66 protein-coding genes (1 of these 66 only partly in view) are annotated in these 53,418 nt (G+C 59.3%); 10 read left to right on the forward strand and 56 right to left on the reverse strand.

Going from position 1 to position 53,418, the window contains the following annotated elements:
• Positions 1-171 precede the first annotated feature (171 nt).
• The 5 genes from AC3WMT_RS19420 (at position 172) to tsaA (ending at position 3,911) form a co-directional block, all read left to right on the forward strand.
• A complete protein-coding gene (locus AC3WMT_RS19420) occupies positions 172-645 on the forward strand; it encodes a GNAT family N-acetyltransferase (protein ID WP_103302960.1) in 474 nt (157 codons plus the stop codon).
• Positions 646-834: 189 nt separating this feature from the next.
• Positions 835-1,545 carry an rRNA pseudouridine synthase gene (locus AC3WMT_RS19425; RefSeq protein WP_103302961.1) on the forward strand — a complete coding sequence of 237 codons (711 nt, stop codon included), beginning with the start codon at positions 835-837 and terminating at the stop codon, positions 1,543-1,545.
• Between the two features lie 70 nt (positions 1,546-1,615).
• Positions 1,616-2,083 (forward strand): YehS family protein, encoded by a 468-nt coding sequence (locus AC3WMT_RS19430; protein WP_103302962.1) that lies wholly within the window; start codon positions 1,616-1,618, stop codon positions 2,081-2,083.
• Between the two features lie 174 nt (positions 2,084-2,257).
• Positions 2,258-3,028, forward strand: coding sequence for an SDR family oxidoreductase (locus tag AC3WMT_RS19435; RefSeq protein ID WP_103302963.1), 771 nt, complete (start codon positions 2,258-2,260; stop codon positions 3,026-3,028).
• Between the two features lie 184 nt (positions 3,029-3,212).
• Positions 3,213-3,911 (forward strand): tRNA (N6-threonylcarbamoyladenosine(37)-N6)-methyltransferase TrmO, encoded by a 699-nt coding sequence (gene tsaA / locus AC3WMT_RS19440; RefSeq protein WP_103302964.1) that lies wholly within the window; start codon positions 3,213-3,215, stop codon positions 3,909-3,911.
• A gap of 60 nt (positions 3,912-3,971) precedes the next feature.
• Here tsaA and fpr read toward each other — a convergent pair whose 3' ends face one another.
• Positions 3,972-4,751, reverse strand: a complete 780-nt coding sequence (fpr, locus tag AC3WMT_RS19445; RefSeq protein WP_002554680.1) for a ferredoxin-NADP reductase — start codon at positions 4,749-4,751, stop codon at positions 3,972-3,974.
• Between the two features lie 142 nt (positions 4,752-4,893).
• On the opposite strand from fpr, the gene AC3WMT_RS19450 reads away from it, so the two are divergent.
• Positions 4,894-5,820: a LysR family transcriptional regulator gene (locus AC3WMT_RS19450; RefSeq protein ID WP_103302965.1), complete on the forward strand. Its 927-nt coding sequence runs from the start codon at positions 4,894-4,896 to the stop codon at positions 5,818-5,820.
• On the opposite strand, the gene AC3WMT_RS19455 is transcribed toward AC3WMT_RS19450, so the two are convergent.
• The 3 genes from AC3WMT_RS19455 to AC3WMT_RS19465 form a co-directional block, all read right to left on the reverse strand.
• A complete protein-coding gene (locus tag AC3WMT_RS19455) occupies positions 5,817-6,179 on the reverse strand; it encodes a diacylglycerol kinase (RefSeq protein WP_042557932.1) in 363 nt (120 codons plus the stop codon). The genes AC3WMT_RS19450 and AC3WMT_RS19455 overlap by 4 nt on opposite strands.
• Before the next feature lie 74 nt (positions 6,180-6,253).
• Positions 6,254-6,904 (reverse strand): response regulator transcription factor ErdR, encoded by a 651-nt coding sequence (gene erdR, locus AC3WMT_RS19460; protein WP_103302966.1) that lies wholly within the window; start codon positions 6,902-6,904, stop codon positions 6,254-6,256.
• Between the two features lie 223 nt (positions 6,905-7,127).
• Positions 7,128-7,874 carry a tRNA-uridine aminocarboxypropyltransferase gene (locus tag AC3WMT_RS19465; RefSeq protein ID WP_103302967.1) on the reverse strand — a complete coding sequence of 249 codons (747 nt, stop codon included), beginning with the start codon at positions 7,872-7,874 and terminating at the stop codon, positions 7,128-7,130.
• Between the two features lie 189 nt (positions 7,875-8,063).
• Here AC3WMT_RS19465 and AC3WMT_RS19470 point away from each other — a divergent pair, with 189 nt between their 5' ends.
• The gene (locus AC3WMT_RS19470) at positions 8,064-8,489 is read left to right on the forward strand and encodes a PA3611 family quorum-sensing-regulated virulence factor (protein WP_103302968.1); all 426 of its coding nucleotides are present in this window, start codon (positions 8,064-8,066) and stop codon (positions 8,487-8,489) included.
• Here the strand turns inward: AC3WMT_RS19470 and AC3WMT_RS19475 are convergent, their stop codons facing one another.
• Positions 8,490-8,684 carry a hypothetical protein gene (locus tag AC3WMT_RS19475; RefSeq protein WP_103302969.1) on the reverse strand — a complete coding sequence of 65 codons (195 nt, stop codon included), beginning with the start codon at positions 8,682-8,684 and terminating at the stop codon, positions 8,490-8,492.
• A 349-nt stretch (positions 8,685-9,033) separates the two neighbouring features.
• Between AC3WMT_RS19475 and AC3WMT_RS19480 the strand changes: the two genes are divergently transcribed.
• Positions 9,034-10,152 carry an LOG family protein gene (locus AC3WMT_RS19480; RefSeq protein ID WP_103302970.1) on the forward strand — a complete coding sequence of 373 codons (1,119 nt, stop codon included), beginning with the start codon at positions 9,034-9,036 and terminating at the stop codon, positions 10,150-10,152.
• A gap of 57 nt (positions 10,153-10,209) precedes the next feature.
• Here the strand turns inward: AC3WMT_RS19480 and recX are convergent, their stop codons facing one another.
• The 47 genes from recX to AC3WMT_RS19715 form a co-directional block, all read right to left on the reverse strand.
• Positions 10,210-10,677 carry a recombination regulator RecX gene (gene recX / locus AC3WMT_RS19485; RefSeq protein WP_103302971.1) on the reverse strand — a complete coding sequence of 156 codons (468 nt, stop codon included), beginning with the start codon at positions 10,675-10,677 and terminating at the stop codon, positions 10,210-10,212.
• Between the two features lie 9 nt (positions 10,678-10,686).
• Positions 10,687-11,745 (reverse strand): recombinase RecA, encoded by a 1,059-nt coding sequence (gene recA, locus AC3WMT_RS19490; RefSeq protein WP_103302972.1) that lies wholly within the window; start codon positions 11,743-11,745, stop codon positions 10,687-10,689.
• An 83-nt stretch (positions 11,746-11,828) separates the two neighbouring features.
• Positions 11,829-12,329, reverse strand: coding sequence for a CinA family protein (locus AC3WMT_RS19495; protein WP_103302973.1), 501 nt, complete (start codon positions 12,327-12,329; stop codon positions 11,829-11,831).
• Positions 12,330-12,396: 67 nt separating this feature from the next.
• Complete coding sequence (locus AC3WMT_RS19500; protein ID WP_103302974.1) at positions 12,397-12,915, reverse strand: lysis system i-spanin subunit Rz; 519 nt, start codon at positions 12,913-12,915, stop codon at positions 12,397-12,399.
• A complete protein-coding gene (locus tag AC3WMT_RS19505) occupies positions 12,894-13,460 on the reverse strand; it encodes a glycoside hydrolase family 19 protein (RefSeq protein ID WP_103302975.1) in 567 nt (188 codons plus the stop codon). Before AC3WMT_RS19505 ends, AC3WMT_RS19500 begins: the two co-directional genes overlap by 22 nt.
• A gap of 36 nt (positions 13,461-13,496) precedes the next feature.
• Positions 13,497-13,715 (reverse strand): hypothetical protein, encoded by a 219-nt coding sequence (locus tag AC3WMT_RS19510; RefSeq protein WP_103302976.1) that lies wholly within the window; start codon positions 13,713-13,715, stop codon positions 13,497-13,499.
• 10 nt (positions 13,716-13,725) lie between these two features.
• On the reverse strand, positions 13,726-14,928 hold the full coding sequence (locus AC3WMT_RS19515; protein ID WP_103302977.1) for a carbohydrate-binding protein CenC: 1,203 nt from the start codon (positions 14,926-14,928) through the stop codon (positions 13,726-13,728).
• A gap of 28 nt (positions 14,929-14,956) precedes the next feature.
• Positions 14,957-15,397, reverse strand: coding sequence for a phage tail assembly chaperone (locus tag AC3WMT_RS19520; protein ID WP_103302978.1), 441 nt, complete (start codon positions 15,395-15,397; stop codon positions 14,957-14,959).
• Positions 15,398-15,399: 2 nt separating this feature from the next.
• Entirely contained in the window at positions 15,400-16,320 is a 921-nt protein-coding gene (locus tag AC3WMT_RS19525; protein ID WP_103302979.1) for a gp53-like domain-containing protein, read from the reverse strand.
• Between the two features lie 40 nt (positions 16,321-16,360).
• The gene (locus AC3WMT_RS19530) at positions 16,361-16,828 is read right to left on the reverse strand and encodes a phage tail assembly chaperone (RefSeq protein WP_103302980.1); all 468 of its coding nucleotides are present in this window, start codon (positions 16,826-16,828) and stop codon (positions 16,361-16,363) included.
• Positions 16,828-17,754 (reverse strand): glycine-rich domain-containing protein, encoded by a 927-nt coding sequence (locus tag AC3WMT_RS19535; RefSeq protein WP_103302981.1) that lies wholly within the window; start codon positions 17,752-17,754, stop codon positions 16,828-16,830. Before AC3WMT_RS19535 ends, AC3WMT_RS19530 begins: the two co-directional genes overlap by 1 nt.
• 81 nt (positions 17,755-17,835) lie before the next feature.
• The gene (locus tag AC3WMT_RS19540) at positions 17,836-18,420 is read right to left on the reverse strand and encodes a tail fiber assembly protein (RefSeq protein WP_103302982.1); all 585 of its coding nucleotides are present in this window, start codon (positions 18,418-18,420) and stop codon (positions 17,836-17,838) included.
• Between the two features lie 45 nt (positions 18,421-18,465).
• Positions 18,466-19,503: a phage tail protein gene (locus tag AC3WMT_RS19545; protein ID WP_103302983.1), complete on the reverse strand. Its 1,038-nt coding sequence runs from the start codon at positions 19,501-19,503 to the stop codon at positions 18,466-18,468.
• Positions 19,504-19,641: 138 nt separating this feature from the next.
• Complete coding sequence (locus AC3WMT_RS19550; RefSeq protein ID WP_103302984.1) at positions 19,642-20,157, reverse strand: phage tail protein; 516 nt, start codon at positions 20,155-20,157, stop codon at positions 19,642-19,644.
• Positions 20,154-21,305, reverse strand: coding sequence for a phage tail protein (locus AC3WMT_RS19555; protein ID WP_103302985.1), 1,152 nt, complete (start codon positions 21,303-21,305; stop codon positions 20,154-20,156). The genes AC3WMT_RS19550 and AC3WMT_RS19555 overlap by 4 nt, the downstream gene beginning before the upstream one ends.
• Before the next feature lie 13 nt (positions 21,306-21,318).
• The gene (locus tag AC3WMT_RS19560; protein WP_103302986.1) at positions 21,319-21,918 is read right to left on the reverse strand and encodes a YmfQ family protein; all 600 of its coding nucleotides are present in this window, start codon (positions 21,916-21,918) and stop codon (positions 21,319-21,321) included.
• Positions 21,906-22,952 carry a baseplate J/gp47 family protein gene (locus AC3WMT_RS19565; RefSeq protein WP_103302987.1) on the reverse strand — a complete coding sequence of 349 codons (1,047 nt, stop codon included), beginning with the start codon at positions 22,950-22,952 and terminating at the stop codon, positions 21,906-21,908. The genes AC3WMT_RS19560 and AC3WMT_RS19565 overlap by 13 nt, the downstream gene beginning before the upstream one ends.
• Positions 22,942-23,340, reverse strand: coding sequence for a phage GP46 family protein (locus AC3WMT_RS19570; RefSeq protein ID WP_103302988.1), 399 nt, complete (start codon positions 23,338-23,340; stop codon positions 22,942-22,944). Before AC3WMT_RS19570 ends, AC3WMT_RS19565 begins: the two co-directional genes overlap by 11 nt.
• On the reverse strand, positions 23,340-23,849 hold the full coding sequence (locus tag AC3WMT_RS19575) for a phage baseplate assembly protein V (RefSeq protein ID WP_103302989.1): 510 nt from the start codon (positions 23,847-23,849) through the stop codon (positions 23,340-23,342). The genes AC3WMT_RS19570 and AC3WMT_RS19575 overlap by 1 nt, the downstream gene beginning before the upstream one ends.
• 133 nt (positions 23,850-23,982) lie before the next feature.
• The gene (locus AC3WMT_RS19580; RefSeq protein ID WP_103302990.1) at positions 23,983-25,032 is read right to left on the reverse strand and encodes a phage baseplate assembly protein; all 1,050 of its coding nucleotides are present in this window, start codon (positions 25,030-25,032) and stop codon (positions 23,983-23,985) included.
• A 3-nt stretch (positions 25,033-25,035) separates the two neighbouring features.
• The gene (locus AC3WMT_RS19585; RefSeq protein ID WP_103302991.1) at positions 25,036-26,271 is read right to left on the reverse strand and encodes a DNA circularization protein; all 1,236 of its coding nucleotides are present in this window, start codon (positions 26,269-26,271) and stop codon (positions 25,036-25,038) included.
• Positions 26,258-28,156, reverse strand: a complete 1,899-nt coding sequence (locus AC3WMT_RS19590) for a phage tail protein (protein ID WP_103302992.1) — start codon at positions 28,154-28,156, stop codon at positions 26,258-26,260. Before AC3WMT_RS19590 ends, AC3WMT_RS19585 begins: the two co-directional genes overlap by 14 nt.
• Before the next feature lie 130 nt (positions 28,157-28,286).
• Positions 28,287-28,583 carry a phage tail assembly protein gene (locus tag AC3WMT_RS19595; RefSeq protein WP_007908778.1) on the reverse strand — a complete coding sequence of 99 codons (297 nt, stop codon included), beginning with the start codon at positions 28,581-28,583 and terminating at the stop codon, positions 28,287-28,289.
• The gene (locus AC3WMT_RS19600; RefSeq protein WP_007908779.1) at positions 28,580-28,927 is read right to left on the reverse strand and encodes a phage tail tube protein; all 348 of its coding nucleotides are present in this window, start codon (positions 28,925-28,927) and stop codon (positions 28,580-28,582) included. The genes AC3WMT_RS19595 and AC3WMT_RS19600 overlap by 4 nt, the downstream gene beginning before the upstream one ends.
• A gap of 67 nt (positions 28,928-28,994) precedes the next feature.
• Positions 28,995-30,491 carry a phage tail sheath subtilisin-like domain-containing protein gene (locus tag AC3WMT_RS19605; protein WP_103302993.1) on the reverse strand — a complete coding sequence of 499 codons (1,497 nt, stop codon included), beginning with the start codon at positions 30,489-30,491 and terminating at the stop codon, positions 28,995-28,997.
• A complete protein-coding gene (locus AC3WMT_RS19610) occupies positions 30,491-30,673 on the reverse strand; it encodes a DUF2635 domain-containing protein (protein WP_103302994.1) in 183 nt (60 codons plus the stop codon). The genes AC3WMT_RS19605 and AC3WMT_RS19610 overlap by 1 nt, the downstream gene beginning before the upstream one ends.
• Positions 30,670-31,254, reverse strand: a complete 585-nt coding sequence (locus AC3WMT_RS19615; protein ID WP_103302995.1) for a phage tail terminator protein — start codon at positions 31,252-31,254, stop codon at positions 30,670-30,672. The genes AC3WMT_RS19610 and AC3WMT_RS19615 overlap by 4 nt, the downstream gene beginning before the upstream one ends.
• A gap of 160 nt (positions 31,255-31,414) precedes the next feature.
• A complete protein-coding gene (locus tag AC3WMT_RS19620; RefSeq protein WP_103302996.1) occupies positions 31,415-32,443 on the reverse strand; it encodes a phage tail protein in 1,029 nt (342 codons plus the stop codon).
• Between the two features lie 9 nt (positions 32,444-32,452).
• Positions 32,453-32,665 carry a tail protein X gene (locus tag AC3WMT_RS19625; protein ID WP_103302997.1) on the reverse strand — a complete coding sequence of 71 codons (213 nt, stop codon included), beginning with the start codon at positions 32,663-32,665 and terminating at the stop codon, positions 32,453-32,455.
• On the reverse strand, positions 32,658-33,041 hold the full coding sequence (locus AC3WMT_RS19630) for a phage tail protein (RefSeq protein ID WP_103302998.1): 384 nt from the start codon (positions 33,039-33,041) through the stop codon (positions 32,658-32,660). The genes AC3WMT_RS19625 and AC3WMT_RS19630 overlap by 8 nt, the downstream gene beginning before the upstream one ends.
• A complete protein-coding gene (locus AC3WMT_RS19635) occupies positions 33,041-34,516 on the reverse strand; it encodes a phage tail tape measure protein (RefSeq protein ID WP_103302999.1) in 1,476 nt (491 codons plus the stop codon). Before AC3WMT_RS19635 ends, AC3WMT_RS19630 begins: the two co-directional genes overlap by 1 nt.
• Positions 34,446-35,378, reverse strand: coding sequence for a phage tail tape measure protein (locus tag AC3WMT_RS19640; protein WP_492577912.1), 933 nt, complete (start codon positions 35,376-35,378; stop codon positions 34,446-34,448). Before AC3WMT_RS19640 ends, AC3WMT_RS19635 begins: the two co-directional genes overlap by 71 nt.
• A gap of 128 nt (positions 35,379-35,506) precedes the next feature.
• Entirely contained in the window at positions 35,507-36,088 is a 582-nt protein-coding gene (locus tag AC3WMT_RS19645; protein WP_103303001.1) for a phage tail assembly protein, read from the reverse strand.
• A gap of 213 nt (positions 36,089-36,301) precedes the next feature.
• Positions 36,302-36,808 carry a phage major tail tube protein gene (locus AC3WMT_RS19650; RefSeq protein WP_103303002.1) on the reverse strand — a complete coding sequence of 169 codons (507 nt, stop codon included), beginning with the start codon at positions 36,806-36,808 and terminating at the stop codon, positions 36,302-36,304.
• A complete protein-coding gene (locus tag AC3WMT_RS19655) occupies positions 36,808-37,974 on the reverse strand; it encodes a phage tail sheath protein (protein ID WP_103303003.1) in 1,167 nt (388 codons plus the stop codon). Before AC3WMT_RS19655 ends, AC3WMT_RS19650 begins: the two co-directional genes overlap by 1 nt.
• A gap of 2 nt (positions 37,975-37,976) precedes the next feature.
• The gene (locus AC3WMT_RS19660) at positions 37,977-38,162 is read right to left on the reverse strand and encodes a hypothetical protein (RefSeq protein ID WP_103303004.1); all 186 of its coding nucleotides are present in this window, start codon (positions 38,160-38,162) and stop codon (positions 37,977-37,979) included.
• A gap of 109 nt (positions 38,163-38,271) precedes the next feature.
• Positions 38,272-38,853, reverse strand: coding sequence for a phage tail protein (locus AC3WMT_RS19665; protein ID WP_256583483.1), 582 nt, complete (start codon positions 38,851-38,853; stop codon positions 38,272-38,274).
• Positions 38,854-38,862: 9 nt separating this feature from the next.
• Positions 38,863-40,479: a phage tail protein gene (locus AC3WMT_RS19670; RefSeq protein ID WP_256583484.1), complete on the reverse strand. Its 1,617-nt coding sequence runs from the start codon at positions 40,477-40,479 to the stop codon at positions 38,863-38,865.
• Entirely contained in the window at positions 40,480-41,115 is a 636-nt protein-coding gene (locus AC3WMT_RS19675; RefSeq protein WP_103303005.1) for a phage tail protein I, read from the reverse strand.
• Complete coding sequence (locus AC3WMT_RS19680; RefSeq protein ID WP_103303006.1) at positions 41,112-42,107, reverse strand: baseplate J/gp47 family protein; 996 nt, start codon at positions 42,105-42,107, stop codon at positions 41,112-41,114. The genes AC3WMT_RS19675 and AC3WMT_RS19680 overlap by 4 nt, the downstream gene beginning before the upstream one ends.
• Positions 42,104-42,436 carry a phage baseplate protein gene (locus tag AC3WMT_RS19685; RefSeq protein ID WP_103303007.1) on the reverse strand — a complete coding sequence of 111 codons (333 nt, stop codon included), beginning with the start codon at positions 42,434-42,436 and terminating at the stop codon, positions 42,104-42,106. The genes AC3WMT_RS19680 and AC3WMT_RS19685 overlap by 4 nt, the downstream gene beginning before the upstream one ends.
• A 14-nt stretch (positions 42,437-42,450) precedes the next feature.
• A complete protein-coding gene (locus AC3WMT_RS19690) occupies positions 42,451-43,059 on the reverse strand; it encodes a phage baseplate assembly protein V (RefSeq protein ID WP_103303008.1) in 609 nt (202 codons plus the stop codon).
• 3 nt (positions 43,060-43,062) lie between these two features.
• Complete coding sequence (locus tag AC3WMT_RS19695) at positions 43,063-43,584, reverse strand: hypothetical protein (protein ID WP_103303009.1); 522 nt, start codon at positions 43,582-43,584, stop codon at positions 43,063-43,065.
• A gap of 70 nt (positions 43,585-43,654) precedes the next feature.
• Positions 43,655-43,993: a phage holin family protein gene (locus AC3WMT_RS19700; protein ID WP_103303010.1), complete on the reverse strand. Its 339-nt coding sequence runs from the start codon at positions 43,991-43,993 to the stop codon at positions 43,655-43,657.
• Positions 43,994-44,248: 255 nt separating this feature from the next.
• Positions 44,249-44,674: a tail fiber assembly protein gene (locus AC3WMT_RS19705; protein ID WP_103303011.1), complete on the reverse strand. Its 426-nt coding sequence runs from the start codon at positions 44,672-44,674 to the stop codon at positions 44,249-44,251.
• A gap of 220 nt (positions 44,675-44,894) precedes the next feature.
• Positions 44,895-45,083 (reverse strand): hypothetical protein, encoded by a 189-nt coding sequence (locus AC3WMT_RS19710; RefSeq protein WP_141233098.1) that lies wholly within the window; start codon positions 45,081-45,083, stop codon positions 44,895-44,897.
• Positions 45,084-45,232: 149 nt separating this feature from the next.
• The gene (locus tag AC3WMT_RS19715) at positions 45,233-45,967 is read right to left on the reverse strand and encodes a LexA family transcriptional regulator (protein WP_103303012.1); all 735 of its coding nucleotides are present in this window, start codon (positions 45,965-45,967) and stop codon (positions 45,233-45,235) included.
• Between the two features lie 208 nt (positions 45,968-46,175).
• Here AC3WMT_RS19715 and mutS point away from each other — a divergent pair, with 208 nt between their 5' ends.
• A complete protein-coding gene (gene mutS, locus AC3WMT_RS19720; protein ID WP_103303013.1) occupies positions 46,176-48,758 on the forward strand; it encodes a DNA mismatch repair protein MutS in 2,583 nt (860 codons plus the stop codon).
• A gap of 163 nt (positions 48,759-48,921) precedes the next feature.
• Complete coding sequence (gene fdxA, locus AC3WMT_RS19725) at positions 48,922-49,245, forward strand: ferredoxin FdxA (protein WP_007908827.1); 324 nt, start codon at positions 48,922-48,924, stop codon at positions 49,243-49,245.
• A gap of 597 nt (positions 49,246-49,842) precedes the next feature.
• Here the strand turns inward: fdxA and rpoS are convergent.
• The 4 genes from rpoS to surE form a co-directional block, all read right to left on the reverse strand.
• Positions 49,843-50,853, reverse strand: coding sequence for an RNA polymerase sigma factor RpoS (rpoS, locus tag AC3WMT_RS19730; RefSeq protein WP_008081736.1), 1,011 nt, complete (start codon positions 50,851-50,853; stop codon positions 49,843-49,845).
• Positions 50,854-50,959: 106 nt separating this feature from the next.
• The gene (locus AC3WMT_RS19735; RefSeq protein ID WP_103303014.1) at positions 50,960-51,829 is read right to left on the reverse strand and encodes a peptidoglycan DD-metalloendopeptidase family protein; all 870 of its coding nucleotides are present in this window, start codon (positions 51,827-51,829) and stop codon (positions 50,960-50,962) included.
• A gap of 214 nt (positions 51,830-52,043) precedes the next feature.
• Positions 52,044-52,679, reverse strand: coding sequence for a protein-L-isoaspartate(D-aspartate) O-methyltransferase (locus tag AC3WMT_RS19740; protein ID WP_169841266.1), 636 nt, complete (start codon positions 52,677-52,679; stop codon positions 52,044-52,046).
• A gap of 41 nt (positions 52,680-52,720) precedes the next feature.
• On the reverse strand, positions 52,721-53,418 hold the 3' portion of the coding sequence (gene surE / locus AC3WMT_RS19745) for a 5'/3'-nucleotidase SurE (protein WP_103303015.1). 52 nt of this gene lie beyond the right edge of the window; 698 of the gene's 750 nt are visible here — the last part of the coding sequence; its start codon lies off the right edge, out of view; it ends in the stop codon at positions 52,721-52,723.

Below are 53,418 nucleotides of genomic sequence, written 5' to 3' on the forward strand. Positions count from 1 at the left end.
CCCCCCCCCCCCCCCCCCCCCCCCAAGCTCTTCCTGACAACGGAAATAGCCAGCCGAACACCGGAAGAAATACAAAAAGCCCCGCTCTTTTTACAAGATGCGGGGCTTTTTTACGGCTATCGTTTGTGGGGGGAAGGACTCCCATTACACCTGACAAAGAGGCTACCGGGCATGCGTCACCATTCGGTCATCCACACGCCGAAACTCAGCGATTATCAGGAACTGACCCGGGTCTGGGAGGCCTCGGTCCGCGCGACCCATGATTTTCTGCCGGACAGCTACATCGAGTTGCTGCGCAACCTGGTGCTGACCCGCTACCTCGACTCCGTGATGCTGATCTGCACCAAGGACGCCAACCAACGCATCACCGGGTTCGCCGGTGTGGCGGCGGGCAAGATTGAAATGCTCTTTATCGACCCCGACTATCGCGGCCAGGGCCTGGGCAAAAAACTGCTGAACTACGCGCTGCAACATTTGAATGCCGATGAGCTCGACGTCAACGAACAGAACCCGCAGGCCTTGGGCTTTTACTTCAAGCAGGGTTTTGAAGTGATCGGCCGTTCGGAGGTAGACGGCATGGGCCAGCCGTATCCGTTGCTGCATATGCGCTTGCGCCAGAATCAGCAACGCACCTGCAATGGCTGACACACCATAAAACCCTGTGGGAGCTGGCTTGCCAGCGATGCGGACGCTGCGGTCTGCAAGAAATACCGAGGCGATGCCATCGCTGGCAAGCCAGCTCCCACAAGGGATACAGAACACCGTGAAATGGAACCGGGCTTAACCGGCGCCACACAGGTACAATGCCCACCCCTTTTTTGTTACGGCCCTGTCATGACTGACCCGATTCGCCTCTCCAAACGCCTCATCGAACTGGTGGGTTGCTCCCGCCGCGAGGCCGAGCTGTTCATCGAGGGCGGCTGGGTCACCGTGGACGGCGAAGTCATCGACGAGCCGCAATTCAAGGTCGGCGACCAGAAAGTCGAGCTCGACAAGGACGCCAAGGCCACCGCGCCGGAGCCGGTGACCATCCTGCTCAACGCTCCTGCCGGCATGGATGTAGAAACCGCCATGCAGTCGCTCAGCGCCGAAACCCTCAGCGAAGAGCACCGTTTCAGCAAGCGCCCGCTGCGCGGACACTTCCTGCGCCTGACGGCCAGCGCCGACCTGCAAGCCAAGGCCAGTGGTCTGCTGGTGTTCACCCAGGACTGGAAAATCCTGCGCAAGCTCACCGCCGACGCGGCCAAGATCGAGCAGGAATACATCGTTGAAGTCGAGGGTGACATGGTCGCCCACGGCCTCAACCGTTTGCAGCACGGCCTGACCCACAAGGGCAAGGAGCTGCCGCCGGTCAAGGCCAGCTGGCAGAACGAAAACCGCCTGCGCTTCGCCATGAAAAATCCGCAGCCGGGGATCATTGCCCAGTTCTGCGAAGCGGTCGGCCTGAAGGTCGTCGGCATCCGCCGTATCCGCATCGGCGGCGTCTCGATCGGCAAGGTTCCGGTCGGCCAATGGCGCTACCTGTCCGGCAAAGAGAAGTTCTAAGGCTTCCACTGCCGCCACAAATTTCGGCAGCGCGCCTGCGCGCTGCCCACAACGCATCAGGATTATCGACATGATTCACAACGACGTACTGCGCAGCGTGCGCTACATGCTCGACATCAGCGACAAGAAAGTCGTCGAGATCATCAAACTTGGCGGCATGGATGTAACGCTCGCCGACGTGATCACCTGGCTCGACAAGAAAGAAGAAGATGAAGAAGGTTTCGTCCGTTGCCCGGACGAAGTCATCGCACACTTCCTCGACGGCCTGGTGATCTTCAAGCGCGGCAAGGACGAAAGCCGTCCGCCGCAGCCGATCGAAGTGCCGGTAACCAACAACATCATTCTGAAAAAGCTGCGCGTGGCCTTCGAACTGAAAGAAGACGACATGCACGCAATCCTCAAGGCTGCCGAGTTTCCGGTGTCCAAGCCTGAGCTGAGCGCGCTGTTCCGCAAGGTCGGCCACACCAACTACCGTCCGTGTGGCGACCAGTTGCTGCGCAACTTCCTCAAAGGGCTCACGCTGCGCGTGAGAGCGTAAAACAGTTTCGAGCCGCAAGCTGCAAGCTGAAGCTGCAAGCCCTGCTTTAACTTGCCGCTTGTAGCTTGCAACTCGAAGCTGGCCGCATGGCCCTCCATTCCGTTAGAAAATAGTGGCTCCGCTTTTCGTGGCTGACGACTAGGGTGTACTGATCCCTAATCCTCAGGACTCGCCATGCACCCGTATTTCTCCCTGCAAGGCCGCACCGCTCTGGTGACCGGCGGCACCCGTGGTATCGGCAAAATGATCGCCAAGGCCTTTGTCGAGGCTGGCGCCCGTGTCTATGTCTGCTCGCGCGACGCGGAAGCCTGCCATCAGACAGCCGAAGAACTCAGTATTTTGGGCATCTGTCACGGCGTCGCGGCGAATCTGGCGACGGAAGAAGGTGTACAGGAACTGGCCGCACGGCTCGGCGAGCAGATCACGCATCTGGATATTCTGGTGAACAATGCCGGCACCACCTGGGGGGCGCCGCTGGAGAGTTACCCGGTCAAAGGCTGGGAGAAAGTCATGCAGCTCAACGTGACCTCCGTGTTCACTTGTATCCAGCAGTTTCTGCCGTTGCTGCGCAAGGCCGGTTCGGCGGCCAATCCTGCGCGAATTATAAATATTGGTTCGGTGGCGGGGATTTCCTCGTTTGGCGAGCAGGCGTATGCCTACGGGCCGAGTAAAGCGGCGCTGCACCAGTTGTCGCGAATTCTCGCGCGGGAACTGGTGAGCCAGCACATCAACGTCAATGTGATCGCGCCGGGACGGTTTCCGAGCAAGATGACTCAGCATATCGGTAATGATCAGCAGGCACTGGCTGAGGATACGGCGCTGATCCCGATGAAACGCTGGGGGCGCGAAGAAGAGATGGCGGCGCTGGCGATCAGTCTGGCGAGTACCGCCGGAGCCTATATGACCGGGAATATCATTCCGCTGGATGGTGGGTTCAGTCTCTGAAATCGGTGGTGCGGCTATCGCTGGCAAGCCAGCTCCCACAGGTTTTTGTGGTGTACTTGGATTATGTAGCCACTCGAGAACCCTGTGGGAGCTGGCTTGCCAGCGATGGCGCCCGCCTGGCCACCACCAGACTTGAAGCCTGCCGGGTTATCATGCCCACCCTGCCCCGCTTCGAATACACACCATGACTTACAGCGTCTCCCCCATCGGCTTCGTCCGCTCCTGCTTCAAGGAGAAGTTCGCCATCCCCCGGCAGCCGCAACTGGCCCCCGCCGCCCGGGGTGTATTGGAACTGGTGGCGCCGTTCGATCAGGGTGATGCGGTGCAGGGCCTGGAGCAGGTCAGTCACGTCTGGCTGCTGTTCCTCTTCCATCAGGCACTGGAAGAAAAACCGCGCCTGAAAGTCCGCCCTCCCCGCCTGGGCGGCAACAAGTCCATGGGCGTGTTCGCCACCCGCGCCACCCATCGCCCGAATGGCATCGGCCAATCGGTAGTGAAGCTGGACAAGGTCGAAGCCAATCGCCTGTTTATCTCCGGCATCGACCTGCTCGACGGCACGCCGATTCTCGACATCAAACCCTACGTGCCTTACGCCGACATCATCGCCAGCGCCTCCAACAGCATCGCCAGCGCCGCGCCGCAGTTGATCGACGTGCAGTGGACGGATGCAGCGTTGCAACAGGCGCTCACCCACGCTCAGCGTCTTGGCGAGCCTCTGGTCGAGCTGATCGAACAGTGTTTGGCGCAAGACCCGCGCCCAGCGTATCAAACCCCGGCGCCGGAACGTGAATACGGCGCACAGTTCTGGGACTTGGATGTGCGCTGGCATTACCCGACGCCGGAACAGATCCGCGTCCTCGAAGTCATTCCCGCCGAAGCGTAATGTCCAGAAACGAAAAAGCCCCCATTGCCTGAGCAGGCAATGGGGGCTTTTCAGTGGAGCTTACTTCTCGACGAATGCACGCTCGATCAGGTAGTCACCCGGCTCGCGCATCCGCGGCGACACGGTCAGGCCGAAGCTGTTGAGCACTTCGCTGGTCTCGTCGAGCATGCTCGGGCTGCCGCACAACATGGCGCGGTCGTCCTGCGGGTTGATCGGCGGCAGGCCGATGTCGCTGAACAGTTTGCCGCTGCGCATCAGGTCGGTCAGACGACCTTCGTTCTCGAACGGTTCGCGCGTAACGGTCGGGTAGTAAATCAGCTTGTCACGCAGCGCTTCGCCGAAGAACTCGTTCTGCGGCAAGTGCTCGGTGATGAATTCGCGGTAAGCGACTTCGTTCACGTAGCGCACGCCGTGGCACAGGATGACTTTTTCGAAACGCTCGTAGGTTTCCGGATCCTGAATCACGCTCATGAACGGTGCCAAACCGGTACCGGTGCTGAGCAGGTACAGGTGTTTGCCAGGCTTCAGATCGTCCAGCACCAGCGTGCCCGTAGGCTTCTTGCTGATGATGATCTCGTCGCCTTCCTTGAGATGTTGCAACTGCGAGGTCAGCGGGCCGTCAGGCACCTTGATGCTGAAGAACTCCAGATGCTCTTCCCAGTTCGGGCTGGCAATCGAGTAAGCGCGCATAAGCGGGCGGCCGTTTGGCTGTTGCAGGCCGATCATCACGAACTGCCCGTTCTCGAAGCGCAGGCCCGGATCGCGGGTGCACTTGAAGCTGAACAGGGTATCGTTCCAGTGATGAACACTGAGGACACGCTCGTGGTTCATGTTGCTCATGTACGTTTGACTCCTGGATATTGGCTCTGCGCTTGCTCTAGGCTGAATAAATGCCGACGGTGCGCAATTGCATCGCATTCTAATAGCGCCGACAATATCTGTTAACTGGATTATTAAGATAAGGGTTATCGGTTATATCGATATGCGATTTACTCTCCGTCAACTGCAAGTCTTCGTCGCCGTCGCCCAGCAGGAAAGCGTATCCCGTGCTGCGGGTCTGCTCAACCTCTCACAATCGGCGGCCAGCACCTCTATTACCGAGCTTGAGCGCCAGTCCAGCTGCCAGCTGTTCGACCGTGCCGGCAAACGGTTGAGCCTCAATGCCCTCGGCAAACAGCTGTTGCCTCAGGCGGTGGCCCTGCTCGATCAGGCCAAAGAAATCGAAGACCTGCTCAACGGCAAATCAGGTTTCGGCTCGCTGTCAGTCGGCGCCACCCTGACGATCGGCAATTATCTGGCGACCCTGTTGATCGGTAGCTTCATGCAGCGCCACCCGGAAAGCCAGGTGAAGCTGCATGTACAGAACACTGCCAATATCGTGCAACAGGTCGCCCACTACGAAATTGATCTGGGTCTAATCGAAGGCGATTGCAGCCACCCGGACATCGAAGTACAGAGTTGGGTCGAGGATGAGCTGGTGGTGTTCTGCGCGCCGCAGCATCCGCTGGCCAAACGCGGCAGTGCGACCATGGAAGAGTTGACGCATGAAGCGTGGATTCTGCGCGAACAGGGTTCCGGCACGCGGCTGACCTTCGATCAGGCCATGCGTCACCATCGCAGCGCGCTGAATATCCGTCTGGAGCTGGAACACACCGAAGCGATCAAACGCGCGGTGGAATCAGGACTGGGGATCGGTTGCATCTCGCGCCTGGCGCTGCGCGATGCCTTCCGCCGCGGCAGTCTGGTGGCGGTGGAGACGCCGGATCTGGACCTGGCGCGACAGTTCTACTTCATCTGGCACAAGCAGAAGTACCAGACCTCGGCCATGCGTGAATTTCTCGATCTGTGCCGCGCCTTCACCGCCGGGGTGCAGCGCAGCGACGAGATCGTTCTGCCGACAATCGCTTAAAGCAGAATCACCGCCCACACCAGCGCAATCATGCTCAGCGCGACGAATTGCGCGGCGCTGCCCATGTCCTTGGCGTTCTTGGACAGCGGGTGCAGTTCCAGCGAAATGCGGTCAATGGCCGCTTCCACTGCCGAATTCAGTAACTCGACGATCAGCGCCAACAGGCACACGGCGATCAACAGCGCCTGCTCGACGCGGCTGACATTCAGAAAGAACGTCAGCGGTACCAGCACCACATTGAGCAGTACCAGTTGGCGGAACGCCGCTTCGCCGGTGAAAGCTGCGCGCAGGCCGTCCAGCGAATAGCCGGAAGCGTTGAGGATGCGTTTCAGGCCGGTCTGGCCCTTGAAAGGTGACATAAAGTAGAAACCAACCAAAAAGGAGTGGGAAAGCTAGATCAACAAAAGTCAAAAAAGCGTGAAGACGCCAGCCATTATTGGCTCGGAATTGACTCAAGTTGTTGCAGCAGTAAAGCCGCTTGCGTACGAGTGCGCACATTCAGCTTGCGAAAGATCGCCGTGACATGGGCCTTGATGGTCGCTTCGGACACGCTCAGCTCATAGGCAATCTGCTTGTTCAGTAAGCCTTCGCAGACCATGGTCAACACGCGGAACTGCTGCGGGGTCAGGCTGGCGAGGCCATCGCTGGCGGCTTTGGCTTCGTCGGAGACGGCGACCGCTTCGAATGCCTGCGGTGGCCAGAACACATCGCCATCGAGCACTTTGCGCACCGCTTCCTGAATCACGCTCAGGTCGCTGGACTTGGGAATGAAGCCACTGGCGCCGAACTCGCGGGACTTGACCATCACCGAGGCTTCTTCCTGCGCCGAGACCATCACCACCGGAATCTGCGGATATTGTCCGCGCAACATCACCAGCCCGGAAAAACCGAAGGCGCCCGGCATGTTCAGATCCAGCAAGACCAGATCCCAGTCAGCCTTTTCGGTCAGGCGAGTTTCCAGTTCGGCGATGCTCGCCACTTCCACCAATCGCACATTCGGGCCAAGGCCCAGCGTCACCGCTTGATGCAGGGCGCTACGAAACAGGGGGTGATCATCGGCAATCAGGATGTCGTATGTGGCCATTTTTCAAATGATCCTGTTTTTGATGGCAGACCCGGTGCATTCGGGTCTGGCCAAAGCAACTCAAGATGCGCCTTTCAGGGGGCATCCACAGGGGCACGTTCAACGCCAATAACCAGCAAACACAGCGTTTCAAACCTTGGCCGCACCCTAATCGGCGCCAAGCATGCCCAGCGAAGACGGGGTGGTCAAGCAACACGGCCGCCGCTGCGTACAGTATGGGCCACTATTGGGCCAACTCCGGCTGCGGCTTTCGTATGAAGGGTTGCAACTCGGCATGGGCCGGGGTCGATTCATTCATGTCCAACTGCTGCTTGGCACCCAGGTAATGCTGGCTGAACACATCGAAATAGGCGTCCAGCGCCGACGCGGCGTCACTGTCTCCCGCCAGTTCCAGACACAGCGCAGCGACTTCTGCGGTGCACAGGTGCTCACTGCGGGTCGAGCGCCGCAAGCGATAGCGCGAGAGTTTGTCTGGCAGCAGACTGAGAATCGGCAAGCGATCAAAGTACGGGCTTTTGCGGAACATCTTGCGTGCTTCGGTCCAGGTCGCGTCGAGCAGAATGAACAGCGGACGTTTGCTGCTATCGAGTTCGACGGTGTTGGTCACCCGCGACGGCTCGACGTATTCGCCGGGGAACACCAGATACGGCTGCCATTGCGGGTCGTTGAGCAGCGCCAGCATCTGCGGATCGGGCTCGGTGCGCGACCAGATGAACGCGTGGTTATCGCGCACCACATCGGCAATCAGCCAACCGGTATTGCTCGGTTTGAACACTTCCTTGCCGGTCATGATCAGGCACACGCCGGATCGGGTTTCGACACTTGGCCGCCAGGCGCACAGGCAATGACTGATGATCACGCGGCAGTCGCGGCAACGCTCGGAGCGAAAGCCCCGGGCCTGAATCGGCTTGATGCCCTCGTCCTCGCGCTGATCGCGCAGGCGGGCTACGGCGTTGGGGGCATGGTTCATCACAGGCAAGGCCGGCAGACAGGGAAACTCGACACGAACAACACTCGGCAAGGCAATAAAGGCCGGCAGTTTACCAGAGCGAAGGGCACAAGCCTGTACCGTCCAGACCGGCTCCCCTATAATTCGCCGCCACTGAACGCACAGCCCCGTGGCTGGTCGAACCACCAGTCACCGAATCAGGAGAGTTTCATGCTGCGCCTTATCGTTCCCACCGCTGCCATTCTGCTGGCGTCGTCCTTCACCGCTCAGGCTGCGTCCTTGAGTGAGCAGAATCTGAACCGCGAGCTGCGCAACGTCGCCGCCCAAAGCAGCGTCGGCACGCCTCGGGCAATCAATGAAGACATTCTTGATCAGGGCTACACCGTTGAAGGCACTCAGTTGATCAACCACCTGAGTGTGCAAAAGAGCCACGCCGACAAAATGCGTGCCGATCCCAAAGCCGTGTATTTCCAGCTGGGTGCCTCGGTCTGCAACAACCCTTCGTTCCGCAAGCTGATGGCCAAAGGCGCGATCATGCGTTACGACTTCACTGAAGTGAAAACCAACAAAGCGATCGGCTCCGCCAGCTATCAGGAATCGGATTGCCCGAAAGCCGCCCCGGCGAAGAAGAAGTAATCATCGCGAATTGGCGCGCCGCTGTTCATCCTCGGCGCGCAGTTCGGCCAGCAAGGCCTGTAGATAGTGGGAGCGACGCTCGCCTCCTGCCAGTCGCCGGCAACACTCCTCCTCGAGACTGACTTGATTGGCCTCGGCTGATGCTTTCAGCATTCGATACAACTGCGTATCGATCTCCAGAACCACTCTGGTCATGTGTCCCGCCTCCTTGCTACCCGCAAATCCTTGAATTGCGTGCACCTTGCGTACGGTATTGACGTGAAATTGTCGTACGGTGCCTGTAAATCAGTTAATCAGAGGGTTTGGCGGCCGGTGCACGTTCTGACGAGCGGTGATGTCACTGGCCGAAAAACAGTAAGCGATTGCCAGCCAGGACTTTGCAGCGCAATGATCGATTCAGCGCAACCGCTCGCAAGGGTCTAGATTCAAAGTATTCCGATCAGTCGTTTGCGGCAGGAAAAGGAACTGCCGATTGTGTGTTTTTGCAGCGCGGCACTGACGCCGCTCGTCAGGGCCACCCGCTCTGTGCAGAAGGAGACGTTGAATGCCTTACCAACCGAATGACCTGCTCAACCGTCATTTTCAGGAAAGCGGTCCCGACCTCATCAGCCAGGTCGAAGCACAGCTCAACCGCGTTTCCCCCACCAGCCCGAACATTCCCATCTACCGCGACATGATCCTGACCGTACTGCGCATGGCTCAGGAAGATCACAATCGCTGGAACGCCAAAATTACCCTGCAGGCCCTGCGTGAACTGGAGCAGGCATTCAGAGTGCTGGAGCAATTCAAGGGCCGACGCAAAGTCACCGTGTTTGGTTCGGCGCGCACGCCGGTCGAACATCCGCTGTACGCCATGGCTCGGGAACTCGGTGCCGCGCTGGCGCGCTCGGACATGATGGTCATCACTGGTGCCGGTGGCGGCATCATGGCCGCCGCCCACGAAGGGGCTGGCCGCGATCACAGCCTTGGCTTCAACATCACTCTGCCCTTCGAGCAGCATGCCAACCCGACCGTGGATGGCACCGCCAATCTGCTGCCCTTCCACTTCTTCTTCACCCGCAAGCTGTTTTTCGTCAAGGAAGCCGACGCACTGGTGCTGTGCCCTGGCGGTTTCGGCACGCTGGATGAAGCACTTGAGGTGCTGACGCTGATCCAGACCGGTAAAAGTCCACTGGTGCCGGTGGTGTTACTGGACACACCGGGGGGCACCTTCTGGCAGGGCGCGATGGACTTCATCCGTCAGCAACTGGAAGAAAACCACTACATCCTGCCGACCGACATGCAATTGATGCGGCTGGTCTACACCGTCGAGGAGGCGGTGGAGCAAATCAACCAGTTCTACAGCAACTTCCACTCCAGCCGCTGGCTCAAAGGGCAATTCGTGATCCGCATGAATCACAAGCTCAGCGATCAAGCGCTGGAGCAGATGCAGGAGACCTTTGCCGATTTGTGCCTGAGCGACCAGTTCCATCAACACGTCTACAGCGGCGAGGAACACGATGACGCGAAGTTCAGCCATCTGGCGCGCTTGGCGTTTGCCTTCAACGCCAGGAATCACGGGCGTTTGAGAGAGTTGGTCGATTACATCAACGTGCCGGAAAACTGGGCTCATTCCAAACCGCAAACCGCGCAACGCAACCGAGAGCCGTCGAAGGCTATTTAAAACGTAAAAAAAAAAACGGCCCGCTACTTTCATAGCGGGCCGTTTTCTTCAATCGTCTTAATCGTCCATGCCTCTGCCGCTGAACAAGCGGTTGATCATCTCCATCGAGAAACCTCGATAGGCCAGGAAACGGCCTTGCTTGGCTCGCTCCTTGGCATCAATCGGTAAGTGCCCGGAGAATTTTCGCTGCCAGGTTTCCTGAAGCTGCTCCTGCCAACTGATACCGCTTTCGCGCAGGGCGAGCTCGATATCAGCGCGTTGCAAACCGCGCTGACTCAGTTCCTCGCGAATTCGCAGAGGGCCATAACCGGAACGGGCACGGTAGGAAACAAAGCTTTCAAGATAACGGGCTTCGGAAAGCAGCCCTTCTTCCGTCAAACGGTCGAGGGCTGTTTCGATCATCTCCGCCTCAGCGCCGCGCTGACGCAGTTTACGCGTCAGCTCGACTCGACCATGCTCGCGACGTGCGAGCAGGTCCATGGCGGTTCGCCGCACCGCGACGAGGGTATCAAGTACGAGTGTCATTCAGAGACTTCAAACGTCGATGTCGGCCTCGGCCATATCGTCGATTTTGTCGCGGGTCGCCGAAGCCTTGACGTCTGCTGCTGGTGCCAGCAGTTTGTCACGCAGTTGCTTCTCGAGCTTGGCAGCGATTTCCGGATTGTCTGCCAGGAACTTGGCCGAGTTGGCCTTGCCCTGACCGATCTTGGTGCCTTCGTAAGCGTACCAAGCGCCAGACTTCTCAACGAAACCGTGCAGCACACCCAGGTCGATCATCTCGCCGTTGAGGTAGATGCCCTTGCCGTAAAGAATCTGGAACTCGGCCTGACGGAACGGCGAAGCCACCTTGTTCTTCACAACCTTGACGCGGGTTTCGCTACCGACCACTTCGTCGCCTTCTTTCACCGCGCCGGTACGGCGGATGTCGAGACGAACCGAAGCGTAGAACTTCAGCGCGTTACCACCGGTGGTGGTCTCCGGGCTACCAAACATCACGCCGATCTTCATACGGATCTGGTTGATGAAGATCACCAGGCAGTTGGCGTTCTTGATGTTACCGGTGATTTTACGCAGCGCCTGGGACATCAGACGGGCTTGCAGGCCCACGTGCATGTCACCCATTTCGCCTTCGATTTCAGCCTTCGGCACCAGTGCAGCCACGGAGTCGACGATGATCACGTCAACCGCGTTGGAACGCACCAGCATGTCGGTGATTTCCAGTGCCTGTTCGCCAGTGTCCGGCTGGGACACCAGCAGGTCATCGACGTTGACGCCCAGTTTGCCGGCGTACTCAGGGTCGAGGGCGTGTTCGGCGTCGACGAATGCGCAGGTCGCGCCGGCTTTTTGTGCCTGAGCGATAACGGACAATGTCAGTGTGGTTTTACCGGAAGATTCAGGACCGTAGATTTCAACGATACGGCCTTTTGGCAGGCCGCCGATGCCGAGTGCAATGTCCAGACCCAGAGAGCCAGTGGAGATGGATGGGATCGCCTGACGGTCCTGATCGCCCATACGCATTACGGCACCCTTGCCGAATTGACGTTCGATCTGACCCAGGGCCGCAGCCAAGGCTTTCTTCTTGTTGTCGTCCATTAAAGTCCTCACGTAATCAATAAGGCCTGACGGCCAACACCTGTATAAGTAGCCAGTATTATTCCACAGCGTTCGCGGATCGCCTACCCCTGATTTTCGATTTCTCGTGCCGCCAGTCGCAGGAGCCCCTCTAGCGCGGCCTTCACCGTTTGTCGGCGGACTTCATCGCGGTTGCCGGCGAAGTGTTGAACCTCGCTGGAAACCGCATCGCCCACGCCCCACGCCAGCCAGACTGTGCCCACCGGTTTGTTCGGCGTACCGCCATCGGGTCCGGCCACGCCGCTGACCGCGACAGCGAATCGCGCCAGGCTGTGTTTCTGCGCCCCCAGTACCATCGCTTCGACGACTTCCCGACTGACGGCACCCACCGTGCCGAACAACTCGGCCGGCACATTCAGTTGCTGGGTTTTCTGCCGATTGGAGTACGTCACGTAACCGGCCTCGAACCATGCCGAACTGCCCGGAATCCGGGTGATCGCTTCGGCGATCCCGCCACCGGTGCAGGATTCAGCGGTGGTGACGTGGGCATTGAGCACTTGCAGGCGTCGGCCAAGTTCGGCAGCCAGTTGGGTGATCTCTTTCACGGTGCGCTCCAGATCGTGTGGAATGCCTCCACCGTACACGAGCCGGTTGCGCTTTCAATACACAGACTCATTCAAAATGTGCAGGCGCCAGCGCTCTGACATAGGCCTGACACGCCTGCAAGGCAATCAGTCCGCGGTCGCCGCTGTCGGTGATGGCGATAATTCGTTGAGCATGCGCCGGGTCAAGTCGGGCGCGTACGGCTGCATGATCCACGCCGCCGGGGCCGGCGGGGGCTGGCAACGCGCAGCCGGCGGCAACGTCGCCGGCATCGAGGAGGACCGACAGGCGCACATCAGCAGTGGCAAGACGATCGCGCAAGCGATCCTGATCACGTTGGGCATCGCTCATCGCTCGAAAGTGGGTTTGTTCACTGGCGGCGAGCTGCTGCTCCAGCGCCAGACGTTTATCCTGCTCGGCCTGTTGCGCAGTGGCGGCGGTCTGGGTCAGATGATTGAGGGTGTCGGCGCTTGACCGAGCCTGCTCCGCCAGTTGCCGGCCGTAGCGCCAGTCCTGAAGTTGCCAGGCGGCAGCAAAAGCACCCACGGCCAGCAACAACAGACCAATTACTCGCCAGGGGATTGGCATAACACCGCCCTCGCCCGCGCCCAGATTTCCAGACGATCCTGCAAACCGTTCAACCCGCCGTTGATACGACGGGTGATGGTGTTGAACTGGTCGCGGTCGGCCAGCTCGTTCAAGCCGTTCTGCTCCCAGAACCAGGCGGCGGACTCGGCGGCCCATTGCGGCTGCTCTAACAACTCCGGCAACGACAGCAACCGCTCATCGCCGAATAATCCAACGCTGCATTGGCGATAGTTACTGCGACCTGTGATCTGGATCAGCCCGCGACCACGATACCTCTGGCCATCGCCGTCCGCCTCGGGCGTGTTGCCCAGGCGTAGCGCCAGCGTGCCGGTGTCGTATTTGCTCAGATACTGGTTGTTGCCCAGCTCCCGAACGTACTGCAACTGGCCCGACTCGTGACCGATCTGCGCGAGAAACGCAGCGACACGTTTGGGTGAGTCGATGCGACGGCGCGCCATCGCAGAGTTGAGCGCAGAAACAAAAACGCCCGCTTGGCTGCGGGCGTTGGGCATGATGGTTAAAAGGTTGTTTTCAGTTATTTGCATAATGCTTGATCCTCCCTGGATATTGCCCCGATTGAATCACGACGGACGGGCAATGCCTGCCAGCCATTTATTTGCCAGAGTTTTCAGGGTGCCACCCGGAACATCAGCTTCAAGTGTTCCGCCCATTGGCAGTACTTGCCCGCCCGCTAACAGCCACGCCTGATACTCAAGCCAGTCGCGATTGGTTGAATCCTGTGGAATGAATGCTGAGTCTTCAATGCGCAGCACCCCGCAAGCAGTCAGTTGATATGTCATAAGCTCAATCCTAGATTTCAGCGTCCGCTGTCCATTCCAACTGCAAAGTCTGCCCTGGCGCACTGCCGACAGGCGTAACAGTGGCAAACGAAAGACCGCGCTCTGCCACACTTTGGAGAGTGGTACCGGTGCAAGCCTTGCTCATCGCTTGATTCCAGACTTGGTTACTGTTTTCGCCCGGGCAATAGGCGGTTACAGTCGGCTGTACTCGTTTCTGTACCAGAAAGCCGATAGTCATTCCGTACTGGCCGGTATTTCCCGTGGGAATTTGAGTGAAAGTCGCAGTACACGTGTTGGTACCGTTATTCGCTTTTATCGCCAGCCCGTTCACAAAGGATTTTTCAAAATAGCGCTGACAGAGCAACAGTTCTTCTGCGAAGGAACGATATTCGAAGGGAGTGGAAACGGGCCCCTCTTCCAACTGGATCCGGGTCAGATCCACTGTCTGCAATACATTCAGCGGCAAGTCGAATGACAATGTCAGACAATCATTGACTCCCTTCATCTTTCCGGCGATAGCAGGCACTTGGAAGGTTGCGGTGTGTCGAGTCCACGTCGTGTTCAGTTGAAAAACATCTACAACTTTTACAACTGCTTCCGAGCCCCCCGCACCAAACTGCTGGGCAATCGCGACTCTTAATGGTCGAACCGCGTCGGAGCGCGCCCAAAATGTCAACGTAGCGGTTTTACCCGCAAGGGTTCTGACCGACTCGATACTCTGGGAAACCTTGTGGGTGGTAGCTCCAGCCCCGGCCGCTGTTTGCTGCCAACGCAGAAAACAGGCCGGTTCGCCAGGAACGTCAGTTTGCCCGAGAGGAAAAACCTGACGACTGATATTCACCGCAGCACTACCGTTCCAGTCGCAGCGAAAGCGATCTGCCACATAACCACCGATGTTCGGGCCTTGGTTTGTCGTTCCGCGCTGCCAGATTTCGAACCCGCCATTGATCAGCACATTCCTGCGATACACCTGTACCGGAAATTGTTGCAACGGATCCGGTTTGGATAATTGCCGGATCGCCTGAGCCAATTGATCAGTCTGTAGTTCGTCCGGTTTCAAACCAGCCGCGGTAATCGCGCTGAGTATTTCCTGAGTAACACTGTTGCCCCAGCTCGCAGGGATCAGCGATCCCGGCGTTCCGGCTATCGCGTCTTCGTCAACAAATTTGCCGTCGACCAAGCCAGAGCTGAGGACGCTTCTTGGATAATCCACTCTAATTCCTCTTCAGATCCGCGACGACTCAGCCGTTCGTTTGCAGCAAGATTTGCAGCCAGTCGGGTTCAACCGGGCGTGAGCGTGCATCCGGAAAATCCGGGTCATTGGGCCACTCGCGTAGTGACTGTCGGTAAGCCAGCAGTTGTTTGAACTCTTCGGCGAGCAGAGTGGTGCCCTCACCAACGTCCAGCTCTTCAGCGTCGCGAAGCACCAGCCATTGGGTGTCTTGCAGCACTTTGTTACGCCATGCGCGCTCATGGCTGGCAAGGGCAATCGTGGAAATAACAGGGTCGGTCAACACAGGTTGACCGCTGGCACTGGCGCTAATGACTTTGCCGCTTGCCTGCCCGGCAAACAGCTCGACGTATTGGGCTTGGGTAATCTCCACTGCCCCTTCAGGCAGTTCCGCAAGCGCGCTGTCAACTCGATCAAAGCCGAGACTTTTTGCATAAAAGTAAATCGTCATGCTCAGTACCCCCAAACCAGAATGCGGCCCGAAATGCCCGAATCAACCTTTACACTTGAAGCCAGAACGCTTCGGACCCTAGCGACCGCTGTCGTTGTCGTGGAGCTCCCACCGTCAAATGCCCAAACGGTGACATTGGCGGCACTCCATCCTGCCGGGTTACCTTCATTGGCAATACCTCCGAGGACAGCATTGGGAAACCTGATCGGCAACGACACCGTCATGTTGCCATTCGCATCGGATCCACCCGTCACCCACTGCACGATCAAACCGCTGGGAAGCTTTTGATATCCCGATGTGGCGAACTGTGCGGCGTAATTGGCCGAGTACTTCAGCGCAGCCGTGCCATAAACCACCCACACACCGGACTCTCTGACGAAGTTCGCACTTTCACCATTGTTCATTACGATCGACGTCAGATAAGCCCCTTGAGGACTGATCTGCGTGCCGGTTTTACTGGCCACCGTGACAGGTGCGCTATTGCGGCAATGCAGGCTGATCGTGGCGCCACTCGGCACCGCAGCGGTATCCGGAAGCGTCACGGTATACGCTGCGTTACCACCCAGACCGATCGAGCAGCCGACATCGGACAAGGTCAATTGCGTGGCGGCGGATATCCCACGCGCACTTGCATAATTGCCCAACGCCCGCTGCACAAACTCGGACGTTGCTGCCGAGCGTCCGCCATCAAACTGCGGGGCGGTCATGAACAATGCCGGACTGCGCAATGCCCCCAGCAACTGATTGTTCGACGACTCATTCGGTGTCAGGCCGGCCGCCTGAACCACGTTAAGAATTTCTTGCGTGACGCTGTTGCCCCACGTCGCCGGGATCAGCGAACCGGGTTTTCCGGCAACTGGGTCCTCATCGACAAACTGGCCGTTGACCAGCCCGACACTGGGTACACTTTTGGGATAGTCCAAGGTTAATCTCCTTGATTGAAATACAGTGGGTGCGCAGGCCTCAGCCAATCACGCTGGCCAGCCAAAGCGGCGCAGATGGCCGGGAATCCGCTGTGGGAAAAAGCGCTGAATCAGGCCAGTCGCGCAGCGCTTGTCGGTACTCGAGCAGTTCCAGATATTGCGAAGCCTTGAGCAAGGTCCCACGCCCCAGTTCCTGCTCATCGCGATGGCGAGTGACCAGCCATTCAGTCGCTGACAGGGATGCCTGACGCCAGCTACGTTCCGCTGCCGCAGGCGCTTGATCTGCAACAACCGGCGCCTGGAGGATCACCGGACTTTGCTGCGCGGGCAGTGGTTCGGCAGCTGTCGGCAACTGACTGATCGGCGCGCCGATTTCGACCGCCTGGCCATCCGGCACTCGCACCATCGACTCGACAAAAGACGGCGCGAACAGTTGGCTGATTGCGTAGTCACCGGCGTCGATCCGTTCGACGACCACGCCGTTCTCGATCCGTGCATAAACGGCCATTACTCGTACTCCCAGATTTCACAGAAGGCGTTGCCGCCGGCGCCGCTGACGAATGAACTCGACGGATTTGACGAGCAAGAGCCACTGCCTCCCGAGCCTCGGACGCCTGCGAAACCCGGATTGTGTACGCCCCTGTACGGGCCGCCACCGTCAAACGGGCTGGCAGCTCCGCCTCCGGAGAGCATTCCCCAATTGCCGTTGAACATTGCGTAGCCACCGGTGTGACCCCGTGCATTGGCAAGGTTGCCGCCCACGGCGTCTTGACCCCCAGTGCCACCCTGAACGTACCCCGAGGATGAGGTTGTCGTATCGATGTTCAGGATCTGTGCGCCGCCGCCTCCTGTAACGCTCATGTAGGAGCCGAAGGAAGCCCCACCGCCGACCTGCCCCATCGTAGTGCTGGCAGCTCCACCGGCCCCCAAAGAAACGGGCACGGCGGCAAGCATCTGGGGAGTCACGTCATACAGACTCTCCGCATAGGCCCCCGATCCACCGCCGCCACCGAGACGCAGGTTCCCGGAGGCGACAGATGCACAACCGCCGCCAGATCCACCGGCCCCCACCAGTCGAACACGAATACGTCTGGCCTTGGGGTTAGGCTTGTAAACCGTGATCCCGACCGTCTCGAACTGCCGAACTGCCAGCAGCCGTCCCACCGCATCGGTGATGCCATAACCGGCCAAAGTGGTCGGGGTGTTTTTCAGTTTGGTGAAGTCGACCAGTGCACCGATTGCGCTGGCCAGTTGATCGGTTCTGGCTTCATCCGGCGTAAGTCCGGCCGCCTTGATCGCATTGAGAATTTCCTGGGTGACGCTGTTGCCCCACGCCGCGGGAATCAACGATCCCGGTGTTCCGGCGAGCGGGTTTTCATCGACGAAGCCGCCGTTGACCAAGCCAACACCAGCAACGGTTTTTGGATAGTCCACTTCCGAGTCTCCAGTTTTTTACAGGCAGCCGAATGCCGGCAGCAAGAGGCCACCTGTAACGCAGTTAGTGGGCAGGTTCAGTCAGACGGAGGGGGATACAACCAGCTTTGCAGGGGCTACCGGCCAGTCAATGGACAATGGATAGTCAGGTTGCAGTTCAATATTTGCCAACTTCAGTGCATAGCGTTTCCAGGCCTGCAATACCGTCAATTGATCACTGGATGCCTCACCCAACTCATAAGCGTATTGCAGAGGGGCTACACGAATGACCACTTCTTGCAGACACTTGTCGCGCTCGACATTCGCCCGTGCAACGGAGGCAGCGCGCTGCGCCTCCAGATCCAGTTCCCAGTCATTGTCCTTCCAGACGTAGTATTCGCCCGGGCGCGCCTTGGATGTCAGAGAGTCAGGCAGTGGGCCTAACTCCGACCAATAGGTAGCCATGCCGGTGTCTTTGTAATAGACAATCGTGTTGCGCAAGTCGACCATTTGGGAGGCGATACCATTGCGCCATACCCAGACATAGCCAGGTTCAGCAGGTGGCAATTGTTCCGCCAACTCGATCACATTGCCGGGAACCTGAACGCCTATTCCAGGCGTAATCGGTAACTCGATCGGCCCGGTCATTTCTTTGGTCGCTTCGTTTACAACATAGTAGTAAGTCATTGTTCACTTCCTTTTATAGCTGAAAAATGCCGCAGAGCAGCGGTGTCAGATGAGTTTGATCCTGCCGGGATAGGCCATGTTGCGCGGACGGGTTTCGACACCGCCGGTGTTTTCGGTAAACCCGAGACTGATGTTGGCCTGATTAAACAAGGCGTCAGGCGCCGCGTTCGGTGCCGACACCAGCGGAACGCCCAGCATGTCGCTTTTGAGTTCGTGTCGATGAGAACGGAACATGTCGACCTGCCAACTCCCAATCGAGCGACCGGCATCAACCCCACGCCCCTCATCGCACACTCTGATGAACTCACCTCGACCCTCCGGCCCGCGAAAGGTCAGCGTGCCATCTCCGCTGGTCCAGCCACCCTCGGCCCCGACCCTCGCGGCTTCAGTGGTCAGGGCGCCGGACTGCTGCGCGTGATCCCACAACCACGGCCAGTCGCTGCGACCGAATATCGCCCCGTTAAGCGGGCCGTAACCTCCGGGGTTGAGCAGTGCTGTGGTCTCGAAGACAGCCCGGCCCAACGGCGTGCCATCGAAGCGTCCGATCGGCCACCAGTTGCCTGCACCATCACTGCGCAGATGCCACCAGTCACCAGAACCCATCAGGACAAAAAAGGGGTAACCGGCAGCGGCGAGATGGGTATGAAATCTGATTTTGTCGGTGCCAGACGCGCGTACTGCCAAGCGCGATGTCGAGTTGTCGACCCGACGAACTATGACGTCGCGAACACCCAAGGCAAGGTCCGCCGACGGCAGGCTGATGGTGGTCGCACCACTGCTCGCATTGACGAGCACCAACCCGAGCTCATTTGCCGCCAACGCTTTGGAGGCCGACACACTGGTCACCGACGTTGCCATCGGGCTGGCCAATGCCAACAGCACTTGCAAGGCTTTGAGCAACTGCCGGTTGTCACCTTCAGCGGGCATCAGTCCCGCTCCAGTGACAACGCTGAGTATTTCCTCTGTGACCGCATTGCCCCACACCGCCGGAATCAGAGATCCCGGCGTGCCCGCCACCGGGTTTTCATCGACGAAGCGGCCATCGACCAGGCCGACGCTGGGGACGCTTTTGGGATAATCCATAGGTTGTTCGTTCCTTTGAAATGACAAATGACCAACGTCGGCACGGCGTTTTCCGAGTGCCTGTCAGGGTCGGTTTTCTGAAAATAAAAAGCCCACATTGAAGTGGGCTTGGGTGACGCTGAACGAAGGCTGCGCGACTTAGCTGGAAAGACCGCTCACCAGTTCGCGAATGGCGACCAATGCTTCGTCACCAGCGCTGCGCGCCAGATCCATTTTGCCCTTGGCAGCCTGCGCGCGAATCTGCGCTTTGGCCTTCAGGCGCAAGGTGCGCAGACTCAGGAGGTGATCGGTCAACTGATCGGCTTTGCCAAGAATCTGCTCGGCAGCCTGTTTGGCTGTACGACCTTTGACCACCCAGGCAGCGACCGACAGCGGCACTTCCTTTTTCGGGTAGCCGGCGTCCTGATAGGCCTGCGCGTCGGCCGCTGCCTGGGCGTATTCCATGGCTTTCAGCGGGTCGCCGGCCAGTGCGGTACGAGCATTGTCAGCGGCGGCATCGACTTTGCTGCACAGCTGCTCGGCTTCCTGCTGTTCCAGCTCGGCGGCTCTGATGGAATTCAGTTGCCATTTTTCGCCATCCCAATCATGAGCAACAGAAGGTTGTGCCGGGCGCAGACCGTCCTCGAACTGATGCAGTTCTTGAATGATGATCATCGGATCAACTCCCAGGAAAAACTGATATTGACCGCTGCTGTGAAATTGACAGCGATACCCGATGCATAGTCAGACAAACCGTGACTCTTGAGCCCCATGCTGAACAACAGTTCATCGCTTGCGGCGTTGCTGGCGCCCCAAGTGTGTTCTGTCTGGTAGCTCTGCCAAAGCGAGCGCAATTCAGCATGGTCAAAGCTGGCAGTGAGTGTCGAAACGGTCGTGTCGCTCACCACGTTGCTGGAGAAAATCAATACAGGTGCATTTGCAGTTGCCCAGCCGTCCCAGTTACTGGATGTTCCAATCGTCGGGTTCAAGAAACAGTAATTGCCGCCGAGCCACCCTGCGGGTGCAAACCCGACAGAACTGATAGCCGTCGGATGCGGCGTCGGATTGCCCACCACCAGCCGCGCCGCCCGCGCATGTGGATCGAGTGGAAGGTAAACCACACCATTGCCGTTAACTGTCTGCGTCCACGTCAACCGGCTCCGGTTGTAGATCGGCCTGACAATTGGCACCGACCCGGGTCCTGCTGTCACCACCCATGCCAGACAAATATCCAGAGGCGTCGACTGGAAACCGCCTCCCGCCGCCCCGTTGATCGTGCCCTTCAAGCCTTCCGGTGTAGCATCGTAGATCGTGCCGCGCTGCGTATAGAAGGTCAGCACACCAGCGACCACTTGTGCGCGCAAAAAGTAGCCGGAATTCGGCAACAGATCAGCACTGCTCCAGGTTTGTGTCGTAAAGGTACGCGGACGCCCCAACTGACCTGCCAGTACTTCCTGGCCGAGGCTGACCAACACACCGGGCAGAATGGATAACCGCCCGCCACTGGTGGCAAACGCAGTCGGCGTGATAGGGAGGCGACCGTCCGATGTCGCCACGGTCGCAGTCGGCAAGGCGCCAATCGGCAGCGCCGAATCCAGATTCCAGCCCTTGGCCGAAACGCTCTGAATCGCCTGCAACAGCTGATCATATTTCTTCTCGTCCGGGGTCAGTCCACCGGCATTGATCACGTTGATAATTTCTTGGGTAACCCCGTTCCCCCAATCCGCCGGAATCAACGATCCCGGGGTTCCGGTCATCGGGTTCTCATCAACAAACTTCCCGTTCACCAAACCGGCGCTGGGCACACTGTTCGGATAATCCATGGCTCACTCCCCCCTAGTCATAATTGATATGCACCTTGGTATGCGCCGGCGCACTGCGGTGGATCAGGCATTCCAGCGCCGAGCCCGGATTGACGCCGAAGCGTTCGCCCCAGTAGCTCGCGCCGAAACGCCGGCCGAGCAGCAAGCGGCCGCCGGTGTTGAGCGTCCACATGAATTGCGCTTCCCAAGTGCCGAAATGCGCCGCGCCAAAACGCGCGCGGCCCATGCGTGGGGCTTCGAGTTCGGTGATGCTGGCGTTGGGGTAGCCCTGGCTTTTGGCGATTTCGAGGTAGTAACCGACGGCCTGACTGCCGACCGCGAGCAAACGCCGGCGTACGGCGAGGCGGCGGTCGTCGAACAGTGGCGTGGCGCCGAGGCATGGGTCGGGCAGATCCATCACCCGTTCCCAGTCCGGCACCAGTTCGCTGACTCCGGCCGGGTCCATTTCGTTGAGCAGGTCGGCGGCGCGGGCGTCGAGGCGTGCCAGTTCGACGGCGACGCCATGCAGGACTTCTTCGAGTTCCGGGACTTGCTCCGGGTCCCAAGCGGGACCGGCGGGCAGCAAGGCGCGCAGTTGCGCCTGGTATTGCGCGGCGGTTCTTATGCCCCCCATACGCAACCTCCGAAAGTCAGCAGTTCGCTCTTGCCGGCAGGCACGTCAGCCGCCGGTGCGGTGAGCGTGTGATCGTATTCGCCGCCAGCGCTGCTGATGGCTTCGCGGATATGGCTGATCAGCAGCGGCACGCCGAGATCGGCCTCGCGGTTGTGCAGATCGCGCAACTGCGCTTCGACCGCCGCACGCACGGCGGTGGTGTCGGGGTTGACGCTTTTGAAGCGATAGACCACCGGCACCTGAATCGGTCGCTGCACATGCACCTCGGCAGTCACCGGACGCAGCGGTTCGATGTAGTCCTGAACCTCGGCCAGTTGCTCATCGTTCGGTACCGGTTGCGGATCGTCGTCGCGCATGATGAACACCGTCACCGTGCCCGGGCCGAGCAAGCCGCCACGGCACCAGGCGCGGGTCACACCCGGCACTTCCAGCGCCCAGGTTTCATAGTCGCTGGACGAGCCGCCGTGGGGGATGACGCGATAGGAGCGAATCACCCGCGAGCGCAACGACTCCAGACTTTCTCGCGCCACACCGCCACTGAGCCCCGGCGCCAGAACGACGAAACTGCTGCCGACAACGCCGGCAATCGGTTGCACCGGCGTCAGCGTCAGACCCGCGTCGGCGTTGCCGAGGCTGCCGGCGTCGAGCGCAGCGATCGTGGTGCTGTTGCTGCCATTGCTGGTGGTGCGCGCGGCGGTGACTTTGTAGGTGCGGCCATCATTGGATTGCAGCAACGTGTCAACGTCGAGCACGGCACCCGCCGTCGCAGTAAAACTCACACTGCCGGTGGCCACTTGCGCAGGTTTGCGCGGTTGGTTCAGGCGCAACGCGGCGATGCGTTCCAGGGTCGATTCGTCGGCCTTGTCCGGCAGGATCTGCTCGGCAATCCAGTCGAGATAACCGTACAGACCATAAGCCGCGCCGCCTAAGGTGCGGGCCAGCACTTGCGCATCGGACTGGCGCAGCGAATCGCCGGCCAGGTCGCTTTGGGTGCGCTTGATCAGCACCGGCAGCGAAGGAGTTTCAAACGGCATAGATCACCTGCCAACTGTTATCGGGGTTGATGTCCAGACGTTCGCCGTCGGCCAGGGTCAGGACCGTGCGCAGGTTCAGGCGCTGGGCGTCGAGGCGTTCGCTGATGATGTCGATGGCGCTGCAATGGCCGTCGTCGATCAGCCATTGCAAGGCTTCGCGAGCGTAGAACTCGGCGTCCATCTGGGTCTGTCGGGTCAGCTTGACCCGGCGCAGCAGCCACAGCCGCGAACCGATACGGTCATCGGCGACGGTGGGAAAAGTGTCGCCCCACCAACCGAAACGCTCCTCGTCGTCGAGGGCATCGTCATCGGCGGCGCGGCGCCAGGTAAACAGGCTGATGAGTACGGATCGGGTCAGTGCGGCGTGGAGGTTCGGGCTGATCAGCATCACTTGCCTCCTGCCGGCGCGCCGGTCTGGCCGCTACCGGCCTGCACGCCGACATGCACGTGTTTGATCTGGCTGATGCCGCCGGCCAGTTGATCACCGGTGGATACGATCTTGCCGGTCTGGTTGATCACTGGCGTATCGAAGTTCACGGCGGTACTGGCGCGGATGTTCAGCGTGGCGGTTTCGATGTCGATGATCCGTCCGCGCTTGAAGTGAATCCTGTCGCCCTCGTCGGTGTAGATCGCCACTTCGCCGGCAGCCAGCGATTGCAGGCGATAGCGACGGTCGGCGACCACCAGGGCGATGGCGTGGGAACGGTCACCGCCGAGGAACGTGACGATCCCTTCGGCGCCAGCCAGTGGATTGCTGGTGAAGCCATACGGCTCGAAGTGTTCGAGGTCATCGTTCACTTCGCCGGCGGTAAGGCGCATTTGCAGCGATTGCAGCTTGGATGCCGAATTGGCGAGCACGACAGTGCCGCGCGCCAGCAGGCGTGTCAGTAGGCTCATGGGATGTCCTCAAGGCTTTGCCAACACAAAACCTGTGGGAGCGGGCTTGCCCGCGATGGCGGTGTGTCAGGCAAAGAAGTGTTTACGGTAACCACCGCTATCGCGGGCAAGCCCGCTCCCACAGGGACCTGTGTCAGGCCTGTTTTTTTTTCGGAGGCGTGGGATCGGGATCGAAGGTGTGCGGCGGCGCCACTTGCAGGGTCGTCACCGAGCCTTGCGCCGACAGCGAGTACGTCACTTTGGAAATCAGCATGTCGCCATCAAACCCGAGTACCGGATCCGTGACCTTCACCAGCGTGTTGTGGCGCCACAAGTCACCGTTGGACTGGCGCCAGCCTTGCACCTGATAGGTGGTGGTCTGCGCCCGGCCCATGCGGGTCGCGCTTTCCCACTGGGCACGTTGCTGAGCCAACTCGAAGGTCAGCGCCGTGCCCTCGTTGATGATCGTCGTGCGCCGACGTTTGAAAGACAGATCGGCAGCCGTTGATTCCACTTCGCTGACTGCCGCCCCGCTCTTCTTGTCCGAACCTTTTTGCTGACCGATCACCCGGTATTCGGAGAACACCTGGCTGTGATCCATCGGCGCGTTGGCCGACAAAATGTTCTTGCCCAGCTCCAGCGCATCACTCGCCCGACCGCCACTGCCGGGCTTGGCCAGCACCAGCCGACCCTGCTCGTCATCGGTGGAAAACACCCGGAACAGCGAGAGCAAACGGTCGATCGACTGGAACACCGTTTCGCCCGGCACAATCGTGTGTTTGGCCAGTCGCGCAGTCTCGGGAATCTGGTTGACCACCATCAGCGAGTATTCCATCGCCAAGGCCTGAACGATGCTCAGCAACGGTTGTTCCTGCCATTGATTGGGCCGGTTGGTGGCGGCGCAATCGACCAGATCCTGCGTCCTGGAACTGCCCTCGATGGTCAGGCCGATCTGCCGGCCGTCGTAACGGATCGGTGCCTTGAACACGTACCCCGTAAGCACCAGATCGTTGCCGATCTTTACTTCGCACGGGTCGCCGGGTTTGATCCGCTGATCCACTGTTTGCCCCGGCCATTGCCAGGTGATGTCGAGTTTGAAGGTACGAAACTGGCGCTCCAGATCAGCAGTGATTTCCACGCTTTTCCAGCCGCCGTATTCCAGGTTGTTGACCGTCAGCGTGACGCGGTTGTCCATGTCGCTCATGGTCTACTCCCTGGAGACTTTCACGTCATTGGGTGAAAAGCCCGGATGGTTCATCGCGTTACTCTGAGTCACCTGAGTCACCCGTGTGGCATCGGCAAATTGCTTGTAAGCCACGACCAGCGCCGGCAGGCTTTCCTGGAACGATTTAGTGACCTGTCGCACACCGGATGACGCCACGGCCTTGAGGTGCGCAATCAGCGCTTCCTTCACATCATTGATTGCCTGGTGGTGCTTGGGGTCGGCCTTGTCCAGCATCGGATCGATTGCCACCCCGACAGCCTTTTGCAGCGCTTTCATCTCATCGGTCACCGGCACTTCCTGACGGGTCACCGGTTGGTCCGCCTGATGCGCCACCGAAGGTGTCGACAACAGTTTCACCGCAGGGGCCGCCACTGGCATCGACGCAACCCATTGCGCTACTTTGACCAGCATCGTGTCCTGCACCAGATCGGCCATCGCCTGCGCTGCTGCGTTGGTGTCCTTGCCCGTGGTGATCTTCGGCGCATCAGCCTTGCGGATGGCTTCGAGTTGTTGGGAGACGTCGGCAATCACGCCACGATAGCCCTCCTTCGCGAACGCCTTCAGCTCCTTGATATCACCGAGCAAGCCCTTGAATTCCGCCGCCACTTCCTTGGGCAACTCCTTGACCGCTTTGACCAGTTCGGTGATCTGCCGGTACTGCTCGATCAACGGTTTGAGCTGTTCCTTGATCACCTCGTAAACCCCGGTGAGGCTGTTGCGCAAATTGGCGATGCCGATCCGCGCAGCCTTGATCAGCGTCATCGCCTGCTCGAAGCGCGCCACCGCCGAACCCAGCAAGGTGTCGGCTTTGGCCAGCAAGACTTTCTGGGTGCTGACAGTTGCAGTCGGAAACGGCAACGGCTTATCGGGATAGAACTTAAGGGTAAAAGTGACCAGCCCGCCGTCCTGGCGGGTGTGGGTCATGTCGCATTCGCCGACCTTGACTTGCAGGCGTCCCAGCCATGGATGCACCAGTTCACCGCTACCCGCTTCCAGTGCCTTGAGCAGCTTGTCGCGCTGCTCCAGGCAATCGGCACCGATGATGAATGCCGTGATGTCGTGGGTCTTGGCCTGTTGACCGAGGTCCTCGAAAAACGGCAGGTCACGCTGCGGGTACTCATGCAACTGACCTTTGCGACCGACCGGGGTTTTCGCCTGATCGATCCAAAAGCCGACACCACGAAAGGATGCCGGCAACAAACGGTCACGCCAGTTCATTGGAACCTCCTGCCGATAGCGAGCGATAGCCGATGCGCGACGACAGCGCCAGCCCTGGTTGATTGCTTTGCGGTTGATCGGTGCGCAGTCCGGCCGGCGCATTTTCGAAGCGCACGGTCAGGCCGCCTTCGAGTTGCGTCCGGTTGTTGGCGGCGCTTTGCTGGATCAGAGCGCTGGAGGATTGCGGCAAGGAGCCGCCCTGCAACGCCCCGGTGGACGGCGCTTGAGGGGTTGCGCCAAAAAACGCTGGGGCCAATTCACCTTTGCCTTCGGCATTGGTCTGGCGTTGCGCTTGGGTCAGGGTTTCGACCTTGCCGGTGACCTTGGCGATCAACCCGGCGAAACCACCGTCGAACAGTTCCTTGATCGGCGCGATGACGGTTTGCAGTTTTTGCCACAACTCGCCGAACCACTCGGTGATCGGCCCCCAGCTCTCGATGATCTGATCCAGGGGCTTCCATTCGAACAGGGTGTGCAGAAAATCCACGACCGGCGCGGACAACGCCAGCAGTACATCCCACAGCGCCGAAAATACTTCACCGATCGGCTGCCAGTACTGCGCAATCTGCTCCAGCGGCGACCACTCGAACAGGCTGGTGAAAAAGCCTTTGACCTGTTGCACTGACGTTTGCAGTGCCATCCAGATCGGTTCGAAAAACCCAACGACACCGCCCCAGGCGCTGGTGATCATTTCCATCGGAAAAAAATCGAACAACGTCCGCAAAGCCTCTCGGGTGCTTTGCACGGCCGATTGCAGTGCCGCCCACATCGGCTGGAAGTACGCAACGACACTGCCCCAAGCGCTGGTGATCATCTGCATGGGCGAGAAGTCGAACAACGAAACGAAGAACTCTTTAGTCGACTGCGCCACTTTTCGCAGCCCGGCGAACATCGGTTCGAAGTACGTGACAACACCGCCCCACGCACTGCTGATCATCTGCATCGGCGAGAAATCAAACAGGTTTCTGAGAAACGCCATCACCGGCACACTCAAGGCCTTGAGCAGTTCCCAGATCGCCGAAAACAGACCAGTCAGCGGCGCCCAGTTTTCCAGGATCATGCCGGCGGGCGTCCACGAGAACACCGATTTGAAAAAGTCGATCACCGGCGCAGTGACGGCTTTGACCTTGTCCCATATCCCGGAGAAAAATCCCGCGATCGGTGACCACAGCGCCGCCAGTGCATCCAGCGGGCGCCAATCGAGGATCGAGCGCAACGTCGCCATCGCACTAGCCCCCATGTTTTTCACGCCCTCCCACAGACCCTTGAAGAAAGCGCTGATCGGCGTCCAGTTGGCCACAATCAGACCGGCCGCCACCGCAATGCCCATGGCGATCAGCATGATCGGATTGGTCTTGAGCACCATGCTCATCACGTCGAACACCTGAGTCGCCCCGGTGACGGCGGTTTGCATCGCGGAGAAGGCCATCGCCCCCGCCGCCAGGCCTTCGACCAGTTGCGGGTTGTCCGCGAGCAGGCTGCCAACCTGAGTCAGCATCGGCTCAATCCCGACGACCAATGCTGCGACCGCTGGCGCCAGCGCGGTATCGATAGCGCCCGACACCTTCTCCATCGATGCACTGAACACGTTCATGTTCTGCGCGGCGACTTTCGGCGCGGCGGGCAGGTCAACGGTTTTCGCCGTCTCGCTGACTTCAGTCAAGTTGCCCTGAAACGCCGCCGCCGATTTGATGCCGTCCACGAACGGCGTGATCACGCTGCCGCCCTTGAACAGACCGCTGATGTCCAGTTTGCCGAGGCCGGTCTGTTCGAGGTTTTTCTTGAAGCTCTCGACCTTTACTCGCAGGGCGCCGAGTTTGGGCGACAGTTCATCGATGCCCGTCAGCAGCACCGGGGTTTTCGCTTTGTTTTCTTCGTCTGCCATCACTGCACCTGCTGCATCGCATTGATCCGTTGCGCGTGCTCCAGCGATTCGCGGAGCACATCCAGTGGCCTGGCCATCATCTGTTCGGGGTCAACCTTCCAGAACCAGGCCAGGTCATAGGCGACGGCGATCAGGTCGGTGATGGCGCCGACGCCGCACTCATGAAAAAACTCGCAACGGCCCAGCTCAACGCGTTGAGGTCAGCCAGATCCAGCTGGTTGACCGACGACGGCGGAATGCCGGCGCACACGGCGATGTATTTGGCCGCGACATCCATGTCGAGGCTGACCTCTTCGCTCTTGTCGATCTTGTACGGCAGCGCCTTGATCGCTCGCACTTCCTGCACCGTCGGGCGGCGCAGGACGAGTTCGGTCAGGGGCTCGCCGTGAGCTTCGATCGCAACTTGAAGCTTCACGGCGCCGCTCATTGCCAGGTCCCCTTGATGCCTTCGAATTTCAGTTCGATGGTGGCGTCATCGCCCTTGGATACCGGCTCTTCGACCAGGTAGGCACCGGCCAGCACGTAGACTTTGCCGTTGCTGAATTCACAGGTGACGGTGATGTCGGTGCCTTCGATCAGCTTCTTCAGCGGGAAGTCGGCGGTGTGCAGCGCGGTCACTTTGAACGACGGCGCGATGTCGGTTTCCTTGTAGAAACCGGGTACGACGGTTTCGCGTTTGACCGCCATCAGCGGGGCTTCGCAGCCGCCATTGATAGTCAGTTGCGCGCCGTCGACCTTGACGTAGCAGGTGCCTGCAATCAGTTGACCCATGGTGTTACTCCCTTGAATAAAAAAGCCCACGCGAGGTGGGCTGAATGCTTGACGCTAAACGCGGTTATCAAGCCGCGTCGTCGTACTGCAGACGGAATTGGTTGAGCAGTGCGAACACGCGCAGACCGTTGATGTAATCCGGCGGGAACAGCACATTCACGCGGCTCGGGTCCTGCACGTCGCGCTCGACGATCAGGTGCTCGGCGAACAGCTCGGCGTTCTCCACATGGCCTTCCAGTTCGAGCTTGGCGTACTGCGCGATCAGCTCGCCGCGAATGGTCGCTGGCGTCACGATTGGCTGGCCGGCGCCGAAACGGGTGCCGTCGGAGGCCAGTTTGTGCCGACCGTACTTGCTGGTGATCACGCTTTGCAGACGACGCACGATGAACGCCGACTGGTGCATGGTTTCGCTGTCCAGGTAGGAGTTGTCGGCCTGACCGTAGGCGTTTTTCTGGTAGGTGGTGATCGAACGCTGGATGCGCACGTAACCGCCTTCGTAGTAAGCGGTGGCGATGCCGTAGTTGAGCAGCGACTGACGCTCGGTCAGGGTGAAGCGCTCGCTGGCCGGCGCCGGATCAACGCCCGGCAGGCTGCCGCTTTGCGTCGGACGGCTGGCGTCGGCGGAGATGAACACGGCGGTGCGCGCAGCCAGTGCTGCAGCTTGTACCCAGAACGGTTGCGGTACGCCCGGCTCCAGCGCCTGAATGGTCATGTGCTGGTCATTGCGCGCCTGGCCGGCTGCGACCAGCGTGCCAACGGTGCCACGCTTGGCGCTGTAGACGTGACCGAACAGTTGCTTGGCCCAGGACCAGCGACCGGTGCTGTCATCCATGACCGCTTGCCAGGTGTTGAGGGTCGACAGATCCGACCATGGCAATGCGATGAACTCGAAGGGTTCGTCACCCAGTGCCGCCACGGCAGCGATCTGATCCGGAACGCCGGCGCCGCCGGTCATGGCGGTGATGGCGCTGGTCAGGCCGGCCGGGGTTTCTTCGCCGTTGCTCTTGCCCAGGCGATTGAATTGCAGGCTGATGTCGTTGCCGCTATCGCCGGTCCATTTGGCGTTCAGGGTGACCACGCCTTCGGCAGCCGCAGCGCTCACCGGCAGATCGGCCGTGGCGTTGATTTTCTGCGCCAGCGCAGTCGCTGCTTGTGCCGCGGTGGCACCGTTGACCACGGTGGCCTGCACACGCACACCACCGACGTACAGGTTGAGCACGCCCGCCTGGGTCGCGGTGCCGGTCAGGGTCAGCACGCCTTTGGCGATGGCGCCTTCAGTGTTGTGCAGCGGCAGGCACCAGATCTCGCCGATCGGGTCGGCCTTGCGGAAGGTTTCGTACATCGAGGCGAGCATCGAGCCCTGGCCACCGATGCTCTTGGCCAGCGCCACGCTGGAGACCAGCACCAGTTTGCCGACTTCAGTCGGGGCAATGTTGTCGTTGACCTGAGCGACGATCAAACGACGCAGAGACGAGCTCGCGCTATTGGCGGCCGAATTGTCCATTTCGGCATAGAACAGCGGAACACGAATGTCCGCGGGGATGTTGCTGAATCCGATCGCCATTATTTGGCTCCCTGTGGTTTAGCCGCTTTTGCGGTTTTGATAGTGATATCGCCGTCGGCCAGACGCCGGCGCCACCAGGCGCTGTCCAGCACTTCACGGCCTTCGGCCGGCAGCAGATCGCCCGCCTCCGGGTCAGGTACGACACGGCCTTCGGCCGGCAGTACGGTGATGCGATTGCTCATGGGGTTACGTCTCCAGAGAAAGTCATTTCCACGCGCCCATCGGGGCCCGGGCGTTTCAGGTTGGGGTCGGCCGGGTCGATCGCATCGACCCGCACGGTAGCCCCGGTAAAGGACGACAAACCGTCCAGTTCGCGCTCGTGCCAACTCTCCGCAGGCTGACTGGGCAGATTGCGTCCGAGCTGGAACTCGGCAAAAAAGCGCAGCCGGTAAAACACGCGGCTGCTGTTGATCGAGACCAGTTCGCCGCCGTCGTAGACGATGGCGCTGTAGTCCTTGCTCGGTTTGAACCCCACCAGCGCGCGCCAGATTTCAGCGCGCAGGTCATGCAACAGATCCAGCGCTTTTGTAGCGTCGGTTGCGTCAAGTGCGAGGACGATGTCGAAGCGATCGCGGATCGGTTGGCTGGTGAGGTTTTGCGCGGTGCTGTTGCTGGCCAGATCGGCCAGCGGTGTGATGTGGGCCGACGGTGTCGGCAGATCAGGGTTGCCTTGCAGCAACGCCAGATCGACACCCACCGAAATGTGATTGGCAAAGCCAGGGCATTGCCCACGCAGCTGCGTGAGGATCGGGGTGATCTTCATGGTGGTGTTCCGGAATTAGGGGAGTGACCGCAGGACTCATGTAGGAGTGAGCCTGCTCGCGATGGCGGACTTACATTCAGAATCGATGCTGACTGACACACCGCAATCGCGAGCAGGCTCACTCCTACAGGGATATCTGTCGCTGTGAGGTCACGCAGAATCAGGCTTTGGCGTCCGCCTTGGGGTCGAGGCCGGTTGCCTCGATCAGGCAGCGATAGCTTTCCTCGCGCTTGCCGCTGGCGGTGACCTTTTCGATCGACCAGCGACCGCGCATGAAGTCTGGCCAGGTGTCATCGAGCACCAACAGGCCTTCGGCAGCCAGCAGCGGATCGCCCGGACAGGTGACCTTCAGCTTGTATTTCTCGCGCAGCATCTTGCGCACTTCGGCTTCGCCGATGGCTTTGGCTTCTTCTTCATTGGCCTGTTTCTGGCGAATGACTTTGTAGGGTGCCTTGCCGGTTTTCACCTCCACCTGCTTGCCGGCATTGGCGTCCCAACAGCAGGTCTTGCAACCCTGATTCTGGGTGCGGGCAGTCTCTTCCAGTGTGGCGCTGATGAAGGCGTGATCACCCGGTCGATTGTTGCTGGTTACCGACAGCCTGACGTCCGGTATCACTTGGCCCGATAGGTTTTTCAGCTGCGCCGGTTTCGCCAGCACGTAGAGGTCGTTGAACGGTTTGGCCACCGCGTCGTACTTCTTTGCCAGTCGCGTGATAAAGCCCATGTCGGTTTCGTTCGACTGATCGACATGGGTGATCCTGATCAGCGCCAGTTCGGGATCGACGCGCGGCGAAAAACCGTGCCGCAAGACCAGCTCGCGAAACAGTCCGCCAAGGGTTGTCGGGCCATGACTGGCCGTGCGCCGTTCCTTGAATCGGGTCTCATCCTTGCCACTGAAAGGCGCTGCGGTCGCCACCAGCGTCAGGCGTAACGGGAACAGCGTCGGGGTCAGTCGAGTCACTTTGAACTGGCCCTTTTCAACCAGCCCGGACTCCAGATAGCCCACCCGCAGGCCGATGGTTCCGCCCAGGGTCGGCAAGCCTTCGAGGCCTTCCAGGTCGATCACCAGTGTCAGCTGATCAGACTCCATCCCGGCAGCATCAATGTGCTCCCAACTGATCAGACGCTGGTTCAGCAAGGCCTGGTTGGCGCCGTAGATTTCGATCGCCGGGGTAAATCCCTGTGCCATGCAACCTCCTTAGTCCCAGGCCAAAACCGGTTTGATTGCGGCGGGTCGGCTGTCGAGTTCCGGCAGCGTCACCCAGATGCCCGCCGGCAAAACGGGGCCGTGTTCGGCCAGGGTCGCATTGAGTTTCCACAACGCGGCTTCGGCCTGATCGTCTGAGCGACCCGACTCGCGGTAGAGCAACAGATTGACCGAATCACCGGCCACGCTTCGGACCTTACGCATTGTTGAACTCCGCTAATTCGAGTACCCACTTGATCACCATCGCGGTGCCGTCATCGATGACTTCGCTCTGGTTTTCCTGAACGCTGGTGATCCGCCACAAACCCCAGTTGCGACCGATGCCGTCGATCAACGGCAGCGGTACTCTCAAGGCTTGCAGCGCCCGCAGTTCATCGAGCCGTTCCATGGCCACGGCGTACATCGCGGTGCCGCCGATGGTCAGGGTTTCGGGCTTCTGTCCGGTCTGATGGGACTTGGGTTTGCTGGTGAGGATCTGCAGTTCAGTCCAGCCACCGTCGGATTTGCGCGCCAGCGTGCTGTAAGCAAACTCGCGGGACAGGCCGAAGATGAAACTGCCGAGTGCCATTTGTTGTTTCATCAGGCGACTCCATCGGTAAGGGCTGCGTCGCGGCGGGTGGCGAGGGGGTTGGTGCTCATCGTCGGGATGAACTGACTGTTGAAATGGTTTTGCATGACCTGCGAGATCATTGCGCCAACCTTCTCGGAACTGGCCACTTCGCTGCCGCTGATCTGTATCGACGGCGCATAGGTGATTTGCTGGTTTTGGGTCTGCGCGCTAGACAGGTCTTTGGCAACCTGTGCCGGTGGGGCGAGTTTGTCCTCAGGAGGCGTCGCCAATTGTTCCCCCAGATAGGATCCGAGCATTCCACCCAATGTCCCACCAATGAAAGTACCGATGCCCGGCGCAATGAACGTGCCGATGGTGGCGCCAATGGCGGTTCCAGCCAGTTCGCCGGCGGCGCCTTTTACCGCTTTATCATCGCCCTCACGCCAGCCTTTCAGTCCCGTGTACGCGGCATGAGCGATGGCCAGTGGCGCACCGACCTTGACGAAGGGCATTGCTTTGGCAATCGAAGGCATGGCCCTGGCGCCAACCCCCTCAGCCAGAGAAGCGAGTTTGGCAGCCGGCCCTGTTAGTTTGGAGCCCAGCTTGCTGCCAGCGATGTCATCACCCCAGAGCTTGAGCCCGATTTTCACCTGATCAAAAAGCGGCGCGACTCTGGCCGTCATAGTTGCCAAGCGACCGCCTCCGGTGATGCGAGGGACAGTCGCACGAGCCGGCGCTCTGGCCAGCGAGCGTCGACCGGGTCCACTACCTGCGCGTTTCTTGCCCCGGCGTCCATTGCCATCGTCATCGCCGGTAATTGCGTCGGCAATATCAGTCGGTAATCGCGTCGTCGCCAGACGCAACAGCTTCTTGGCAACCAGGTCGAGCACCGACGCCACGCCCAACTTCAACGCGCCGCCCACAAACGGTAAAGCTGCAACGCCAAGCAGAGCCAGACCGGCAGTGAGTGCCGGAAGCGCCTCTACTGCGGCGCTCACACCCTTGATCAGCGTCGTGAGAACCACCGCCGCGCCATCGGTTAAAGGAGCCAGGGCGTTGCCGAACCCTGCGGACAACCGATCAAGGCTCGCATCCAGTGCATTCAAACGCGCTTGCGATGTATTCGATTGCGTCAGCGAGGCCTGATTAAGCGCGCCCCCCTCTACACCATGAACCGAACTCGCATAGCTTTGTTTGTCTTTAACCAGAGCAAACGCGCGTTGCACTTCACCGGTGTTCTCCAACAATTGAATAATCGGCCGGTCAACTGTGAACAGCGTCTTTGACAAACTCAATTGTCGATCAGGGTTTTTCTGTTTAAGTGCTTCAAGCACCTTCTGGATTGTGTCAGGGGCATTGGCTTTCATATTGGCAGCCAGGGTTTCTGGATTGAACCCCAACTGAACCATCGCCGCCTGTTGAGAAGGCGTGGCCTTATCCCAAGGCCAGGGTCGTGGTGATTTTTTCGAACGCCACTCCGGCATCCGCCCGGTTGACGCCTGCATTGAGCAACGCCGCGGAAAACGCTGCCGATTCCTCGACGGACAACCCGGCCCGTTTTCCCGACGCACCGTAACTGCCGAGAATCGCGCCGATGTCAGCCATCGGAGCACTCAGGCTACCGCCGAGCACAGTGACGGCGTCGGCCAAATCGAGCGTTTCTGGTCGTTCAAGGCTCATCGAGGTACGCCAGCCGATCAACATATCGGCGGTGTCCAGTGCCTTCATTCCAAACGCTGTCGCAGTGACGCCTGTGTCTCGGGTGAAGTCCACCAGGTTTTTTCGCCCGGCAACCGGATCAACGTTGCCACTTTTATCGACCGGACGCCCTACCCCGGCCTTGGCGGCGGCGAGCTTGACCTCGATCAGATCAAGGGCGGTGGTCCCGCCAGCGGCAACTTTTTCTTCAGTGGCCATTTTCTCCAGCATGACCAACTGAGATTGACGCTGATGACTATCAAGCCCTTCAACCCGACCAAGCTTCACCATCGCAGCGTCGAGTTCGATGGTCGTTTGCAAAAGCCTAGGGGGAAGATCGCCAGCATCCGCGCTGCGCGGTATTTTTTGCTCACTGCCAGCGGCCGTAGCGCCCAATTGCGCTTGCCGATCATTCATCGCCTGTTGCAACGAGCGCTGCGAGGTCAGCACCTCGTGTATCGATCCCAGCACATCCCTGAGCTGGATCTGTTGGGCCGTCAAATTGCGCAACTCGACGGTTGCATCGATCAGCGTCCGACTCAGCCCGGCGAACCCACCGTCAAGCCTTGCCGAACCTGCCAGATCAGCCCCCGCCCCAGACAATGTCGTAGACGTCAGCGCCTCTTGGTTGATCTTCGTGAACGTCAACGCATAGTTATCATCTGCCATGCCGCTCTACTCCTGTTTCACGCCAAGGCGAGTGATCGCTATGTCGTAGCGGCGCAACGCCTTTTCGGCGTCCCATTCCAGAATCTCCGCCTCACTTACCGGGTAAATGAGCGGGACGATATCGAGGATTACTTCGATGTCGCGTTCCGAAAGTAGGCCGCCGGCTGGTTTAAAAAATCGTCTATGCGCACCTGCAATTGGGTCCAGTCCGGGACGGTCAGTTGGGCCAGATCGGGGATCATCAGGCCGGCGCAATGAGCGGTGATGAACTCGGCGCGTTCCTTGGCCGTTTTCAGTTTCTTCATCACTTTGGTGGCGCGCAGCACCGGCATTTCCAGCGACAGCGAGGTCACGGTGCGGCCGGTCACGGCGAGCGGTTGCAGCAGTTGCACCTGATCAGGATCGGTGGATTTTTCCGCATCCTCGACCTGATCGAGAAAGTACGAGGTCGGACGGGTCGACATCTCGTGCACGTACTGGGCGATGCTCACGTAGTCCGGGCGTTTGAGCTGGTCGAGTTCCTTGACCGACAGGCCGGTGGCAAGCAGCGCCAGTTCGAAGAACTGATCGTCTTCGTCATCACCGGCACGCTCCAGCGCTTCTTTCTGCGCGGCGTAGAACAGCGGCTTGAGCTGGATCTGTTCGATTTGCGAGCCGTCATCGCCAGTGATGGGCGACAACAAATCATGCTTGGGTGGCATCCACGACATGAATGAATTCCTTGGTGATTCTTTGGGGGAGTTGTTGCAGTCCCTTGTGGGAGCGGGCTGTTGTGGCGAGGGGATTTATCCCCGATGGGTCGCGAAGCGGCCCCAAGCTGGTTTTACAAAAACAGACTTTGGGCTGCTACGCAGCCATCGGGGATGAATCCCCTCACCACGGGGTCCGCTCCCACAGGTTTTGTGCCCGGTGTGCTTGCCGGATTACGGCATCAGCACCGCACGACGGGCATCACCGAGGATGTCGACGCCGTTGAGCACGAACTTCTGGGTGCGCACGTCGATGTCGATCACCGGCACGCCGTTTTCCAGGCGGTTGTAGGTGCGGCAGGACAGTTCGAGGTTGGTCTTCGGTTTCTCGCCCATCTTCACCGCGGTTTCCTCAAGGGATTTCAGCTTGCCGCCGACGGTGTGGTAGGTGAACCAGGTGTTGCCATCCTGATCCTGGCCGGCTTCACGCACGTTCAGCAGGATGTCGTCACCCAGTTTTACGCCCAGCGCCAGCATCACTTCCGTGCCCATGCCTTGCAGGGTCAGCTTGGCGTTAAGGGCTTTGCCGCCCTTGGTCATTTCTTCGACGATGAAGCGACCGCCGCGCATCTCTTCCATGTCGAATTCGATTTTCGGCGGGGTAAATTCCTCCACGGTCGCCGACAGCGGCAGGCCTTGCAGGGTGGCCGCGATGGCCTGGCGATTGCGGTTGGTAAACATTAGAGAACGTCCTCCAGGAACTGCTCGATGATTTCATCGCGGGCGTTGAGTTGATAAATCATGTGTTCGTTCGGCGCGTAGCGGCCGTAGTCGATAACCACGTACCAGGTGCCGTTCTTGTACTTCTCGACGCTGTTGAGTTCCGGGTGCAGATAGACGCTGCCGCCAGGAATGGTTTCGTCGGCGACCAGGGTCTGCAGCCAGTCGTTGATGCGCTTGACCTCTTGATCCATGAACGACTTGGTGAGGTTCTTGGCCATGGCTTTCTGGCCGGCCTTGACCAGCTTGCGGCTGATCGCATCTTCGAGACCGACGTAGCTGATGAACTTGCCGGTGATCGAGCGGTTACCCAGCAGCGAGAAGCCGCCAAGCACGGTGCGGGCGTAATAGCTGACGCCGTAACGGTTGAGCAGATCGCCTTCGGTGGAGGTGTCGAGGATGTTGTATTCGACGACGCGCGAAACGTCTTCGGCGTAGGTCACCTGGTTGCCCGGGCTCTCCCACTGCTTGACCTTGGCCAGTGCGGCAATCGCCAGGCTGGACGGTGCGAGGAAGACGTTTTTCTTCGCCGCTTTCGAGTACACGGCCGGCATGTTGTGCACCACCAGGCAACGGTCGAAACCGAGATCGGCGCCGCCCAGCTCCTGGCTGTACAAGACTTGGTCAGCGACCGAAGCGTCCTTGCCGTCCAGCACCACACGAGCCTTGATGCGTTTGCCGAACGAGGCGAACTCACTGGCCACCGCTTTGGTGCCGGTGAAGCCCGGCGCGCCGATGATGGTCAGGTCTTCCGGGACACTGCCCAGTGCAGCCAGACCCAGTTTGCGGCCGGTCGCCGGTTCAACACCGCCGATGACTGCGTTGACGGTGTCGGCCGGGGTCGCGCCCGCTTCGACGATGACCACGTACACCGGCACCTTGACCACTTTGAGGATCTGATAAACCGCGTGGTACAGAGTGCCCTCTTCCGAACCGGTCGGATCGAGCAGCGCGTGAGTAGTGAAGCTGTTGATGCGGAACGGCGCGTTACGCGGAATCAGCGGATCAGCCTTCGGCGCAGTGCCGACCAGACCGATGACGTTGTCACCCAGGCCACCCATGGCCTCGGGGGATTCAGTGGCATTGACGGTAATGCCGTTGTGCTCGAAGTTCAGAACCTCAGCCATGTTCAGTCAGCCTTCTTGGCAGCGGCCTTTTTGGCCTGGGTGGAGGGGGTTTTCAGTTCCAGTCGACCGGCGGTGTGCAAGGCATTGGCCTCGACGTCGAGCAGATCAAGGTCTTGACCGACGCTCGACCAGTGCCCACCGCCGGTGGGGAATGGGACGAGCACGGTGTAGGTTTGGCGGGTTGCCATTTTTCGTTTCTCCATAAACGGGAAAGCCCCTCGTGGGGAGGGGCTTGGCGGACAAGAAAACGCCCCGACAGTGCGGGGCGTTTTTATTCAGGCAGGCTGGCGAGTCGGTTCAAAGATCCTCTGAGGAACGCGAACCACTAACTGCCGTTTGGATAGCCTTTATTGCATCGTCGACGACCTGCCGAGCTTCATCGATTTCGCCCGCTGCAAGCTTGCGCCTGATCAGCTCTTTTGCCTCCAGGCGTCGCTCACGGACGAGATAGAGCACCTCTGCGTATTTAGCGGCTTCGGTCAGGATGCCATCGGCCGCTTCCTCAGCCGTGCGCCCCATGATCGCCCAAGCAGCTACAGTGCGCGGCACTGCATCTTCTGGATAGCCGGCGTCTTTGAATGCTTGCGCCTCGGCCGCCGTTCGTTCGTATTCGACCGCCCGAAGCGGGTCGACAGCAACGAGCCGGCGCATTTCGTCAGCGTAGGCATCGATTCGAAAACACATTTCCTCCGCTGTAGGGACGGGCTCCACTTCCTGCACCCACACACCGCTCCATTCCCCGGTTGTATCGTCCCGTATTCCGGAAAAGCGCGGGCTCCAGCAAGGCTGGGGAACTGGAGTCAGCGTCCAGTCAGAGTAGTTTTTGTTGGTGGCATCGGAGTAGCGAAACCCCCCTTTTGAATCAAGGATGTAATACATGGTTTGCCTTCACGCTAATTGAGTGCAGAGGTGGATTTGACCTTGATAGCTGCTAGCTCCGTTCGTCGCGCCCACAGACAAGTCGATCGTCAGGTTCCCATTGGTCTCCAGTGACCAGGAAAGGTAACCAAATGCCAGAGGTGACGACGTAACCCAGTCCCCGGTACCGCAACACCTGAATCGTGGTCTTGCACCGGGTGGCAGGACACACAGAAGGGCTGATTGACTTCCAATCGCGGCCCCTCGGGCGAAGTCAATGGAGACATATAAGTTGCCGTTAGCTGTCCAGTAACGCGAGGTGTTAGCGTCATAGAACCCGTTCAGAAAAGCGGGAGCGGCTAAATTTTTAGAGGCTGAGAAGTCGGCAAAAGTCTGGTTTACAAGGTTCTGGGTACCTGCTGTCGTGTAGGCGTCAGTTATCCCGTAACCCGCGAGAGTGGCTGGTTTCCCGGATCCGATTTTCGACCAGTCAAGGTTCGGAATGTCTGCCGCTGCAAGCGCTCCCCCTCCTGTAACCAAACCCTTCGTGTTAACGGTAACCTTCGTGTAAGTACCCGCGGAAATGCCTGAGTCGGCAAGCGCTATGGAAATGTTGGCGCCCGCCGATCCGTCAAATGACGCACTGCCGCTCGCGGCACCAGAGATTGAGATATTGCGTGCCGTTTCGAGCTTACGAGCGGCAACCGCTGTTCCGTTGATCCCGAGGGCATCAGTGATGCCAAAACCAGCCAACGTTTGCGGATTCGCCCCGGCAGTCGCCCGGCCATATTCGTCAACCGTCAGACTCTTGTAAGTCCCGGCGGCAATCCCTGTGCGCCCTGCCAACATCTTGAAATTCAGCGCGGTAGTGCCAAGAGTGATCGGCGCATTGGTGGTCAGGTGCCACAGCGAATCGCCGTTTGCCGTCCCCTCCTCGACCATGACCGTCAGACCCGGCGTCACCTTGCCGCTGGAGTTGGCGTCGGTTGCTCGCACCCAATCACCATTGGCGACAATCCACAGGCCGTTGTCCTTGGCCAAAGTCTGATTCGACAGCAGCACACGGTCACCGGCAATCACTGCCACCCCATCAATCTGCTGCGCACCGCTCAGCACCACATTGGTGGTTGCGGCAACACGCACCGATTGCTTGCCATCCAGTTTGCCAAGCTCTTCGGCGAGGTAACTCGTGACCCAGGCACGTGTGGCTTTAACCACCGTGTCATCAATCAACAACGTCACCAGCGACGCATTGCTGGTCTCGAAAATCGAGCGAATGTAGAACTCTTTCCCCGAGCCCGACGTCGCCAGAACCGGCTTGAACGACTCCGGATATTTGACGATGGCGTAAAGAATCCCGGTATCAGCCCACAGCCCGGCCTCACGCACATACCAACCGCCAACATCCGGCGGAATAGTGACTTCAGCAAGCAGCCAGCTCGGATTCTTCTCGTCCTGGAACAGCGCATTGAGCGGCCCGCGCCAGACTTCGCGTTTCAGCGCAGTAGCGGTCGCGGCCGGGTTGTAGACCGCGCCGCCGCCGTCCCCGACGGAAATTTGCGTCAACTTGATCGGCGTGCCCGCGGCCTTGCACGCCGTTTCGTAGGCAATCCCTGCGTTGGTGAGCAGGGTGTAATAGTCAGCCATTCAGGCCCCCTGAGGATAAATAGTGGATGTTTCGACGGTGTACATACCGGCGGCCATGAACGCCTCGCCAGAGGTTTCCAGCCCTTCGATGAACACCGGATAAACCGTGGTCAGTTCGCCGCAGAACGTCGCGGCACCGATGACGTGATTGCCAAACGCGCTGAGGCCCACCGAGACCGACAGCACATCCCGTTCGCTCTTGGCATCCGCCAGACGTCGGTCGAGACGGGCGTCGATTTCTTCGCTGTAGGGTTGGTCGCTGAAGGCTCGTACTGAAAAGCTGTAAGGCACGCCGGGCGGCGTTTGTTCGTACCAGGCGCGGATCTCGGGTCTTAACTGCAAACCCTTGGCGGCGTTTTCCAGTGCTCTGCGAGTGCCGGCCTGGCGTGCGGTGGGCCAGGCCAGTTCGACGGTCAGGCGCTTTTCCGCTTCGGGTGCGGCGGTGCTCCATTCGGCGACACCGCGATCCGCTGCGAGATACGGCAGAAACGCAACCGGCGTTTCGCTCGGGTTCATCAGTTCGGGGAACGGCGGTGCGATGCGATCAAGTAGCGCGCCGAAGCCCAGATCCAGTCCACGTTCGAGTGCCGAGCTGTTGGCCGGCAACAAGCTCGGGCGTTGCGTTGGCTCACTCATAGCGTCAGCACCTCGACCTCGACTGCCGTGCAGTACGGCGCCTGAAACGCCGTCGTCACGATCGGCGCCAGCGGTTCCAGAATCTGCAATTGCACGGCGCCAGCGCTGTGCAGCGTGTAATCGATCCAGCTCGGATCGACCCGCCCTTCGAGGCGATGGCAACTGTCGGCGTAAGCCTGCAATTGTTGCTGCGCGGCGACTTGGGTCAGGCCCGAATCGGGGCCGGAATTGATCTTGGCGACGACGCGGATTTTGTAGCGCTGGATGGCGGCGGCCTTGACGGTGACGAGGTCGGTTTCCGGTCGCACATCCGGTCGGGCGAAGTGCTGGCGGACGCCTTGAAGCAATGCCTCGGACGGCGTGCCGTCACCGTCCCGCGCAAGTACGGTGACCTGCACTTCACCCGGCGCGGTGCGGCGGCCATTGCCATCCTTGACCTGCGCGGCGAAGCCGTCCGGGTTGAAGGTGTAAGTGACATTCACCACACCGGCTTCAGTGGATTCGACGTTCACCGTCGGCCGCTCGCCGAGGGTGAACACTTCGCGGCGATACTGCATCCGCGAACCCGCCGCCGGTGCATGCGGCGCCAGGTAATAACGCAACCGGGCGTCGTCGTCGCTTTCATAAACCGCTGGCACCGGCGGGAACGCTGCCGGGTCGCCCGGGTCGAGTAACTGCCGCTCCAGGCCCATGTCTGCAAGCCGTGCATCGAGGTTACTGCCGGTGGCCCACCACGCCAGCATCTGCTTGATGCGGGCGTTGTATTTGCGTTCGTGGGTTTGCAGCCGCACGCAGAACGCTTCCAGCGCCAGCGTCAGCAGTTCGCTTTCGTTTTCCAGGCTGACTTTGAGTTTCGCTGCGCTGTCCGGCGACCGCGCGCCGACGTACTCGACGACAAACGTCTTGAATTCAGCGAGCAGGTCCTCGAAGGCGTCGACGGTGATCAGCGCGGGTTCGGCCAATTGATTCTGGCCGGGGATCAACATGCTCATGTCACTACCTCGAAAGTCTGTTGACGGTTTTTCCAGGTGCCGGCGAAACGCAACAACAGGCCGGCGCCCTGTCGTGTGGCGACGATCACTTGAGGCTGAAAATCATCGATGCCGTTTTGCTTGTTGTAGAACGCTTGCGCTGCGTGGCTCTGCGCCAGAAGCAGCACGTCGTCACCGAGGTTCTGCCCGAGCAGCGAGGGGATCAGCGAGCCATACAAGGGCCGTTTTTGCCGGGTGCCCAGCGGCGTGGTCAGGGCCCGGGTCGCGCGCTGCACAAATTGCAGCCAGTCGTCGACCGTGGCCCCGCTGTCTCTATCGATTCCGATCATGGAAGGCTTCTTAATCAGGGGCTGATGACGCGGCCCTGGTGATCGACCAAAGGGCCGCTGAAGTGCACGCCCGAAGCGTCGATGGTCAGGCCGACGGCGCCCAGTTGCAGGTTGATTGCCTGTGGGGTCATCGCCAGTTGTGCCGGGCCGATACTCAGTTGCAGCGATTCGCGAGACCCGTTGAACGTCGCCGGACCGTTTTGCCAATGCAAGGTATGCGCGGCATCGTCGTAGCCGCTTTCGCTGCCGTCCTGATGCACTCGACGGGTCAGCGTCGGTACCGTCGAGGTTGGCGGAAAGCGATCACTGTTCAAGCCGAACAACGCCACCGACTGCGCACCGCTTTCGCCGCTGCCGTAGTTGAACAACAAACACTGCTCACCCACGGACGGGATACGCGATTCACTTTGTGCGCCGGCACTCGGGTTGAAAAACTTGATGGCCGGCGTCAGCAATCCACCGTGGCTCACCTGACACGTGTTGCTGGCGGCATCGACCGATTGGCAGATGCCGATCCGGCAAAAGCTTTCGGCGCGGCGGTGCAGGTCTTCGATTTCCGCTTCCATTTCGGCCAGCCGTGCGATGATCGGGCCTAGCTGCATGCGCAGTATTGCGTCGAACATCGGTCAGGCCTCCAGCGCGGTGTATTGGTCGGGGTCGTCGATGTTGCTGACTTCCCAGGTGCGGGCAAATTTCGGCGTACCCAGCGGGTCGTCGAGCAAGGTCGGGCCGAGGTAGAGGGTCTGGTTGAATGACAACGTCCAGGTTTTGTATGGCTGCTCGGTGCGGATGAGCAATGACGGCAAGCCATCGATATTCATCGGCAGATCGCATTGATCGCCGGGCAAGTTCCAGCGGTTGTCGGTGATCAGGTTCTTCAGCACGGCGATCAGATCGCACGCTGCAAATGCCGTCGCGGAAAGCGCCGGGATGACTTGCAATGACAGCGTCATGACATGGGCAATTCGCCCATCAGCGGCGCGCATTCCAGATCCATTCCGTTCGAAGTCGATCAACACCCAGGCCTGATCGCCCGGTTGTGTAAAATCATCGTGATTGCCGACGTTGAGGTTGAGTCCGGCAGTGTTGCGCAGTGTCGTCACGATGGCTGTGAACAATTGCGACGGCTGCTGGATCGGTGTGGGCATACATGACCTCCTTTTCAATCGTCCACGCGAAGCCCTGCCGCCAAAATGGCGGCACGGAAAACAGTCAAGGTCAAGGCTGGTCGCGCGGCGGGACTTCGCAGACGCCGATGCGTTTGGCGGCCCAGCGTTCGTACAGACCGATGGCCACGTCGGCGCCGGCCATGGCGGTTAGGCAACCGAATGCTCCGGCGGCCCAGATCGACATGCCGGCGGCATACAACAGCATGATCGCCGAGACGCCGCAGATCATGCAGGCGCCGGAGCGCAGCGCGAGACGGCGCAAAAGCGGCCAGCCGCGAGCGCCCTCCTTGTCAGCGCGCCACATTTCGCCAGACACCCCGCCGACGATGGCAAGGAGGATGACCAGCCAGATCGGCATGTCCGCCAACGCTTGTTGCTCGTTTGTCATGTCACGCCTCCTAGGAGTGAGTTATTCGCTTTTTATGTCCGTTCAAACGACATCTCTGAAAGCGGGCATTACAGGAATGCCCGGAGGAATACACATTAAAATCATGACGACACCGATCTTGCCGCTGAAAGCAAAGACAGCTTTAGTATTTGCCCGTTCTTCGATCGTCTGACTGAGCACAACTTTGCAGACGCGGCTAAAAAGCCGCGCCATTGCATGATGCAATCCCGATATCGGGTTTACCAAAGTGGTGGATTAGAAGGGAGCAACTGGCCAGTTGATTGTATAGGGATAACCAGTTTGGTCTTTAATGTCACTGATTGCGACGCAGTACTGCTTATATGCAAGCAGCAGTTCGGTCTCGGAACTGCTGGCAACACCCAGGTCGAGTTTGTACTGCAGAGGATTGATCGTTAGCCAATTAGCGGCCTGAGTCAGTAGTTGGCGAACTCGAACGTCAAGGACAGCTACGTTATCTTCATAGGTCAGCTCAGTGAACACCCAGCCATTGCCAACGTAATTACCCTTCCAGCCGACTTGAACCGGAGTGTCGATAGAGACCTGGACCCAATAACCAGATGGCCCTGGTGGGGTAAATTGCGGCGATTCCTCTGCATCCACAATTTGTACCGCACGGGTGAAAGGTGGGCTGTAAGCGTCAATAAATACGTATCGATTCATCATATTTCCTTGCTACGAAGTTTCATTAAATGTTGTTTTCATCTGCCAACCTTGCGTTAACCGCGACTGGGGAAAACGCCAATTACGACAGGTAGGCATTCCAAAAAGCCCGGTGTTTGAACGCCGGGCCTTTCAGTAATGCGCTCCTTCGCCTTCCTTCAAATCCTGTGTTCAAGAAGGAAGCTGACTGTTCGGCGCTACTGGCGCGGTACGAGTCCATTCAAATTGTTTTTCCGACCGCGGTCCCTGCCCGCCGGATAACTGCTTCTGGTGCTTTACGCTGCACACCCGGGTCAGTTGCCAACCCTCTGAACCGTTGAGGCCGGTTCATCGCTGCCTGTTCTTGTGGAACTAAAGAGCTTTCGTTTCCAGCCGCTTTGTCGAGCGGCTTGGTGGCAATAATATGCATGTATGCATATCCAGTCAATGCGCAAATGCATTTATTTATGCGTGAAAAATGCATGAGTGCATGAAGGCCGCATAGATCAAGGCGTCGAGAGTTTTTCACGGGCGAAAAAAAACCCGCCAATGGGCGGGTTCTATTCGAAAGGGGCGTGGTTAACGGGCGTACATGCCCCACCAGAAGACGTGGCCAAGGATGACGATCTGCTCTTCCTGGATTTCCTGGAAGCTGTAGTCCTCGTCCGGATGCTCATCACGATTGAAGCTGCGCAGACGGATGCCGGTAGGCAGGCGATAGAGTTGCTTCACCCGCAGCTGACCATTGTGGTTGATCGCGTACAGATCACCGTCAATGATGTCGCCGATCCCGCACTTGCCTGCGTTCACGCCAACCGTGGCGCCGTCACGCAGTACCGGCAACATGCTGTTGCCGCGCACGGTCACGCATTTGGCCTGGTCGAACTGCACACCGTTATGACGCAGGCTGCGCTTGCCGAAGCGCAGGCTAGAGCGCTCGCTCTCTTCGATGACGAATCTTCCTGATCCTGCTGCCAATTCAACCTCGCGAAGAAACGGCACCGACACCTCGTCGTCATCGACAGGGGTGTCGTCGTCCCACAGCATTATGTCCCTGAGTTCCGCGTGTACGTCATCACGCGCGGCACCGGCCGACGGCGCAACATCAGCGCGCCCGCGCAACTGATCGGTGCTTACATTGAAGTACTCGGCGATCTTCGAGATATGTTTATCCGAAGGATCGACGATCTTCCCGCTGAGAATTCGCGAGAGAGTGGATTGAGGCACGCCGGTGCGACGGTGGAGCTCCGTGGGGGAGATCCCGTGCTGGTCGAGCAGTGCTCTTAAGACGGAGGATACGTTGCGTTTTTGCATAACGCGCATAGTGCTTGAAGTTTTTCGCGAAGACAAATGCTGATTTGCATATTTAGTGCATAAATCACAATTTGGCTGAAAAGTGTCAGCGAGCCGTCATGCCTGCGTCGGGCCGACTGCCCATGGTAACCTTGCGCCCATCGCGGAAAAGCCGGGCTGTAGTCCTCGCTTTTGCCCTACATCTTTTAACGAGTTACCTGACAATCCGATGAATAAAGCCGTCTCCGACCTGTCCTCCCACACTCCGATGATGCAGCAGTACTGGCGCCTGAAGAACCAGCACCCGGATCAGCTGATGTTCTATCGCATGGGCGACTTCTACGAGATCTTCTACGAAGACGCGAAGAAGGCCGCCAAGTTGCTCGACATCACCCTGACCGCGCGCGGGCAGTCGGCGGGGCAGGCGATTCCGATGTGTGGGATTCCTTACCATGCGGCGGAAGGTTACCTGGCGAAGCTGGTCAAGCTCGGCGAATCGGTGGTGATCTGCGAACAGGTCGGTGACCCGGCTACCAGCAAGGGCCCGGTTGAACGTCAAGTGGTGCGGATCATCACGCCGGGCACGGTCAGCGATGAAGCGCTGCTTGATGAGCGTCGTGACAACCTGATTGCGGCGGTACTGGGCGATGAGCGCCTGTTCGGTCTGGCGGTGCTCGACATCACCAGCGGCAACTTCACCGTGCTCGAGATCAAAGGCTGGGAGAACCTGCTGGCAGAACTGGAGCGGGTCAATCCGGTGGAATTGTTGATCCCGGATGACTGGCCGAAAGATCTGCCGGCAGAAAAACGCCGTGGCGTGCGTCGTCGTGCACCGTGGGACTTCGAGCGCGACTCGGCGTTGAAGAGCCTCTGCCAGCAATTTTCTACCCAGGATCTGAAGGGCTTCGGCTGCGAGACCCTGACCCTGGCCATCGGCGCTGCCGGTTGCCTGCTGGCCTACGCGAAAGAAACCCAGCGCACCGCCCTACCCCATTTGCGCAGCCTGCGTCACGAACGTCTCGACGACACCGTGGTGCTCGACGGCGCGAGCCGGCGCAACCTGGAGCTCGATACCAACCTGGCCGGTGGCCGCGATAACACCCTGCAATCGGTAGTTGATCGCTGCCAGACCGCGATGGGTAGCCGTCTGCTGACCCGTTGGCTGAACCGTCCGCTGCGCGACCTGACGGTGTTGCTGGCGCGGCAGACGTCGATCACTTGCCTGCTCGACGGTTACCGCTTTGAAAAGCTGCAACCGCAGCTCAAGGAGATTGGCGACATCGAGCGGATTCTCGCGCGCATCGGCCTGCGCAACGCGCGCCCGCGTGACCTCGCTCGTCTGCGTGACGCCCTCGGCGCGCTTCCAGAATTGCAAGTGGCAATGACTGACCTGGAGGCGCCGCACCTGCAACGTCTCGCCACAACCACCAGCACCTACCCGGAACTGGCGGCGTTGCTGGAAAAAGCCATCATCGACAACCCGCCAGCGGTGATCCGTGACGGCGGCGTGCTGAAAACCGGTTACGACAGTGAACTTGACGAGTTGCAATCGCTGAGCGAAAACGCCGGTCAATTCCTGATCGATCTGGAAGCCCGGGAGAAGGCTCGTACCGGCCTGTCCCACTTGAAAGTCGGTTACAACCGCATTCATGGCTACTTCATCGAACTGCCGAGCAAGCAGGCAGAGTCGGCCCCGGCAGACTACATCCGGCGCCAGACGCTGAAAGGCGCCGAGCGTTTCATTACGCCGGAACTGAAAGAATTCGAAGACAAGGCGCTGTCGGCCAAGAGCCGTGCCCTCGCCCGCGAGAAGATGCTCTACGAAGCACTGCTGGAAGATCTGATCAGCCAGTTGCCGCCGTTGCAGGACACCGCTGGCGCTCTGGCCGAACTGGACGTGCTGAGCAACCTCGCCGAACGTGCGCTGAATCTTGACCTGAACTGCCCGCATTTCGTCAGCGAGCCGTGCATGCGCATCACGCAGGGTCGTCACCCGGTGGTCGAGCAAGTCCTGACCACGCCGTTCGTGGCGAACGACCTGAGCCTCGACGACGACACTCGGATGCTGGTGATTACCGGTCCGAACATGGGCGGTAAATCCACCTACATGCGTCAGACTGCATTGATCGTGTTGCTGGCGCACATCGGCAGCTTCGTACCGGCAGCCAGTTGCGAACTGTCGCTGGTGGACCGGATTTTCACCCGGATCGGCTCCAGCGATGACCTGGCCGGTGGCCGTTCGACCTTCATGGTGGAAATGAGCGAAACCGCGAACATCCTGCATAACGCCACCGAACGCAGCCTGGTGTTGATGGACGAGGTCGGTCGCGGCACCAGCACCTTCGACGGCCTGTCGCTGGCCTGGGCCGCCGCCGAGCGTCTGGCGCATCTGCGTGCCTATACTCTATTTGCTACGCACTACTTCGAACTCACCGTATTGCCGGAAGCCGAACCGTTGGTGGCCAACGTGCATCTCAATGCCACCGAACACAATGAACGCATCGTCTTCCTGCACCACGTGTTGCCAGGGCCGGCCAGTCAGAGCTACGGCCTGGCGGTGGCGCAGCTGGCCGGCGTGCCGAGTGAAGTCATTGTGCGTGCACGTGAGCACTTGAGCCGTCTGGAAGACACCGCATTGCCGCATGAGGCGCCGAAGCCTGCCGCCAAAGGCAAACCGCTCGCTCCGCAGCAAAGCGACATGTTTGCGAGCCTGCCACACCCGGTGCTGGATGAGCTGGCCAAACTGGATGTCGATGATCTGACACCACGTCGTGCGCTCGAATTGTTATATGCACTCAAGAACCGGATCTAAGCACTAAAGAACCGGATATAACGCAAACGGCTTCAAGCTGTTAGAATCTCGCGCGGTTTGGGATGCTGCTGGCTAATAGCCTGGCCAGCAGACATCGCTCCCGAACCTGGCGACCCCAACCGTGAAGGGGCAACGCTGCCGCCGCCTGAGGAGAAAATTAGAAATGACCTTCGTCGTCACCGACAACTGCATCAAGTGCAAGTACACCGACTGCGTAGAAGTCTGTCCGGTGGACTGCTTTTACGAAGGCCCGAACTTCCTGGTGATTCACCCGGATGAGTGCATCGACTGCGCCCTGTGCGAGCCGGAATGCCCGGCCGTGGCCATTTTCTCCGAGGACGAAGTTCCGGAAGAGATGCAGGAGTTCATTCAACTGAACGTGGAACTGGCCGAGATCTGGCCAAACATCACCGAGAAGAAAGAATCGCTGCCGGACGCTGAAGAGTGGGATGGCGTCAAAGGCAAGATCAAAGACCTCGAACGCTGATTTGTTGCGCGTTCGATAAAAAGGCCCTTCGGGGCCTTTTTGTTTTTCTGCATTTTGCTTTTCTACAGACAAAAAAAAGGGGCGGTTTGACCCGCCCACATTTTTTCCCTATTCCCTGTGTTCCTTTTCATCGTCCTGATGAATCGCGTCCTGCGATGTCCATTCCCCTCATCCTTGAAGGGCGTGTCTGTCCGTCGACACAGCCCTGATACTAAAGAGTTCCCCGCCAGGAGCAACGGGCCGAATACGCTTTAAGACGCTGTCATAAGCACTTCATATTATAAAATAAATAAGTAAATCAATAAGTTAAATATGATGAAAGTGGCGAATGGACGTCTACCGCATTGTAAAAATAACGAACACTTACGAAAGAGTAAGTAAAGGCTTACATCTCGAGACTACAAAGGTACTGACACCGATCGAAAGTCGAGCACTAAACGTGTGGCGAGGGAGCTTGCTCCCGCTTGAGTGCGTTTGGGGCTGCTGCGCAGCCCAGCGGGAGCAAGCTCCCTCGCCACAGGGGTATCGTTGAGCCACTAAATCGCGAGCAACAAAAAGCCCCGAACCAGTCGGGGCTTTTGCGGGCGTTGGAGGCGCCTACTGAAACAGCGACTCGCTCGACAGGCCATTCTTCTCGAGAATTTCCCGTAGGCGCTTGAGGCCTTCCACCTGGATCTGTCTTACCCGTTCCCGGGTCAGGCCGATCTCCAGGCCTACATCTTCCAGCGTGCTGCTCTCGTGACCGCGCAGGCCGAAGCGGCGTATCACCACCTCACGCTGCTTGTCGGTCAATTCGGACAGCCATTGATCGATGCTCTGCGACAGATCGTCGTCCTGCAGCAGTTCGCATGGATCGGTAGGACGATCATCCGTCAGGGTGTCCAGCAGGGTTTTATCCGAATCCGGACCCAGCGAGACGTCGACCGAAGAAACCCGTTCATTCAGGCCCAGCATGCGCTTGACCTCGCCCACCGGTTTTTCCAGCAGGTTGGCGATTTCTTCGGGTGAAGGTTCGTGGTCGAGCTTTTGCGTCAGCTCCCGTGCAGCCCGCAGGTACACGTTGAGCTCCTTGACCACATGGATCGGCAACCGGATGGTCCGGGTCTGATTCATGATTGCGCGCTCGATGGTCTGACGAATCCACCAGGTTGCATAGGTCGAGAAGCGGAAGCCGCGCTCGGGATCGAACTTTTCCACCGCACGGATCAAGCCGAGGTTGCCCTCTTCGATCAGATCCAGCAGCGACAGCCCCCGATTGACGTAGCGCCGGGCGATTTTTACCACCAGCCGCAGGTTACTTTCAATCATGCGCTTGCGTCCGGCGGGATCGCCACTTTGCGACAAGCGCGCAAAATGAACTTCTTCCTCCGGGGAGAGCAGTGGGGAAAAGCCGATTTCGTTGAGATACAACTGCGTGGCATCAAGTGCACGCGTGTAGTCGATGTACTTATGTTGTTTAAGTGAAGCGGAGTGTTTGGATTTGGAACGAACGGAAGGTGGAGCAGCCCCTTCATCATTCGACATCGAAGATTCCGAATCGATGCCGGCCTCCATAAGGAGAACCTCATCGTCGATGTCAAACTCCGGCACTTCTTTACTGAGAGCCATTGTTATAGTCCTTTGGTGAGTTCGACCCCAAGCTCAAGCGACGCCTTTATCCTTGGCAGCGCTGGAGCCTGTCCCCTCTACGAGACGGAACAGGCTGGCTTACAAATCAACGTCTTGGCAGGAACTGCAGCGGATCTACAGGTTTACCTTGGCGGCGAATCTCAAAATGCAGTTTCACCCGGTCTGTACCCGTTGACCCCATTTCGGCAATTGTCTGTCCGACCTTGACCTGCTGTCCCTCCCGAACCAACAGCCGACGGTTGTGACCGTAAGCACTGACGTAGGTTTCGCTGTGTTTGATGATGACTAATTCGCCGTAGCCCCTTAAGCCACTCCCGGCGTATACCACCGTCCCATCAGACGCAGCTAAAACAGGCTGTCCCAAATCCCCGGCGATATCAATTCCTTTATTCAAACTACCGTTTGAAGAGAATTTTCCAATAAGAATGCCATTAGATGGCCATCCCCAGCCGGTCGGGGCCGGGCCGGGTGGAGGCAGTGGAGCTGGCGCTTGCTTGTTGGCGACGGACGGTGCTGCGCCGGCAGAACCAGTGGTTGTCGTGGTTGTCGTGCCATTTGCCTGGCGTCGGATTACCGTGGTTTTACTCGACGACGAAGGTGAAGAACTGGCGTTGCTCACCACCGCGGTCGACGTTGATCCGGTACGGCCATCGAAGCGAATTGTCTGACCCGGGTGGATCGTATACGGCGTAGGAATATTGTTCCGGGCCGCGAGGGCTTTGTAGTCCCAGCCGTAGCGAAATGCGATGGAAAACATCGTATCGCCCGGACGGACTACATACTGCCCGGTCGTGACGGCAGGACGTTGGGCTGCCGCACTGTTGCGATCGACTACCCGGACGCTGCTCGATTTGGTGCTGGAGCAGCCCACCAGCAAGGTGCTCAAGACAAGGCCAGTCACCAGGCGCTGAAAGCTCGTGTTACCCATACGCTGCGCAATGACTGTGAGACTCACCCGCCGCTCCCTTTGTGGTGGCTGAAAAAAATTCCGAATGCCGCATTTCGGCATGAGGTGTCGCAAGTATAACGGGCCGAATCGGCTTTACCTTTAATGAAGCGAAATCGCTTCGCGCACACGTTTGCAAGCCGACAATCTGTTGCGTTTAAACCATCGCTGCCGGAGTAAGACCGAGGCGAACGAAAGGAATTCAGCGCCTTTGAAGAAATGCTCAGGCCAGTGGCCCGTTGAGCAAAGGCACGAAGCGAACAGCGCCCAGAACGTGTCGGGAAAAACCGTGTTCTTCGCGCACGATCAGCATCAGCTGCTGCACTTCCCCCGAACCCACCGGGATCACCATGCGCCCGCCCGGGGCGAGTTGATCAAGCAAGGCTTGCGGCACATCGGTGGCGACGGCGGTGACGATGATGCCGTTGTACGGCGCCAGCGCCGGCCAGCCTTCCCAGCCATCGCCCCAACGGAACACCACGTTGCGCAGATTGAGTTCGACCAGACGCTCCTTGGCCCGATCCTGCAAGACCTTGATGCGTTCAACCGAGAACACCCGCTCCACCAGTTGCGACAACACGGCCGTCTGGTAACCGGAGCCTGTGCCGATTTCCAACACCTTGTCCAATGGACCGGCCTCAAGCAGCAGCTCGCTCATGCGCGCCACCATATAAGGCTGTGAGATGGTCTGGTTATGGCCGATCGGCAGGGCCGTGTCTTCATACGCACGGTGCGCCAGCGCTTCGTCGACGAACAGGTGACGCGGCGTGCGGCGAATCACTTCCAGCACCTTGGCGTTGGACAGGCCTTCTTCATACAGGCGCTGAATCAAACGCTCGCGGGTGCGCTGGGACGTCATGCCGATGCCGCTGCGCATTCTGTCTTCGTGTTCACGGGCCATCAGCGCAGTCCCTCCAGCCAGCCGTCGAGACTTCTGAAGGCATCGTTGAAGGTACGATCAAGCTGCAACGGGGTGATCGAGACATAGCCCTGCATCACCGCATGAAAGTCGGTCCCCGGACCGCCGTCTTCGGCATCGCCGGCGGCAGCAATCCAGTAACCGGCCTTGCCACGCGGGTCGACCACTTTCATCGGCGCTGCCGCCCGGGCGCGATGCCCCAGCCGGGTCAGCTGAATGCCGCGAATATGGTCGAGCGGCAAATTGGGAATGTTCACGTTGAGCACCGTGCGCGGCGGCAAATCCAGCCCGGCATGGGCCTCGACCAGTTTGCGCGCAAAGTAAGCCGCCGTCGGCAAGTTATCCACCTGGCGTGAGGCCAGCGAAAAAGCGAACGACGGAAGCTCAAGAAAACGCCCTTCAAGGGCTGCCGCTACTGTCCCGGAATACAGCACGTCATCGCCAAGGTTGGCGCCGAGGTTGATGCCGGAAACCACCATGTCCGGCTCGCGCTCCAGCAAACCATTGAGGCCCAGGTGTACGCAATCGGTCGGTGTGCCATTGAGGCTGATGAAGCCGTTGGCCAGATATTGCGGGTGCAACGGACGGTCGAGCGTCAGCGAACTGCTGGCGCCGCTTTTGTCCTGCTCCGGGGCGATAACCACGCACTCGGTGTAATCCGCCAGCGCAGCATAAAGCG

It is taken from the genome of Pseudomonas sp. FW305-7 (genome assembly GCF_058786735.1).

What these genes read in the sequence shown, in the direction of transcription:
- AC3WMT_RS19635 (WP_103302999.1), bottom strand. Translation starts at nt 34,516, where the DNA reads ATGCAGGCGTCAACCGGGCGGATGCCGGAGTGGCGTTCGAAAAAATCA.
- AC3WMT_RS19505 (WP_103302975.1), bottom strand. Translation starts at nt 13,460, where the DNA reads ATGCAAATAACTGAAAACAACCTTTTAACCATCATGCCCAACGCCCGC.
- AC3WMT_RS19685 (WP_103303007.1), bottom strand. Translation starts at nt 42,436, where the DNA reads ATGATCGGAATCGATAGAGACAGCGGGGCCACGGTCGACGACTGGCTG.
- AC3WMT_RS19470 (WP_103302968.1), top strand. Translation starts at nt 8,064, where the DNA reads ATGCTGCGCCTTATCGTTCCCACCGCTGCCATTCTGCTGGCGTCGTCC.
- AC3WMT_RS19500 (WP_103302974.1), bottom strand. Translation starts at nt 12,915, where the DNA reads ATGCCAATCCCCTGGCGAGTAATTGGTCTGTTGTTGCTGGCCGTGGGT.
- AC3WMT_RS19650 (WP_103303002.1), bottom strand. Translation starts at nt 36,808, where the DNA reads ATGTTTACCAACCGCAATCGCCAGGCCATCGCGGCCACCCTGCAAGGC.
- AC3WMT_RS19665 (WP_256583483.1), bottom strand. Translation starts at nt 38,853, where the DNA reads ATGTATTACATCCTTGATTCAAAAGGGGGGTTTCGCTACTCCGATGCC.
- AC3WMT_RS19645 (WP_103303001.1), bottom strand. Translation starts at nt 36,088, where the DNA reads ATGTCGTGGATGCCACCCAAGCATGATTTGTTGTCGCCCATCACTGGC.
- AC3WMT_RS19430 (WP_103302962.1), top strand. Translation starts at nt 1,616, where the DNA reads ATGATTCACAACGACGTACTGCGCAGCGTGCGCTACATGCTCGACATC.
- mutS (WP_103303013.1), top strand. Translation starts at nt 46,176, where the DNA reads ATGAATAAAGCCGTCTCCGACCTGTCCTCCCACACTCCGATGATGCAG.
- AC3WMT_RS19620 (WP_103302996.1), bottom strand. Translation starts at nt 32,443, where the DNA reads ATGGCACAGGGATTTACCCCGGCGATCGAAATCTACGGCGCCAACCAG.
- AC3WMT_RS19640 (WP_492577912.1), bottom strand. Translation starts at nt 35,378, where the DNA reads ATGGCAGATGATAACTATGCGTTGACGTTCACGAAGATCAACCAAGAG.
- AC3WMT_RS19480 (WP_103302970.1), top strand. Translation starts at nt 9,034, where the DNA reads ATGCCTTACCAACCGAATGACCTGCTCAACCGTCATTTTCAGGAAAGC.
- AC3WMT_RS19570 (WP_103302988.1), bottom strand. Translation starts at nt 23,340, where the DNA reads ATGCTGATCAGCCCGAACCTCCACGCCGCACTGACCCGATCCGTACTC.
- AC3WMT_RS19690 (WP_103303008.1), bottom strand. Translation starts at nt 43,059, where the DNA reads ATGTTCGACGCAATACTGCGCATGCAGCTAGGCCCGATCATCGCACGG.
- AC3WMT_RS19610 (WP_103302994.1), bottom strand. Translation starts at nt 30,673, where the DNA reads ATGAGCAATCGCATCACCGTACTGCCGGCCGAAGGCCGTGTCGTACCT.
- tsaA (WP_103302964.1), top strand. Translation starts at nt 3,213, where the DNA reads ATGACTTACAGCGTCTCCCCCATCGGCTTCGTCCGCTCCTGCTTCAAG.
- AC3WMT_RS19540 (WP_103302982.1), bottom strand. Translation starts at nt 18,420, where the DNA reads ATGACTTACTACTATGTTGTAAACGAAGCGACCAAAGAAATGACCGGG.
- erdR (WP_103302966.1), bottom strand. Translation starts at nt 6,904, where the DNA reads ATGGCCACATACGACATCCTGATTGCCGATGATCACCCCCTGTTTCGT.
- fpr (WP_002554680.1), bottom strand. Translation starts at nt 4,751, where the DNA reads ATGAGCAACATGAACCACGAGCGTGTCCTCAGTGTTCATCACTGGAAC.
- AC3WMT_RS19655 (WP_103303003.1), bottom strand. Translation starts at nt 37,974, where the DNA reads ATGGCTGAGGTTCTGAACTTCGAGCACAACGGCATTACCGTCAATGCC.
- AC3WMT_RS19695 (WP_103303009.1), bottom strand. Translation starts at nt 43,584, where the DNA reads ATGCCCACACCGATCCAGCAGCCGTCGCAATTGTTCACAGCCATCGTG.
- AC3WMT_RS19705 (WP_103303011.1), bottom strand. Translation starts at nt 44,674, where the DNA reads ATGAATCGATACGTATTTATTGACGCTTACAGCCCACCTTTCACCCGT.
- rpoS (WP_008081736.1), bottom strand. Translation starts at nt 50,853, where the DNA reads ATGGCTCTCAGTAAAGAAGTGCCGGAGTTTGACATCGACGATGAGGTT.
- AC3WMT_RS19680 (WP_103303006.1), bottom strand. Translation starts at nt 42,107, where the DNA reads ATGAGCATGTTGATCCCCGGCCAGAATCAATTGGCCGAACCCGCGCTG.
- AC3WMT_RS19475 (WP_103302969.1), bottom strand. Translation starts at nt 8,684, where the DNA reads ATGACCAGAGTGGTTCTGGAGATCGATACGCAGTTGTATCGAATGCTG.
- AC3WMT_RS19670 (WP_256583484.1), bottom strand. Translation starts at nt 40,479, where the DNA reads ATGGCTGACTATTACACCCTGCTCACCAACGCAGGGATTGCCTACGAA.
- AC3WMT_RS19600 (WP_007908779.1), bottom strand. Translation starts at nt 28,927, where the DNA reads ATGGGTCAACTGATTGCAGGCACCTGCTACGTCAAGGTCGACGGCGCG.
- AC3WMT_RS19715 (WP_103303012.1), bottom strand. Translation starts at nt 45,967, where the DNA reads ATGCAAAAACGCAACGTATCCTCCGTCTTAAGAGCACTGCTCGACCAG.
- AC3WMT_RS19550 (WP_103302984.1), bottom strand. Translation starts at nt 20,157, where the DNA reads ATGATCATCATTCAAGAACTGCATCAGTTCGAGGACGGTCTGCGCCCG.
- AC3WMT_RS19545 (WP_103302983.1), bottom strand. Translation starts at nt 19,503, where the DNA reads ATGGATTATCCCAAAAGCGTCCCCAGCGTCGGCCTGGTCGATGGCCGC.
- AC3WMT_RS19740 (WP_169841266.1), bottom strand. Translation starts at nt 52,679, where the DNA reads ATGACGTCCCAGCGCACCCGCGAGCGTTTGATTCAGCGCCTGTATGAA.
- AC3WMT_RS19425 (WP_103302961.1), top strand. Translation starts at nt 835, where the DNA reads ATGACTGACCCGATTCGCCTCTCCAAACGCCTCATCGAACTGGTGGGT.
- AC3WMT_RS19625 (WP_103302997.1), bottom strand. Translation starts at nt 32,665, where the DNA reads ATGCGTAAGGTCCGAAGCGTGGCCGGTGATTCGGTCAATCTGTTGCTC.
- AC3WMT_RS19560 (WP_103302986.1), bottom strand. Translation starts at nt 21,918, where the DNA reads ATGGGGGGCATAAGAACCGCCGCGCAATACCAGGCGCAACTGCGCGCC.
- AC3WMT_RS19455 (WP_042557932.1), bottom strand. Translation starts at nt 6,179, where the DNA reads ATGTCACCTTTCAAGGGCCAGACCGGCCTGAAACGCATCCTCAACGCT.
- AC3WMT_RS19530 (WP_103302980.1), bottom strand. Translation starts at nt 16,828, where the DNA reads ATGGCCGTTTATGCACGGATCGAGAACGGCGTGGTCGTCGAACGGATC.
- AC3WMT_RS19555 (WP_103302985.1), bottom strand. Translation starts at nt 21,305, where the DNA reads ATGGATTATCCGAACAGTGTGCCCAGCGCCGGTTTGGTGAACGGGAAG.
- AC3WMT_RS19700 (WP_103303010.1), bottom strand. Translation starts at nt 43,993, where the DNA reads ATGACAAACGAGCAACAAGCGTTGGCGGACATGCCGATCTGGCTGGTC.
- recX (WP_103302971.1), bottom strand. Translation starts at nt 10,677, where the DNA reads ATGACACTCGTACTTGATACCCTCGTCGCGGTGCGGCGAACCGCCATG.
- AC3WMT_RS19710 (WP_141233098.1), bottom strand. Translation starts at nt 45,083, where the DNA reads ATGCATATTATTGCCACCAAGCCGCTCGACAAAGCGGCTGGAAACGAA.
- AC3WMT_RS19660 (WP_103303004.1), bottom strand. Translation starts at nt 38,162, where the DNA reads ATGGCAACCCGCCAAACCTACACCGTGCTCGTCCCATTCCCCACCGGC.
- AC3WMT_RS19465 (WP_103302967.1), bottom strand. Translation starts at nt 7,874, where the DNA reads ATGAACCATGCCCCCAACGCCGTAGCCCGCCTGCGCGATCAGCGCGAG.
- AC3WMT_RS19510 (WP_103302976.1), bottom strand. Translation starts at nt 13,715, where the DNA reads ATGACATATCAACTGACTGCTTGCGGGGTGCTGCGCATTGAAGACTCA.
- AC3WMT_RS19605 (WP_103302993.1), bottom strand. Translation starts at nt 30,491, where the DNA reads ATGGCGATCGGATTCAGCAACATCCCCGCGGACATTCGTGTTCCGCTG.
- AC3WMT_RS19615 (WP_103302995.1), bottom strand. Translation starts at nt 31,254, where the DNA reads ATGAAGATCACCCCGATCCTCACGCAGCTGCGTGGGCAATGCCCTGGC.
- AC3WMT_RS19420 (WP_103302960.1), top strand. Translation starts at nt 172, where the DNA reads ATGCGTCACCATTCGGTCATCCACACGCCGAAACTCAGCGATTATCAG.
- AC3WMT_RS19575 (WP_103302989.1), bottom strand. Translation starts at nt 23,849, where the DNA reads ATGAGCCTACTGACACGCCTGCTGGCGCGCGGCACTGTCGTGCTCGCC.
- AC3WMT_RS19630 (WP_103302998.1), bottom strand. Translation starts at nt 33,041, where the DNA reads ATGAAACAACAAATGGCACTCGGCAGTTTCATCTTCGGCCTGTCCCGC.
- AC3WMT_RS19435 (WP_103302963.1), top strand. Translation starts at nt 2,258, where the DNA reads ATGCACCCGTATTTCTCCCTGCAAGGCCGCACCGCTCTGGTGACCGGC.
- AC3WMT_RS19565 (WP_103302987.1), bottom strand. Translation starts at nt 22,952, where the DNA reads ATGCCGTTTGAAACTCCTTCGCTGCCGGTGCTGATCAAGCGCACCCAA.
- AC3WMT_RS19590 (WP_103302992.1), bottom strand. Translation starts at nt 28,156, where the DNA reads ATGGCAGACGAAGAAAACAAAGCGAAAACCCCGGTGCTGCTGACGGGC.
- AC3WMT_RS19450 (WP_103302965.1), top strand. Translation starts at nt 4,894, where the DNA reads ATGCGATTTACTCTCCGTCAACTGCAAGTCTTCGTCGCCGTCGCCCAG.
- recA (WP_103302972.1), bottom strand. Translation starts at nt 11,745, where the DNA reads ATGGACGACAACAAGAAGAAAGCCTTGGCTGCGGCCCTGGGTCAGATC.
- AC3WMT_RS19675 (WP_103303005.1), bottom strand. Translation starts at nt 41,115, where the DNA reads ATGAGTGAGCCAACGCAACGCCCGAGCTTGTTGCCGGCCAACAGCTCG.
- AC3WMT_RS19580 (WP_103302990.1), bottom strand. Translation starts at nt 25,032, where the DNA reads ATGAGCGACATGGACAACCGCGTCACGCTGACGGTCAACAACCTGGAA.
- AC3WMT_RS19595 (WP_007908778.1), bottom strand. Translation starts at nt 28,583, where the DNA reads ATGAGCGGCGCCGTGAAGCTTCAAGTTGCGATCGAAGCTCACGGCGAG.
- AC3WMT_RS19585 (WP_103302991.1), bottom strand. Translation starts at nt 26,271, where the DNA reads ATGAACTGGCGTGACCGTTTGTTGCCGGCATCCTTTCGTGGTGTCGGC.
- AC3WMT_RS19520 (WP_103302978.1), bottom strand. Translation starts at nt 15,397, where the DNA reads ATGACGATTTACTTTTATGCAAAAAGTCTCGGCTTTGATCGAGTTGAC.
- fdxA (WP_007908827.1), top strand. Translation starts at nt 48,922, where the DNA reads ATGACCTTCGTCGTCACCGACAACTGCATCAAGTGCAAGTACACCGAC.